The following is a 55,324-nucleotide window of genomic DNA, read 5'->3' on the forward strand; positions in this document are numbered from 1 at the left end:
GCGGTGGGTTTTCACCCACCCTACGGATGGAAGCGCCGGAGGCGCCGGCCTATGACCCCGAGGAAATTTTGGGCGTGGTGCCGGGGGACCTGCGCACGCCCTATGATATCCGGGAGGTGATCGCGCGGCTGGTGGATGGCAGCCGGTTCGACGAGTTCAAGGCGCGGTTCGGGGAGACGCTGGTGACGGGTTTTGCCCATGTGGAGGGATGTCCTGTGGGGATCGTCGCCAACAATGGCGTACTGTTCTCCGAAGCCGCCCAGAAAGGCGCGCATTTCATCGAGCTGTGCAGCCAGCGGAAGGTGCCGCTGGTGTTCCTGCAGAACATCACCGGGTTCATGGTGGGGCGCCGGTACGAAAACGAAGGGATCGCGCGGCACGGGGCCAAGATGGTCACGGCGGTGGCGACAACCTCGGTGCCCAAGGTGACGATGCTGGTAGGCGGGTCGTTCGGGGCCGGGAATTACGGCATGGCCGGGCGGGCCTATCAGCCGCGCTTTCTGTGGACCTGGCCGAATTCGAGGATTTCCGTGATGGGCGGCGCGCAGGCGGCGGGGGTGCTGGCGACAGTGAAGCGCGATGCGATCGAGCGCACGGGCGGGACGTGGAGCGCCGACGAGGAGGCGGCGTTCAAGCAGCCCACGGTGGAAATGTTCGAGGAGCAGAGCCATCCGCTCTATGCCTCGGCCCGGCTTTGGGATGACGGGATCATCGACCCGCGGAAGTCGCGGCAGGTGTTGTCGTTGAGCCTGCGGGCGGCGCTGAATGCGCCGGTGGAGGAGACGCGGTTTGGTCTGTTCCGGATGTGAGGTGCGTGGGCGAGGGGCCAGCCCATCGCGCTCCCCGGGATATTTTTGGCCAGAAGAAGAGGCGGCGCAGGAGATGGCGCGGAGTTTGGAGACCGAAGATGTTTGACACGATCCTGATTGCCAACCGGGGCGAGATCGCTTGCCGGGTGATGGAGACGGCGCGGGAAATGGGGGTGCGCTGCGTTGCGGTCTATTCCGATGCCGACAGGGCCGCGCGGCACGTGGCGCTGGCGGATGCGGCCGTGCATATCGGCGGGGCGTCGCCGGCGGAGAGTTACCTTGACGGCGCGAAGATCATCGCGGCGGCGCGGGAGAGCGGCGCGCAGGCGATCCATCCGGGGTACGGGTTCCTGAGCGAGAACCCGGATTTCGTGGAGGCGGTCGAGGCGGCGGGGCTGACATTCATCGGCCCGTCGGCCAAGGCGATCCGGGCGATGGGGCTGAAGGACGCGGCCAAGGCGCTGATGGACGAGGCCGGGGTGCCTGTTGTGCCGGGCTATCATGGCGAAGACCAGGATCCGGGGCACCTGGAGGTGGAAGCGGACCGGATCGGGTATCCGGTGTTGATCAAGGCCGTGGCGGGCGGCGGCGGCAAGGGGATGCGGCTGGTCGAGGACGCGAAAGATTTCGTCGATGCGCTGGAGAGTGCAAAGGCCGAGGCCCGTACCGCGTTCGGCAACGATGCGGTGCTGATCGAGAAGTATATCCAGCAACCGCGGCATATCGAGGTGCAGGTCTTTGGCGACGGGAAGAGCGCCGTGCATCTGTTCGAGCGGGATTGTTCGTTGCAGCGGCGGCACCAGAAGGTGATCGAGGAGGCCCCGGCGCCGGGGATGACGCCAGAGGTGCGGGAGGCCATGGGGGCTGCGGCGGTGCGCGCGGCAGAGGCGATCGGCTATGCCGGGGCGGGGACGGTGGAGTTCATCGTGGACGGCTCGGATGGACTGCGCACGGACGGCTTCTGGTTCATGGAGATGAACACGCGGCTGCAGGTGGAGCATCCTGTGACGGAAGAGATCACGGGTGTCGATCTGGTGGAGTGGCAGTTGCGGGTGGCCGCGGGCGAGGGTCTGCCGAAGCGGCAGGAAGAGCTGAGCATCAATGGGCACGCTTTCGAGGCGCGGCTCTATGCGGAGGACGTGCCGAAAGGGTTCCTGCCGGCGACCGGGCGGCTGCGGCATCTGGAGTTTCCCGAGGGGGCGCGGGCGGACACCGGCGTGCGGGCGGGCGACGAGATCAGCCCGCATTACGATCCGATGATCGCCAAGCTGACCACGTATGGGCCGACGCGGGCCGTGGCGCTGCAGCGTCTGGGTGCCGCGCTGGAGGCGACGCAGGTGGCCGGGACGGTGACGAACCTGGCCTTCCTGGGAGCGCTGGCACGGCACGCGGGGTTCGGCCGGGGCGAGGTGGATACCGGGCTGATCGCGCGGGACCTGGAGGCGTTGAGTGCGGCGCCGGTGGTGACTGACAGGACCGTGGCGCTGGCGGCGTTGGCGAGCCTTGGGTTGTTGGACGGCGGCGGGCCGGAGACGGGCTTTGTCCTGTGGCAGCCTTTGCGGCGGAGCGTGGTGCTGCGGCGCGAGGGCGAGGAGGTTCAGGTAAAAGTGCAAAGCCTGTCGGCGGAGGCGCATGACGTGGAGGTCGGTGAGCGCATGGTTGAGGCGCGGCGCGTGGGCGGGCGCTGGCAATTGGACGGCCAGCTTGCGCCGGAGGTGGCGGTGACGGGTGACCTGGTGACCGTCTTTGCGGGATACGGGATCGGGTTCGACATCCTCGATCCGCTGGAGCGCGGCGAGTTTGCCGCCGGTGACGCCAGCGTGATCGAGGCGCCGATGCCGGGGATGGTCAAGGCGGTGTTCGCCCAAGCCGGGCAGGAGGTGGCCAAGGGCGACCGGCTGGCCGTGCTGGAGGCGATGAAGATGGAGCACAGCCTGCTGGCCCCGCGCGACGGGGTGGTCGCCGAGGTGCTGGCCGAGGCGGGCAGCCAGGTGGAGGCGGGCGCGGCGCTGATCCGGTTGGAGGAGGATGCGGAGGCGGCGGCGTGACGGAGGGGCTGCGGCTGACCGGCTATCGTTTCAGCGTCTATACGCGCAGCGTGCGAATGGTGCTGGCGGCGAAGGGGCTGGGCTATGACTATGCCGAGTGCGATCCGTTCGGCGAAGGCTCGGGGGCGCTGAGCCGTCTGCATCCGTTTGGCCGCGTGCCGGTGCTGGAGGCAGGGGCGTTCCGGCTGTGGGAGACGCAAGCGATACTCGATTACATTGAGGGAATCGCGCCGGAACCGCGCTTGGTGCCCAAGGCCCCGGAGGCCAGGGCGCGGATGCGGCAGGTCATGGGGATTGCGGACAGCTATGCCTACGGGCCGCTGGTGCGGCAGGCCTTTTCCAACGGGGTCTTCGCGGCGCTGGAGGGCGAGAGTGGAGACGATGCCGCCCTGGCCGAGGGGCTGGCCGAGGCGCCGCGCGTGCTGGACGCACTGGAGGAGATTGCGGCGGAAGACCTGGTGCTGCGGCCCGGCGCGTTGGACTTGGCAAGCTGCCACCTGTGGCCGATGCTGGACTATTTCGGCATGGTGCCGGGCGGCGCGGAGATGATTGCCGCGCGGCCCGCGCTGGCAGCGTGGTGCGGTTGGATGGAAACCTGCGACGTGGCACAAGAGACGCGTCCGAACCTGACCAGGGAGGCGATGGCGTGATTGTCCTGCACCATGTGCCGCAAAGCCGCTCGATGCGGGTGTTGTGGCTGCTGAACGAACTGGAGGGCGTGGCGTTTCGCGTGGCGACCCATGCGTTCGACAAGAGCCTGCGGCAGCCCGAGTTCCTGAGCCTGTCGCCCGCAGGGCGCGTGCCCGCGCTTGAGATCGAGGGCGAGCGGATGTTCGAATCGGGCGCGATGATGGAATACCTGTGCGAGAAGTTCCCCGAGCGGGGGATGGGCCGGATGCCGGGCGACATGGATCGGATGGCCTGGCTGGTCTGGCTGCATTTCGCGGAAACCATCAGCCAGCACGTGGCGATCCTGACCCAGCAGCACATCATGCTGCGCGAGGATCACATGCGCAGCCCGACGGTGATGCGGCTGGAGGCGGCGCGCCTGCGCAAGTGCTATGGCGCGATCGAGGCGCGGCTGAGCACGCCGGTGGAGAACCGCGACTACCTGCTGACCGGGGGCTATTCGGCCTGCGATATCGCCGTGGGGCAGGCGGTTTACATGGCGCGGCATTTCGCGACGCTGGACGGGTTTCCCGAGACGGCGAAGTGGTACGCGCGGCTGAGCGAGCGGGCGGCGTACCGGGCGGCGTTGCCGGGACAGACCGACGCGCGAATATATGAACAGGCGTTCTATGCGGCGCCGGAGGAGGATGAGCGTGGCTGAACGGGTCGAGATATTCGAGGTGGGCCCGCGCGACGGGTTGCAGAACGAACAGCACGAGATCCCGGTGGCCGACAAGGTGGCGCTGATCGACTGCCTCAGCGGCGCGGGGTTTGCCCGGATCGAGGTGGCGAGCTTCGTCAGCCCCAAATGGGTGCCGCAGATGGCGGGCTCGGCCGAGGTGCTGGCCGGGATCACCCGGGTGCCGGGGGTGCGCTATGCGGCGCTGACGCCCAACATGCGCGGCTTTCAGGACGCGATGGCGGCGGCGGCGAACGAGGTGGCAATTTTCGGCTCGGCCTCGGAAGGGTTTTCCAAGGCCAATATCAACGCCAGCATCGAGGAGAGCCTGCAGCGTTTCGCCCCGGTGGCGGAGGCGGCGCGCGAGGTGGGCGTGCCGTTGCGCGGCTATGTGTCCTGCGTGACGGACTGTCCGTACGATGGGCCGGTGGCGCCGGATCAGGTGGCCGAGGTGGCAGGGCGGCTTTACGAGATGGGCTGTTACGAGATCAGCCTGGGCGACACGGTCGGGCAGGGCACGCCGGAGAGCATCGACGCCATGCTGCGCGCGGTAGTGCAGGTGGTGCCGGCGGAGAAGCTGGCCGGGCATTACCATGACACGGGCGGCCGGGCGCTGGACAATATCGAGATGTCGCTGGAGTCGGGCGTGCGGGTGTTCGACGCGGCCGTCGGAGGTCTTGGGGGGTGTCCCTATGCGCCGGGGGCGAAGGGCAACGTGGCCACCGAAAAGGTACATGACCGGCTGACGGCGCTCGGGTACGAGACCGGGCTGGACCGGCACGTGCTGGAGCGGGCGGAGAAGATGGCGCGCGCGATGCGGGCCGGGTGACAAGAATTTTTGGAAAATTCTTGTCAAAATTCCTGGAAGAATTTTGGCGCGGGGAGAGAGCGGATGTATGAGACGGTGAGGATCGAGCGCGATGCGCGCGGTGTGGCGACGCTTTGGCTGGACCGGGCGGACAAGCACAACGCGCTGTCGGCGCGGATGATCGCGGAGTTGCATGCCGCCGCCGATGAACTTGGCGCGGATGACAATGTGCGCGTGGTGGTGCTGGCCGCCGAGGGCAAGACATTCTGCGCGGGCGGAGACCTGGGCTGGATGCGCGACCAGTTCGAGGCCGATCCTGAAACCCGTGCCGGGGAGGCGGGCAAGCTGGCCTATATGCTGCAGGCGCTGAACACGTTGCCCAAGCCCCTGATCGGCCGCGTGCATGGCAATGCGTTCGGCGGCGGTTTGGGCATGGTCTCGGTCTGTGACGTGGCGGTGGGGGCCGAGGGCGTGCAGATGGCGCTGACCGAGACGCGGCTGGGGCTGATCCCGGCCACCATCGGGCCTTACGTGGCGGCCCGGATGGGCGAGGCGCGGGCGCGGCGGGTCTTCATGTCGGGCCGGCGGTTCGGGGCCGCCGAGGCGGTACGGATGGACCTGCTGGCCCGCGCCGTGCCCGGCGACGTGCTGGATGCGGCGGTCGAGGAAGAGGTGGCGCCCTACCTGGACTGTGCGCCCGGGGCCGTAGCGCAGGCCAAGGCGCTGTTGCGCCGTCTGGGCCCGCCGATCGACGACGGCGTGATCGACGACACCATCAAGGCGCTCAGCGCCTGCTGGGCCGGAACCGAGGCGCAGGAAGGGATCGCGGCCTTCTTCGACAAGCGCGATCCGCCGTGGCGCGGCGGCGATTGATCGCCGGATTTCCCGCGGCTTTTAACGATAATTCAATCTTTCTGACGCTTTCTGGCCCGGGTCGGGACGGAAAGGACAGTCATGAAGCGGATGATGCAGGCCTTCGGCGCGTTGGAAACGGTGATCCTTGGCGCCGGGTTCTGGTGGCTCGCGGCGGGCTTTGCCGCGGCGCAGGAGGGTGTCTATTCGTCGTCGGACGGCAGGTCGCGTGCCGATCTGCGTTTTTCCGAAGAAATGTTCGACCGCCAGAACGACGTGACGAACAAGGCGGCGCTGTTGTTGCGCGCGCGGGCCGGCGGACGGGTGCCGGAAGGGTCGCTGACCTTCGGCGGGCGACTGATCGCGACGTGGATATCCGAGCGCAGCAACACGCCGGGCAAGTTCCCGATCCTGTCGCGGCTGCCACCGACCCATACGGCGGGCCGGTCGGACGGCTATGGCGTGATCAACGAGATCTCGCTGAACGCCACGCTGGCGCTGCCCTGGGTCACGGGCTTTGTGCAAGGCGAGTTCACCGAGGTCGAGTATCCCGGGCAGGACGACATCCAGCTGCGCAAGTACATGCTGGTGCTGGGGGATCTGAGCCGGTCGCCGTTTTACCTGGCGGTGGGGCGCAAGACCTTGAATTTCGGGAATTTCGCCAGTTACGCGCCGTTCACCCACACGCATTCGAGCCACTATTTCTGGGCTCAGAGCGAGGACCCGGTGATCGAACTTGGCTATGTCACGGACCGCACCGAACTGGCCTTTACGTCGATCCCGGCGCATCGCGGCAACCGGGTGATCAGCAGCCCCAGGAACGACGGCGCGCTGTCGAATTTCGCTGTGAACGGATCGCACCGGTTCGGGGTCGCGCCGGGGCATGACCTGACAATCGGGGCCGGGTATCTGCGCGGGTCGATCTATGACAGCACGATCGCGCATCACCCGCCGGGGCGGGGGATCAACCGGTTCTGGAACGAGCTTTGGGATGTGAACCTGACCTGGAGCGGGCCGCGGTTCGATGTGCAGGCGGAGTTCACGCGGTCGATGCATGACTGGCCCGCGACGGGGCATCACGTGCAGGCCACGACGGTGCAGGCCCGCTGGCACCGGCAGATCGCGGGCAACCCGGTGACGTGGTCGATCTCGGCCAGCCGCGGCGTTCAGGGCCGTGACGGCAGCGAGTGGGAACGGATGGAGCAGGTGATTCTGGGTGTGGAGTACGAGGCCGCGCCGCATGTCACGCTGGGGGCGGAATACATGTATAACGCGGGCTTCGTGCCGCTGATCCTACCGACATTCACAGGCGACCGGTCGGTGGAGTCGCATACGCTGATCGCCGGCGTGAAGCTGACCTTCTGACCGGGGGCTCGCTGAAGGGGCGCGCGGCACAGAGCGATTTGCGTCGCGCGAAGTCGCGATCCGGGCCTGTTCGTGCCCCCGAAGTGCCGGGGCGTTTCGCGCCCGAACCGGGACGCGTCAATTTGTCTGGTACACCAAAAACCACGTATTTCCGATACAGCAGCGTATTCGCGGTTTTCCTGGTGTCGAAGGGCGCGCGAAATCACGTCTCGCTTGGTTGACCCTGCCCCGGGGCAGCGGTAAACCCTCACGAGTACTGTACGCCAATCTTATGCGCGGCCCGCCTTGACGGCACGGCGCGCATGAAAGGAGCCACACGTGGAAGAGATGCTGCGGGAGTACCTCCCGGTTCTCGTTCTTCTGGGGATAGCCATCGGTCTCGGACTTGTCCTGATCCTCGCGGCGGTCGTTCTGGCCGTGCGCCACCCGGACCCCGAAAAGGTCAGCGCCTACGAATGCGGCTTCAACGCCTTCGACGACGCGCGGATGAAGTTTGATGTCCGGTTCTACCTTGTCTCGATCCTGTTCATCATATTCGATCTGGAAATCGCGATGCTGTTTCCCTGGGCCGTGGCCTTTGCGGATCTGAGCATGACCGCGTTCTGGTCGATGATGGTTTTCCTGGCGGTGCTGACGGCCGGGTTTGCCTATGAATGGCGGAAAGGGGCGATGGAATGGCAGTAGAGGACAAGACCGCGCACACCACCGATGACGAGATGGTCACCGAGGTGCAGAGCGAGGGCTATCAGTCGCCGCGGGTCAAGACCGGACCGTCGAGCCAGGTGCCGCTGGAGGCCTATGCCGACGATTACCAGCGCGACACCGCCACGCAGGCGCTGAACCGCGAGTTGCAGGACAAGGGGTTCCTTGTCACGTCGACCGAGGACATCATCAACTGGGCGCGCACCGGCAGCCTGCACTGGATGACCTTCGGCCTTGCGTGCTGTGCCGTCGAGATGATGCACACCTCGATGCCGCGCTATGACCTGGAACGGTTCGGCACCGCGCCGCGCGCCAGCCCGCGCCAGTCGGACCTGATGATCGTGGCGGGCACGCTGACCAACAAGATGGCGCCGGCGCTGCGCAAGGTCTATGACCAGATGCCCGAGCCGCGCTACGTGATCTCGATGGGCTCGTGCGCCAATGGCGGGGGGTATTACCACTACAGCTATTCGGTGGTGCGCGGCTGTGACCGGATCGTGCCGGTGGATGTCTATGTGCCCGGCTGCCCGCCCACGGCGGAGGCGCTGGTCTATGGTATCATGCAGCTGCAACGCAAGATCCGGCGTACCGGAACGATCGTGCGCTGAGGCGCCTTTGGGGGATGCAAGATGACTGATGCGCTGACCGAACTGGCCACCCATATCGAAACCCGCCGCCCCGATTGCGTGGCCGGCTGGTCGGTGGATCGCGGCGAATTGAACATGACCGCGACCCTGTCGAGCCTGAAGGGGCTGGTGGAGTTCCTGAAGGTCGATCCGAACTGCCGCTTTTCGACGCTGGTGGACATCACCGGCGTGGATTACCCGGACCGGCCCAAGCGGTTCGACGTGGTCTATCATTTTCTGAGCATGTACCAGAACCAGCGCATCCGCCTGCGGGTGGCGGTGCGCGAAGAGGACATGGTGCCGTCGATCACCGATGTGCACCCCTCGGCCAACTGGTTCGAGCGCGAGGTGTTCGACATGTTCGGCATTCTGTTCAGCGGCCACCCGGACCTGCGGCGGATCCTGACCGATTACGGCTTTCGCGGCTTCCCGCTGCGCAAGGATTTCCCGACTACGGGTTATACCGAGGTGCGCTATGACGAGGTGCAGAAGCGCGTGGTCTACGAGCCGGTCAAGCTGGTGCAGGAATACCGGCAGTTCGACTTCATGAGCCCGTGGGAGGGTGCCGACTATATCCTGCCGGGCGACGAGAAAACCGACGAGAAGGCCAAGTGAGCCGGATCGGAAAAGGGAGCGGCGGACATGTTCTGGGCGATACTGTTCATGGCGGCGTTCGTGGTTCCCTTCTGGAAGCTGCTGCCGGGCTACGGCATTGCCAGCGCCTGGGCGCTGGTGGCGATCTTTCCGCTGGGCGCGCTGGCGCTTTTGTACCTGATGGCGTTCGGCCCCCGCGCGGACGATAGAGGATAAGGAGACCAAGGATGATGGACGGCTCCAAACCGCTGATCAAAGGCTTTGCCGATACCGAGACCGGCGAGCAGAAGATTCGCAATTTCAACATCAACTTCGGCCCACAACACCCTGCGGCACATGGCGTTCTGCGTCTTGTGCTGGAGCTGGACGGCGAGATCGTGGAGCGCTGCGACCCGCATATCGGCCTGCTGCACCGTGGCACTGAAAAGTTGATGGAAAGCCGGACCTACCTGCAGAACCTGCCCTATTTCGACCGGCTGGATTACGTGGCGCCGATGAACCAGGAGCACGCCTGGTGCCTGGCGATAGAGAAGCTGACCGGAGTGCTGGTGCCGCGCCGCGCGAGCCTGATCCGGGTGCTGTTCTCGGAGATCGGGCGGGTGCTGAACCACCTGCTGAACGTCACCACGCAGGCGATGGACGTGGGCGCGCTGACCCCGCCGCTGTGGGGGTTCGAGGAGCGCGAGAAGCTGATGATCTTCTACGAGCGGGCCTGTGGCGCGCGGCTGCACGCGGCCTACTTCCGGCCCGGCGGCGTGCACCAGGATCTGCCGCCCGAACTGCTGGACGATATCGAGACATGGGCGCGGGACGAGTTTCCGAAGTTCATGGACGATATCGACGGGCTGCTGACGGAGAACCGGATCTTCAAACAGCGTAACGCGGATATCGGCATCGTCAGCCAGCAGGAGGCGCTGGACTGGGGCTTTTCCGGGGTGATGGTGCGGGGCAGCGGCATGGCGTGGGATTTGCGCCGGGCGCAGCCCTATGAATGCTATGACGAGTTCGACTTCAAGATCCCGGTGGGCAAGAACGGCGACTGCTATGACCGTTACCTGTGCCGGATGGAGGAGATGCGGCAGTCGGTTTCGATCATCCTGCAGGCGATCGAGAAGCTGCGTGCACCCGAGGGGCAGGGCGATATCCTGGCCCGGGGCAAGATCACGCCGCCCAAGCGCGGCGAGATGAAGACGTCGATGGAAGCGCTTATCCATCACTTCAAGCTGTATACCGAAGGGTTCCACGTGCCCGACGGCGAGGTGTATTGCGCCGTCGAGGCGCCCAAGGGCGAGTTCGGCGTCTACCTGGTGTCGGACGGCACCAACAAGCCCTACCGCGCCAAGCTGCGCGCGCCGGGGTTTTTGCACCTGCAGGCGATGGACCATGTGGCGGGTGGGCACCAGCTGGCCGATGTGGCGGCGATCATCGGGACGATGGACGTGGTCTTTGGGGAGATCGACCGCTAGGCGGTGCACCGGGTATTTCCCTGCAGAATGACAAGGCCGGAACAGGGCGGCGAAGGTTCGGAGAGACGACAAGATGAAGAAGAAGATCGGTTTGATGGGCGCCATTTCGGCGATGGGGATCGTCGCGGGCTGCACCGCGCCGCCCGAGGGAACGGGCGAGCAGGACGTGGCCAAGTTCCAGGTCGCGGTGGCCAGCATCGGCTGCACCCTGAAGACCGAGGCGGATTACCTACCGGTCGAATTGCAGACCGGCCTCAGCCGCGAGCAATCGACCCAGATGGCCGCCTACATGGTCACCACCGAACGCGCCGTGCGCCTTGAGGGCGGCGGGATCAGAATGACGACAGGAGCGTGCGCAGCCTGATGCCGAGATACCTTACTCATTTCCACCATCGCTGGGCTCGCTGCGGATGCTTTGTGGGCGCTCATCCGGTTGGAGGTGCGTCTTGAGTAAGGGAGTCATGGATTTTCTTGTCTGGTTTTGTTTCTTGGGGATCCCTGTGACAGCTGTCGGCACGCTGGTCGCGAGGAGCAGTGGTAACCGCACTTTGGCGGCATTTCTGCTGGTCGGATGCTTTGTCTTGTGTCTGATCCTGCTGGTACAATTCTGGATCGTTACCGCGATGTTGCGCTGAGTGGAGTTTGGGATGACTATTTTTTTAATTCGACCAAACCGAGCGGTAGATGACCCCAAAGTCGTGAATACGAGGACACGCTGAATGCTACGCCGCCTACACAGAGAACAGCCCGAGAGCTTTGCCTTCACGCCCGACAACCAGGCGTGGGCCGAGGCGCAGATCTCGAAATATCCGCAAGGCCGCCAGGCAAGCGCGATCATCCCGCTGCTGTGGCGTGCGCAGGAGCAGGAGGGCTGGCTGAGCCGTCCGGCGATCGAGCATATCGCCGAGATGCTGGAGATGGCGCATATTCGGGCGCTGGAAGTGGCCAGCTTCTATTTCATGTTCCAGCTGTCGCCGGTGGGCAGCGTGGCGCATTTCCAGATCTGCGGTACCACGTCCTGCATGATCTGTGGGGCCGAGGACCTGGTGGCGGTCTGCCGCGAGAAGATCGCGGACACGCCGCATACCGTCAGCGCGGACGGCAAGTTCAGCTGGGAAGAGGTGGAGTGCCTTGGGGCCTGCGCCAACGCGCCGATGGCGCAGATCGGCAAGGATTATTACGAGGATCTGACCGCCGAGCGGTTCGCCGAGATGATCGACGAGTTCGCCGCCGGCAAGGTGCCGGTGCCCGGGCCGCAGAACGGGCGCTATGCGTCCGAGCCTCTGGCCGGTCTGACGACGCTGAAGGAGTTCGACTCGGGGCACACCAAGTATAACGGCTCGGTTCAGCGGGCGGTGGACCTGGGAGACACGATCCGGCGGATCGACGGATCCGAGGTGCCGCTGGCAGCGCCGTGGCGCGAGCATGGTGCGAACCACCAGCCTGCGCCGCCGAAGGTGAAGATAAACGAGTCGCCCGCGAACCCGGGGCTGAATGCTGCGAAGCCTGACCGCTCGGAAGGGCGGCCCGCCGACGATACCGGTGTGACCAAGGCCGAGGCGCCCGCCAAGAGCAAGGCCAACCCGGTGTCCAAGGACGAGCCTGCCGGCAAGGACAAGAGCGAGAAGGCCAAACCGAAAGCCGCTGCCAGGGCTGAAGCGTCGGCAGAGGGCGAGGGCACCAAGCCAGCGACGATGGACGCGCCGCGCGACGGCGGGGCCGATGACCTGAAGAGGATCAAGGGCGTGGGGCCGAAGTTGGAGAAGCTTCTGCACTCGATGGGCTTTTACCATTTCGACCAGATCGCCGCATGGGGGCCGGAGGAGGTCGCCTGGGTGGATCAGAACCTGGAAGGGTTCAAGGGACGGGTGAGCCGGGACGACTGGGTCGTCCAGGCGCAGACCCTGGCCGATGGTGGTACGACGGAATTTTCGAAAAAAGTCAAAAAGGGGGACGTCTGACAGACGATCTTCACGCCACAGGGAGTTTGAGCCATGTTCGATGATATACTGAAGTCTCAGTGCAAGCTGGTATGCTTGGGTGTCGGTGTTGCGGCGGGGATCATCGCGATCTACGCCGCGCTGGCGAAAGTCGGGATATTCGCGGCGCTTCTGCTGGGGCTTGCGATGGGCGTGTTCATGGCGCTGGTTCTGCTGCAGATCTTCTGCACTGGCGAAAACGCGGACCTGGGGCAGTTGGAGGAGATGCCCGAGGGAAGCGCCGCGACGGCAGCATCGGCGGGGGGCAGGCCCTCCGGCCCGCCGAAGCCGAATGCGCCCAAGGACCGCGGCACGCCCGCGCCGAATGCGCCCGTGCCCAACCCGCCCAAGCCGAACCCGCCGGTGGCCACCGAGCCCGAGCCGGTATTGCCGAACAAGGCCGATCCGTTGAACGCGCGCACGGGTTCGGGCACAGGCGCGGCCGCAGCAAGCACCAGTGCCGCGGCGGCGGGCACCGACAAGGTCGCCATGCGGGCCGAGACGCATTCGGGCGGCAACGATGCGGCCACGGCGCAGGATCCGACCTTTACCTCGGCCACTACGGACGCCGAGGCCGGTGCCGGGGTGGACGCGGCCCCGAAGGCCGTGTCCAAGCCCAAGGCGAAGACCGGGAGCAAGGCCAAGACGACGGCCGCCAAACCCAAGGCCAAACCGGCGGAGACCGGCGAAGAGGACGTGGGCACCAAGCCCGAGATGCTGAGCGGCCCGCGCGGCGGCAAGGCCGACAACCTGAAGGAAATCAAGGGCGTCGGGCCGAAGCTGGAAGGCGTCTTGCACGACATGGGGGTGTACCATTTCGACCAGATCGCCGGCTGGACGAACAAGGAGGTGGCCTGGGTCGATGCGAACCTGATCGGTTTCAAGGGCCGGGTAAGCCGCGACAACTGGATCGACCAGGCGAAAACCCTGGCGGCGGGCGGCGAGACCGACTTCTCGACGCGCGTGGACAAGGGTGATGTTTACTGAATGAGCGAGGCGCATGAGCAAACGCGACCAAGTGCCGAAGAAGGGCCGACGCGCCGGGCTGGTGATTGCCGGGACGGGCGTGTTCTGGGTGCTGGTCACCCTGATCGGCGAGAAGGAGGGGTTCAGCACCGAGCTGCGCCTCGTCTTCGACCTTGTGGCGCTGGCGGGGTTCCTGTTCGCCTTCTGGCTCATCTATCAAATCTGGCGCGACAGCCGGGGAAACTAGGGGTTATCTGATGCTGGACGATCAGGATCGTATCTTTACCAATCTCTACGGGATGCACGACCGCAGCCTGAAGGGCGCGCAGGCGCGCGGCCACTGGGACGGCACCAGGACCATCCTGGAGAACGGGCGCGAGTGGATCATCGAGCAGATGAAGGCCAGCGGTCTGCGCGGCCGGGGCGGCGCGGGCTTTCCGACTGGTCTGAAGTGGTCGTTCATGCCCAAGGAAAGCGACGGGCGGCCCGCCTACCTGGTGGTCAATGCCGACGAATCCGAGCCCGGCACCTGCAAGGACCGCGAGATCATGCGGCACGATCCGCATACGCTGATCGAGGGGTGCCTGATCGCCAGCTACGCGATGCAGGCGCACGCGTGCTATATCTATATCCGCGGTGAATATATCCGCGAGCGCGAGGCGTTGCAGGCGGCCATCGATGAGGCCTATGACGCCGGGCTGATCGGCAGGAACGCCTGCAAGTCGGGATACGATTTCGACCTCTACCTCGCGCATGGCGCGGGGGCGTATATCTGCGGCGAGGAAACCGCGCTGCTGGAAAGCCTTGAAGGCAAGAAGGGAATGCCCCGGATGAAGCCGCCGTTTCCCGCTGGCGCGGGGCTTTATGGCTGCCCCACCACGGTGAACAACGTGGAGAGCATCGCGGTGGTGCCGACGATCCTGCGGCGGGGCGCGGACTGGTTCGCCGGGTTCGGGCGGCCCAACAATGCGGGCACCAAGATTTTCGCCGTGTCGGGCCATGTGAACAACCCGTGCGTGGTCGAGGATGCGATGTCGATCAGCTTTGAAGAGTTGATCGAGAAACATTGCGGCGGCATTCGCGGCGGCTGGGACAACCTGAAGGCGGTCATTCCCGGCGGCTCGTCCGTGCCGTGCGTGCGCGGCGAGAACATGAAGGACGCGATCATGGATTTCGACGCGCTGCGTGAGGTCGGATCGAGCCTTGGGACCGCCGCGGTGATCGTGATGGACCAGAGCACCGACATCATCAAGGCGATCTGGCGGCTGTCGAAATTCTACAAGCACGAAAGCTGTGGGCAATGCACGCCCTGCCGTGAGGGCACGGGCTGGATGATGCGGGTGATGGACCGTCTGGTGCGCGGCGAGGCGGAGGTCGAGGAGATCGACATGCTGTTCGACGTCACCAAGCAGGTCGAGGGGCACACGATCTGTGCGTTGGGCGATGCGGCGGCCTGGCCCATTCAGGGGCTCATTCGCAACTTCCGCGACGAGATCGAGGACCGCATCAAGGCGCAGAAGACGGGCCGCGTGTCTGCGGTGGCGGCGGAGTAAAAGATAGGAAGTATGGGAAGTATCCTCGGCATAGCATTTTGGTTGGTAACAGCCGCGGCGTTCATCACGCACATCGTCGTGACGATACAAGCAAAGGCATGGGTGCTTTTGTGTATCGGTGTTCTGCTGGCTCCCGTGGGCACAATCCATGGCTTCATGGTTTGGTTGGGTGTTCCATGGATGTAAGCTACCAATTAGCCCAACTGAATGTCGGCCGCCTTGTGGCGCCGACGGACGACCCGCGCGTGGCGGAGTTCATGGGGGCGCTGGACCGTGTGAACGGCATGGGCAAGCGGATGCCGGGGTTCGTGTGGATGATGGAAGGCTCGGGCGAGCCGGGCACGGGCAACACCGAGAACAGCATCGGCGACGATCCGCAGTTCGTGGCCAACCTGACCGTGTGGGAAGATGTGGAAAGTCTGGAGAATTTCGTCTGGAACACCGTGCACCGGCAGTTCTATGAACGCCGGGCCGAGTGGTTCGAGGTGATGGGCGAGATGCATTTCGTCATGTGGTGGGTGCCGCAGGGGCATACCCCCACGCTGGACGAGGGGATTGCGCGGCTGGAGCATCTGCGGGCGCAGGGCGACAGCGACCATGCCTTTGGCTGGCGCCATCTGCGCGAGGCTACGCTGTGGCAGAGTCGTGGATGTACGCCGGTGGCGGCGGAATGAAGAATGGAAGGCCGGAGAGCGTGACCAGAATGACGACGATAAGAGGCGGGGCGCGGGCCCTTGTGCTGGTGCTGATGGCCGGTGCGATGGTGGCGGGCTGTGCCCGGACCACCGAACGGGTCACGTTCAACGGGGTGTTCTACAAGCAGAAGTCCAAGGCGGCCTCGCGCGACAACCGCGAGCGGTTCGTCGTGACGGTGCCGCGCGTCAACCGCGGGTATGACGGGGCGTTGGCGGCGGGCGCCTACGAGGGCAAGCGGTACTGCGTGCAGAATTTCGGCACCTCGGAGGTCGAGTGGTACATCAGCCCGCTGGCGCCGCGCGGCACGGTTCAGCCCAACGGCAACAAGCTGACCTTCACGGGGAAATGCGTTCTGTGGTAAAATCATCTTTCATATCAAGGACATGGGCCGGCTGTTATTGCATAACAGCGGGACGCGCGGCCATCTGCGCAGCAGATGGCGCGCCGGATGGTCCGGGCGCCCTTCGTGAAAGGAAGACGGATATGAAACGTGTATCGAGCAAGATCCTTGGCCTGGCCCTGGGCGCGGCCCTGACGGCGGCGGCGGTGCCGGCGCAGGCCGGTTTGAAGGATGAGGCGGCGATCAACCAGGGGCTGCTGAACCTTGCGGCTGCCGACAAGATCCGCCGCGAGTGCGGCAGCATCGGCGGGCGGCTGTTCCGGGCGCAGTCCTACGCCAGCGCGCTGAAGAAGGCGGCGGCGGAGCGCGGTTACAGCGAGGCCGAGATCGACGCCTACATCAACAACGACGCCAACAAGGCGGCCATGCGCGAGCGGCGCAACGCGTATTTCAAATCGAAAGGGGCCAGCAACCTTGACCCCGCAAGCCTGTGTGTTCTGGGCCAAGCCGAAATGGCGAGTGGCAGCCAGATCGGGCGGCTTCTGAGAGCAAAGTGAGAGATAATGTCTGACCTTCGCAAAATCATCATCGACGATCAGGAAGTGGAAGTGGACGGGGCGATGACCCTGATCCAGGCCTGCGAGCAGGTGGGGATCGAGATTCCGCGGTTCTGCTACCACGAGCGGCTGTCGATCGCGGGCAACTGCCGGATGTGTCTTGTGGAGGTGGTCGGCGGGCCGCCGAAACCGGCGGCCAGCTGCGCCATGCAGGTGCGCGACCTGCGGCCCGGCCCCGAGGGGCAGCCGCCGGTCGTGCGCACCAACAGCCCGATGGTCAAGAAAGCCCGGGAAGGCGTGATGGAGTTCCTGCTGATCAACCACCCGCTGGACTGCCCGATCTGCGACCAGGGTGGCGAGTGCGATTTGCAGGACCAGGCCATGGCGTATGGCGTGGACTTCAGCCGCTATCGCGAGCCCAAGCGCGCGACCGAGGACCTGAACCTGGGCCCGCTGGTGGAAACCCACATGACGCGCTGCATTTCCTGCACCCGCTGCGTGCGTTTCACTACCGAGGTGGCGGGGATCAACCAGATGGGCCAGACCGGCCGGGGCGAGGATGCCGAGATCACCGCCTATCTGGGCGAGACGCTGGACAGCAACATGCAGGGCAACATCATCGACCTGTGCCCGGTGGGGGCGCTGGTGTCGAAACCTTACGCCTTTACCGCCCGTCCTTGGGAGCTGACCAAGACCGAAACCATCGACGTGATGGATGCGCTGGGGTCCAACATCCGGGTGGATACCAAGGGGCGCGAAGTGATGCGCATCCTGCCGCGCAATAATGACGGCGTTAACGAGGAATGGATTTCCGACAAGACGCGGTTCGTCTGGGACGGGCTGCGCCGGCAACGGCTGGACAGGCCCTATATCCGCGAGAACGGCAAGCTGCGCCCGGCCACCTGGCCCGAGGCGTTGGGCAAGGCCGCCGCGGCCATGAAGGGCAAGACGGTCGCCGGTCTGGTGGGTGATCTGGTTCCGATGGAGGCGGCGTTCGCGTTGCGCCAGCTGGTCGAGGGCCAGGGCGGGCGCGTGGAATGCCGCACCGACGGCGCGCACCTGGTGGCGGGCAACCGCTCCGCCTATGTGGGCACGGCGCGGATCGAAGAGATCGACACGGCGAAGAAGATCGTGCTGATCGGCACCGACCCGGGCGTTGAGGCGCCGGTGCTGAATGCGCGCATCCGCAAGGCGTGGCTGCGCGGGGCCGAGGTGGTCCATGCGGGGCAACCCACCGAGCTGACCTATGAAGCGACCGAGATGGGCGCGCGCAACCGCGTGCTGCCGCAACTGCTGTCCGACGCCAAGGAGACCGAAGGTGCGATCGTCATCATCGGGCAGGGGGCGCTTATCGGTGATGGCGGGCCCGCCGCGCTGAGCACGGCGATGCAGCTGACCGAGAAGATGGGCGGCAAGATGCTGGTTCTGCATACCGCCGCGTCGCGCGTGGGCGCGATGGATGCGGGCTGCGTGACCGAAGGCGGGATCACGGCGGCGCTGGACGGCGCGGAGGTGGTCTACAACCTGGGCGCCGACGAGATCGAGATCGCGGAAGGGCCGCTGGTGATCTACCAGGGCAGCCATGGCGACCGGGGCGCGCATCGCGCCGACATCATCCTGCCCGCCGCGGCCTATCCCGAGGAACAGGGCGTGTTCGTCAACACCGAAGGGCGTCCGCAACTGGCGCTGCGCGCCGGGCATCCGCCGGGCGAGGCCAAGGAGAACTGGGCGATCCTGCGGGCGCTGTCGGGCGAGATGGGCGCGGTGCTGCCCTATGACAGCCTGGCGCAGCTGCGCCGCGCGCTGATCGAGGAGGTGCCGCATATCGCGCAAATCGACGCGGTGCCGGAAAACGACTGGACCATGGTCGAAAAGGTCGAGCCGACTTCGGGCTCCATCGGGGCGGCGCTGGGGGATCACTACCTGACCAACCCGATTGCACGGGCCAGTGCGCTGATGGCGGAACTGAGCGCCAACGCCAAGGACCGCCGCGAAGCGCCGGTGGCCGCGGAATGACGCAAGCCGCGCTTGGCATATGGGCGCTGTCGGTCATGGCCTGTGCGGGCCTGGCCGCCTGCGCCGCGACGGGCGCGGACCCGGAGGCGGAGTTCGACCCCGAGTACCGGGGAATCGAGACGCGCCTGCTGGACGGCGACCTGGTGAATTTCCGCGTGGAAATGGCCGGGGCGCGGGGCGCAGAGGACGTCAGCCGGTACGCGGAATGCGCGGCGGCGCAGTATACGCTGATCCGGGGATACGGATTTGCGCGCCATGTGCGGACGAATGTGGACGAAGAGGGTGGTATCTGGACCGCAGATGCGGTTTACACCATCTCGCCGACGCTGCCCGGTGGCATCATAAGGATCGACGCGGAAGTCGTGGCCGCCGACTGTGCGGAGAACGGGATACCGACGGTATGAGGGACGAATGGCTGAATTTCTGACAACCCCGCTTGGGATCTTTGCCCTGATCGCGGCGCAGTGCCTTGCGGTGGTGGGCTTCGTGATGATTTCGCTGCTGTTCCTGGTTTATGGCGACCGCAAGATCTGGGCCGCGGTGCAGATGCGTCGGGGTCCCAACGTGGTGGGTGTCTATGGCCTGCTGCAGACGGTGGCCGACGCGCTGAAATACGTGCTCAAGGAAGTGGTGGTGCCGGCGGGCGCGGACCGGGCCGTGTTCATGATGGCGCCGATGGCAAGCTTTGTCCTGGCAGTGTTGGCCTGGGCGGTGATTCCGCTGAATGACGGCTGGGTTCTGTCGGATATCAACGTCGCGGTGTTGTTCGTCTTTGCCGTCTCGTCGCTGGAGGTTTACGGCGTGATCATGGGCGGCTGGGCGTCGAACTCGAAATACCCGTTCCTGGGCTCGCTGCGGTCGGCCGCGCAGATGATCTCCTACGAGGTCAGCATCGGTCTGATCATCATCGGGGTGATCATCTCGACCGGGTCGCTGAACTTCGGCTCGATCGTGGCGGCGCAGGACACCAACTATGGCTTCTTCGGCTGGTATTGGCTGCCGCATCTGCCGATGGTGTTTTTGTTCTTCATCTCGTGCCTGGCGGAGACCAACCGCCCGCCCTTCGACCTGCCGGAAGCGGAGTCGGAGCTGGTGGCGGGATACCAGGTGGAATATTCCTCGACGCCCTTCCTGCTGTTCATGGCCGGCGAATACATCGCGATCTTCCTGATGTGCGCGCTGACCTCCCTGCTATTCTTTGGCGGGTGGCTGTCGCCCATTCCGGGGATTCCGGACGGGGTGCTGTGGATGGTCGCGAAGATGGCGTTCTTCTTCTTCCTCTTCGCCATGGTGAAGGCGATCACGCCGCGCTACCGCTATGACCAGCTGATGCGGCTGGGGTGGAAGGTGTTCCTGCCGCTGTCGCTCGCCTGGGTCGTGATCGTGTCCTTCCTGGCGAAATTCGAAGTCTTCGGGTCGTTCTGGGCCCGCTACGCAATGGGAGGCTGACGACCATGACGCAGATCGATTACGGACGCGCGGCGGGGTATTTCCTGCTGAAGGACGTCTTCAACGGCTTCAAGCTGGGGTTCAAATACTTTTTCGCCCCCAAGGCGACGCTGAACTATCCACACGAAAAAGGCCCGTTGAGCCCGCGGTTCCGGGGCGAGCACGCGCTGCGGCGCTATCCCAACGGCGAAGAGCGGTGCATTGCCTGCAAGCTGTGCGAGGCCATTTGCCCGGCGCAGGCGATCACCATCGACGCCGAGCCGCGCGACGACGGCAGCCGCCGCACGACGCGGTACGACATCGACATGACCAAGTGCATCTATTGCGGCTTCTGCCAGGAGGCCTGCCCGGTGGATGCCATCGTCGAGGGGCCGAATTTCGAGTTCGCCACCGAGACACGCGAAGAGCTGTTCTATGACAAGCAGAAACTGCTGGAGAACGGCGAGCGGTGGGAAGCCGAGATCGCCCGCAACCTGGAAATGGACGCGCCCTACAGATGAGCAATCCGACGAACCCGTTCGAGGCGATGATGCAGCAGGCCCAGGAGATGGTGAAAACCATGAATCCGGCGCTCGAGTCATTCTCGCCCAAGGGGTTCGAGGCGATGTGGCCCACCATGCCGAAGGAATTCATGGAGATGATGTTCGGCCGGGGCATCAGCAAGGACGGGCTGGACGCCAAGACGCGCCTGCTGATCACGCTTGCGGGGTTGACCATGCTGGGCGCGCAAAGCGATACGCAGATCAGGATGACCGTGCGCCACTTGCTGGAGGCGGGCGCCACGAAAGACGAGATTGCCGAGACCATCGCGATGATGGCGATGTTCGCCGGCATCCCGTCCATGAACCGGGCGATGGAGTTCGCCCGCGAGGTCATGGACGAGGCCAAGGACGAGGACCAGGATACATGACCATCGCCGCGTTTTCATTCTATCTTTTTGCGGTCTCGCTGCTGGCCGGGGGGCTGTTTACCGTGGTCAGCCGGAACCCGGTGCACTCGGTGCTGTGGCTGATCCTGTCGTTTCTGTCGGCGGCGGGCCTTTTCGTTCTGCTGGGCGCGGAGTTCGTGGCGATGCTGCTGATCATCGTCTACGTGGGCGCGGTCGCAGTGCTGTTTTTGTTCGTGGTGATGATGCTGGACGTGGATTTCGCCGAGCTGAAGGCGGAGATGGCGAAATACATGCCGCTGGCGCTCTTGATCGGGATCATTTTGCTGATGCAGTTCGGCATCGCGTTCGGCAACTGGCAGATGGCGAGCGGGGCCGAGGGCGCGCGCGCGGCGGTGACGCCCCTGGAGGTCGAGAACACCAAGGCGCTGGGGATGCTGCTGTATGACAAGTATTTCCTGCTGTTCCAGCTGGCGGGCCTGATCCTGCTGGTGGCAATGATGGGGGCGATCGTGCTGACGCTGCGCCACCGCTCGAACGTCAAACGACAGGACGTGCTGGCGCAGATGTACCGCGACCCGGCCAAGGCGATGGAACTGCGGGATGTGAAGCCGGGGCAGGGGCTTTGAGGCTTCTACCCGCGCCCCGGACCTGATCCGGGGCCTCCCGGACCAATGGGCTCGGGCAAATGACAATGAGGTCCCGGGTCAGGCCCGGGACGGGATGAAAAGACAAACGAACGGGCGCGGCCCGGAGGGACGACATGATTGGACTGGAGCATTACCTGACGGTGGCGGCGGCGCTGTTCGTCATCGGGATATTCGGGCTTTTCCTGAACAGGAAGAACGTGATCATCCTGTTGATGTCGATCGAGCTGATGCTCTTGTCGGTCAACGTGAACCTCGTGGCGTTTTCCTCGCATCTTGGTCACAGCGACATGGTGGGGCAGGTCTTTACCCTGTTCGTGCTGACCGTGGCCGCCGCCGAGGCCGCCATTGGCCTCGCCATTCTTGTCTGCTTCTTCCGCAACCGCGGCACCATTGCCGTGGAAGACGTCAACGTGATGAAGGGCTGAGGGCATGGAACAGATCATCCTTTTCGGCCCGCTTCTGGGTGCCATCATCGCGGGTTTCGGCTGGCGTATCATCGGGGACGCGGGCGCGCAGTGGGTGACCACTGGGCTGCTGTTCCTGTCGGCGCTGCTGAGCTGGATCGTGTTCTTCAGCTTTGACGGGACGACGCAGTACATCCACATCCTCGACTGGATCCAGTCGGGCGATCTGGACGTGGCGTGGTCGATTCGGCTGGACCGGCTGACGGCGATCATGCTGATCGTCATCACCTCGGTCTCGGCTTTGGTGCACCTTTATTCCATGGGCTACATGGCCCATGACGAGAATTTCCGCGACGACGAGAGCTATCGCCCGCGTTTCTTTGCCTATCTGAGCCTGTTTACCTTCGCCATGCTGATGCTGGTGACGGCGGACAACCTGGCGCAGATGTTCTTTGGCTGGGAGGGCGTGGGCCTGGCATCCTACCTGTTGATCGGATTCTATTTCCGCAAGCCGAGCGCCAACGCGGCGGCGATCAAGGCCTTCGTGGTGAACCGCGTGGGCGATTTCGGCTTTGCGCTGGGGATCTTCGCGCTGTTCTTCCTGACCGGCTCGATCAATTTCGATGACGTGTTCGCTGCGGCGCCCGAGCTGGCGAATACGCAGTTGACCTTCCTGTGGACCGACTGGAACGCGGCGAACCTGATCGCATTCCTGCTGTTCGTGGGCGCGATGGGGAAATCGGCGCAGCTGTTCCTGCACACCTGGCTGCCGGACGCGATGGAAGGCCCGACGCCGGTGTCGGCGCTGATCCACGCGGCGACGATGGTGACGGCGGGCGTGTTCCTGGTCTGCCGGATGTCGCCGCTGATGGAATTCGCGCCGGGGGCGCTGGCGTTCGTGACGGTGATCGGCGGCATGACGGCGTTCTTTGCCGCGACCGTGGGCCTGGTGCAGAACGACATCAAGCGCGTGATCGCCTATTCGACCTGTTCGCAGCTGGGCTACATGTTCGTGGCCGCCGGCGTGGGCGCCTATTCGGTTGCGATGTTCCACCTCTTCACGCACGCCTTCTTCAAGGCGATGCTGTTTCTTGGCGCGGGCTCGGTCATCCACGGGATGCATCACGAGCAGGACATGCGGAACTATGGCGGGCTGCGCAAGAAGTTCCCCTATACGTTCTGGGCCATGCTGATCGGTACGCTGGCAATTACCGGCGTGGGCATTCCGCTGACCGGGTGGATCGGCTTTGCCGGGTTCGCGTCCAAGGACGCGGTGATCGAGAGCGCCTATGCGGGCACGGCAGGGGGCTTTGCCTTCTGGGCGCTGGTCATCGCGGCGCTGTTCACCAGTTTCTACAGCTGGCGTCTGATGTTCCTGACCTTCTGGGGCGAGCCGCGCGGCGACAAGCACACGCATGAGCATGCCCATGAAAGCCCCAATGTCATGCTGATCCCGCTGGGCGTTCTGGCCATCGGTGCGGTCTTTGCCGGGGCGATCTGGTATGGCAGCTTCTTCGGCAAGACCAACGAGGTGGTCAAGTTCTTCGGCGGCGAATACGGCGAGCCGAGCGCGGAACTGGTCGAGGCGGTGGCGGAGCGCAGCCCGAAAGCCTCGGAACTGCATTACGTGATGGAGAGCGAGCCGGGCGAGGCCGCGATCTATATCGCCCCCGAGAACACCGTGCTGCACGAAGCGCATTACGTGCCGACCTGGGTCAAGCTTTCGCCGTTCATCGCGATGGTGATCGGGTTTGCCACGGCGTTCTGGTTCTACATCCTGAACCCGTCGATCCCCGGACGGCTGGCCGAGAACCAGCGCCCGCTGTACCTGTTCCTGCTGAACAAGTGGTATTTCGACGAGATCTACGACTTTGTCTTCGTGCGGCCCTCCAAGCGGCTGGGCGGTTTTCTGTGGAAGAAGGGCGACGGCAACGTCATCGACGGCACGATCAACGGGGTCGCCATGGGGATCGTCCCGTTCTTTACCCGCCTCGCCGGTAAGGCACAGTCGGGATACATCTTTACCTATGCATTCGCCATGGTCATCGGGATCGCGGTGCTTGTGACGTGGATGAGCCTGAGCGGGGGAGCGAACTAATGGAAAACCTGCTGTCCATCACCACCTTCATCCCCGCCATCGCGGCCTTTATCCTGGCGGTGTTCCTGCGCGGCGAGGACGAAATGGCGCAGCGCAACGCCAAGTGGGTGGCGCTGATCGCGACCGGGCTGACCTTTCTGGTGTCGCTGTTCATCCTCTTTGATTTCGACCCGAACAACACCGGCTTTCAGTTCGTGGAAGAGCGCGAGTGGCTCTTGGGGCTGCAATACAAGATGGGCGTGGACGGGATCAGCGTGCTGTTCGTGATGCTGACGACGTTCATGATGCCGATCACCATCGCCGCGTCGTGGAACGTGACGCACCGGGTGAAGGAATACATGATCGCCTTCCTTCTGCTGGAAACGCTGATGCTGGGCGTGTTCATGGCGCTGGACCTTGTCCTGTTCTACCTGTTCTTCGAGGCGGGGCTGATCCCGATGTTCCTGATCATCGGGATCTGGGGCGGCAAAGAGCGCATCTACGCGTCGTTCAAGTTCTTCCTCTACACCTTCCTCGGCTCGGTCCTGATGCTGGTGGCGATGGTCGCCATGTTCGCCGAGGCGGGCACGACGGACATTCCGACGCTGATGACCCACGCCTTCGGGTCCGAGGATTTCTATGTCCTGGGTGTGCAGATCGTGGGGGGCATGCAGACGCTGCTGTTCATCGCGTTCTTCGCCAGTTTCGCGGTGAAGATGCCGATGTGGCCGGTGCATACCTGGCTGCCGGATGCGCACGTGCAGGCGCCGACGGCGGGGTCGGTGGTGCTGGCCGCGATCCTGCTGAAGATGGGTGGCTATGGCTTTCTGCGGTTCAGCCTGCCGATGTTCCCGGTAGGGTCCGAAGTGCTGACGCCACTGGTGCTATGGATGTCGGCCATCGCCATCGTCTATACCTCGCTGGTGGCGCTGGCGCAGGAGGACATGAAGAAGCTGATCGCCTACTCCTCCGTGGCGCACATGGGTTACGTCACCATGGGGATTTTCGCGGCGAACCAGCAGGGGATCGACGGCGCGATCTTCCAGATGCTGAGCCACGGCTTCATCTCGGGCGCGCTGTTCCTGTGCGTGGGCGTGATCTATGACCGGATGCACACGCGCGAGATCGACGCCTATGGAGGCCTCGTGAACCGGATGCCGGCCTATGCGCTGATCTTCATGCTGTTCACCATGGCCAATGTGGGCCTGCCGGGCACGAGCGGTTTCATCGGGGAATTCCTGACGCTGGTGGGGATCTTCAAGGTCAACACCTGGGTGGCGCTGGTGGCCACGTCGGGCGTGATCCTCTCGGCGGCCTATGCGCTGTGGCTCTATCGCAGGGTGGTGCTGGGCGACCTGATCAAGGAAAGCCTGAAGTCGATCAAGGACATGACCCGCCGCGAGAAGGCGATCTTTGCCCCGCTGGTGGTCATGACCCTGCTGCTGGGCGTCTATCCCAGCCTTGTGACCGACATCATCGGCCCCTCGGTCGAGGCGCTGATTTCCAACTATGAAACGGCCCTGGTCGACGCGGAAAGCGCGACCAAGCTGGCCGCTGCGACGGAGTAGTCCCATGCAGGCAGATCTGAGTGTAATCCTGCCGGAGATCCTGATCTCGGTTTACGCGATGGCCGCGCTTCTGGTCGTGGCCTATACCGGCAAGGACCGGTTTGCGCCGCTTCTGGTGTGGATCACGGCGGCGGTCTTTGTCGTGATGGCGGCCTGGATCGGGTTCTCGGGCGACGGTGCGCGCACGGCGTTCGGCGGCATGTTCAACGATGACGGGTTCGCGCGGTTCGCCAAGGTGACGGTGCTGCTGTCGGCGGCGGCGGTCCTGCTGATGGGGCAGGAGTACATGGCGCAGCGCGACATGCTGCGCTTCGAGTATCCGCTGCTGGTGGCGCTGGCCGCGGTGGGCATGATGATGATGGTGAGCGCCGGCGATCTGATGGCGCTGTACATGGGACTGGAATTGCAGTCTCTGGCGCTGTACGTCGTCGCCTCGTTGCGGCGCGACAGCGCGAAATCGACGGAAGCGGGCCTGAAATACTTCGTGCTGGGCGCGCTGAGCTCGGGCATCCTGCTGTATGGTGCATCGCTGGTTTATGGCTATTCGGGCACGACGCTGTTTGCCGGGGTCATCGCGTCGGCCGAGGGGCAGGCGCCGATCGGGTTGCTGATCGGGCTGGTGTTCGTGTTGTCGGGGCTGGCGTTCAAGGTGTCGGCCGTGCCGTTCCACATGTGGACGCCTGACGTCTACGAGGGTGCGCCAACGCCGATCACGGCCTTCTTTGCCACCGCGCCCAAGATGGCGGCCATGGCGTTGCTGGCGCGCGTGGTGCATGACGCGTTCGGCGGGGTCGTGGGGGACTGGCAGCAGGTGGTTGCGGTACTGTCGCTGTTGTCGATGTTCCTGGGCGGCGTTGCGGCCATTGGCCAGACCGACATCAAGCGGCTGATGGCCTATTCGTCGATCGCGCATATGGGATATGCGCTGATGGGGCTGGCCGCGGGCACGGCGTTTGGCGTGCAGGCGATGCTGGTCTATATGGCGATTTACGTAACGATGAACGTGGGCACCTTCGCCTTTATCCTGTCGATGGAGCGCGACGGGCGGCCGGTGACGGATATTTCCAGCCTAAACCTTTATTCCCGCGCCCATCCGGGCCGGGCGCTGGCGATGCTGATCCTGATGTTCAGCCTTGCGGGCGTGCCGCCGCTGCTGGGATTCATCGGCAAGCTTTACGTGCTGCGGGCGGCCTATGACGGCGGGCTGGTCTGGCTGGCCGTGGCGGGGGTGATCGCGTCGGTGATCGGCGCGTTCTATTACCTGCGCATCGTCTATTACATGTATTTCGGCGAAGAGGGCGAGCCGCTGGAGGCGGGCAAGTCGCCTGTCCTCTGGGGCTTCCTGATGGTGTCGGCCGCGATCATGGTCGTGGGCATCGTCAACATGTTCGGCGTCGAAGGCATGGCGCAGGCGGCGGCGGCGACGCTTGTCAACTGAGGCGGGCCGCAATCCCGGAACTGGTGACGCGCCGCTGGCGCGTCGCTTTGTTTTTCGAGCGCCGTCGGCGGGAGCCTTTCGGGACCAATGAAAGAGCCTTGGCCAGAAGGATACGGGCGGCGGGTGCTGGACGAGGTGGACAGCACCAATGCCGAGGCGGCGCGGATCGCGGCCAGCCTGCAAGGGCCCGAATGGATATTGGCGCGGCACCAGACGGCGGCGCGCGGTCGGCGCGGGCGGGCCTGGGCCAACCCGGCGGGCAACTTCGCGGCGACGCTGGTGATGCGGCCCACGGAGAGCCCGGACCAGGTGGCGCTGCGGTCCTTCGTGGCGTCGCTGGCGCTGTACGATGCGTTCGTGGCCGCGACAGGCCGGCCCGAGGGGTTTGCACTGAAATGGCCGAATGACGTGCTGTTGAACGGTGGCAAGCTGGCCGGGATCCTGCTGGAAAGCGCGGGCGCCGGCAGCAGCCTCAGCCATTTCGCCATCGGCATCGGGGTGAACCTGCGCGTGGCACCGGATGCCGCTGCGGTGGAGCCGGGCGCAATGCGGCCGGTGTCGCTCTTGTCCGAAGCGGGGGTGGAAGTTGGCCCCGAGGAGTTCCTCGATCTGCTGGCGCCGGCCTATGCGAGGGCCGAGGCGCAGTTCGTGACCTACGGCTTTGCGCCCATTCGCGCGGCGTGGATGGAGCGGGCCGCACGGCTGGGTGAGGTGATCACGGCGCGGACGGGGCGCGAGACCTTTACTGGCACGTTCGAGACGGTGGACGCGGGCGGCAATCTTGTTCTAACAGATGCCAGGTCGCGCCATGTGATCCCGGCGGCAGACGTGTTTTTCTAAGGCGAAGAGAGGGGCGGTGCCATGCTTCTGGCGATCGACTGCGGCAACACCAACACGGTTTTCGCGATCTGGGACGGGTCGGAGTTTCTGTGCACCCTGCGCACCTCGACCCACCATGCGCGGACGGCGGATGCCTATTTCACGTGGTTCTCGACGCTGGTGAAGCATTACGAGATCGACCTGGACATCACCGATGTCATCATCTCGTCCACGGTGCCGCGGGTGGTGTTCAACCTGCGCGTATTTGCCGACCGTTTCTTTGGCTGCCGGCCCATCGTGGTGGGCAAGCCGGAATGCGCCCTGCCGCGGCAGCCGCGGGTGGACGAGGGCACGCAGGTCGGGCCGGACCGGCTGGTGAATGCGGCCGGGGCCTATGACCTGTACGGCGGCAACCTGATCGTGGTCGATTTCGGCACCGCGACCACGTTCGACGTGGTGGCCGGGGACGGGGCCTATGTGGGGGGCGTGATTTCCCCGGGCGTCAACCTGAGCCTCGAGGCCTTGCACATGGCGGCGGCGGCCTTACCTCATATCGACGTGACGAAGCCTCAGAAGGTGATCGGCACCAACACTGTGGACTGCATGCAGTCGGGCGTGTTCTGGGGTTATGTCGGGCTGGTCAACGGGGTGTGCGACCGCATCCGGGCCGAGTACGAGACGCCGATGAAGATTATCGGCACGGGCGGCCTTGCGCCGCTTTTCGCGCAGGGCGACCTGCTGTTCGACGAAATTCGGGAAGATCTGACGATGCATGGGCTGACCGTGATCCATGCCCATAACAAGAAAGGCTGATCGGGGATGAGCAGTGAAAGATTGACGTACCTTGCCCTTGGCGGGGCGGGGGAGATTGGCATGAACGCCTATGTCTATGGCTATGGCGCGCCGGGCAAGGAGAGGTATATCCTTGTGGATCTGGGTGTGACGTTTCCGGACATGGACGGCACGCCGGGGGTGGACCTGATTTTCCCCGACATCGCGTGGCTGGAAGAACGGCGCGACCAGTTGGAGGCGGTGTTCATCACCCATGCGCACGAGGATCACGTAGGTGCCGTGGCGCATTACTATGATCAACTGGGCGCGCCGATCTATGCGCGGGCGTTCACCGCCAATATCGCGCGGCGCAAGATGGACGAGCATGGCCACCCCGAGAAGGCGGTGCGGACCGTTTCGCCCTGGCCCGAGACGACCGAGGCGGGGCCGTTTACCGTGGGGTTCGCGCCGATCTCGCATTCGATCCCCGAAAGCTCGGGCCTGGTGATCGACACGCCGGCGGGGCGGATCGTGCATTCGGGCGACTTCAAGATCGACCTGGATCCGGTGGTGGGCGAGGCCTTCGACGAGGCGATGTGGGCCGAGATTGCCAAGCCCGGCGTGAAGGCTCTGGTCTGCGATTCCACCAATGTATTCAACGCCCATGAGGGCCGCAGCGAAAGCAGCGTCGGCCCCGAGATCGAGAAGCTGGTCGCGGGCGCCAAGGGCATGGTCGTGGCGACGACCTTTGCCAGCAACGTGGCCCGGGTGAAGACGTTGGCCGAGGCGGGCCAGCGGGCCGGACGGTCGATCTGCCTTCTGGGCCGGGCGATGCGGCGGATGATCGAGGCGTCGGTCGAGACCGGCGTGCTGACGGATTTTCCGCGCACCATCAGCCCCGAGGAAGTGCGAGAGATCCCGCGCGAGAACGTGATGCTGATCGTCACAGGCAGCCAGGGCGAGCGGCGGGCGGCCAGTGCGCAGCTGGCGCAGGGCAAGTATAACGGGATCGAACTGAAGCCCGGGGATACGTTCCTGTTCTCGTCCAAGACCATTCCCGGCAACGAGCGCGGCGTCATCCGCATCATCAACCAGTTCAGCGAGCAGGGCGTGGACGTGGTGGACGACAGCAGTGGACTCTACCACGTATCGGGGCACGCGAACCGGCCCGATTTGATGCGTCTGCACCGGATCATCCAGCCGCAATTCGTGATCCCGATGCATGGCGAGCACCGGCATCTGCGCGAGCATGTGAAGCTGGCGGGCGAGAGCAAGCTGCACGGGGTTCTAGCCCCGAACGGCACGATGGTCGACCTGAGCGGCAACCGCGCTGAAGTGGCGGAATATGTCGAGACCGGGCGGACCTATCTGGACGGATCGGTGAAGATCGGGGCGCTGGACGGGATCGTCCGGGACCGGATGCGGATGGCGCTGAATGGCCACGTGACGATCAACGTCATCCTCGACGAGAGCGACGAGCCGCTGGGCGAGCCCTGGTGCGAGATCATGGGGCTGGCCGAGACGGGCACCAGCCGCGCGCCGCTGGTGGACGTTCTGGAAGAGGACCTGAGCCAGTTCATGGGGCGCGCCAAGCCCAAGACGTTGAGCGACGATGACGCGCTGGAGGACGGGTTGCGCAAGGTTGCGCGGCAAAGTGCCTTGGGCGAGATCGGCAAGAAGCCCGAGGTGACGGTGATTATCAGCCGGCTGTCGTAAGGCGCGGGGCGCGTGGGCTTTTGCCCACCCTACGCAGACGCGAACAACGGGCGGGGCCGGGTGGGTTGGAAACCCACCCTACGGGGTGTCGCGCGGTAGATCGTTCGGCGTTGTGTCTCAGGACACCATTCGCTCGTCGAAACTCTTGGCGATGAAGCTGGGCAGGTGGTCGCCCATGCCGACGGTTTTGGACTTGTCGTCGCCCTGCTTCTTGCCGGAGCCGCCGCGTCCGCGCGAGGATTTCCTGCCCTCGTCCTGCGGTTTGTCCTCCGACTTTGCATCGGATTTCGCATCGGACTGTGCCTCGTTCTGAGGCTCGGTCCCGGTGTCATCGGCTTTTTGCGGTGCCGTGTCCTGTGCCTCGGGCGTGTCGTCGGACTTGCGGCGGCTGCGCGAGCGGCGCGGCTTTTTCGGCGCATCCTCCGAGGGGGTGTCGTCCGAGGCGGCCTGGGGCGCATCGTAGCCTGCTGGCGCGTCGAGCTTGGGGATCTCTTTCTGGATCAGGTTCTCGACAGCAGCGAGCGCTTTTTCGTCGCGCGGGTTACAGAGCGTGATCGCCTTGCCCGCGCGCCCGGCGCGGCCGGTGCGGCCGATACGGTGAACGTAATCCTCGGGGTGGCCGGGGACGTCGTAGTTGAACACGTGGCTGACCGAGGGCACGTCGAGGCCGCGGGCGGCCACGTCGGACGCGACGAGAATGCGCAGCGAGCCCGCGCGGAAGCCGTCGAGCGTGCGCGTGCGCTGGCTCTGGTCGAGGTCGCCGTGGATGGGGGCGGCGTCATAGCCATATTTCTTGAGCGACTTGGCGACGATATCCACGTCCGTCTTGCGGTTGCAGAAGATGATCGCGTTGGTCAGTTTCTCGCCCTCGGCGTCGATCAGCGCGCGCAGCAACTTGCGTTTCTCGCTGTCGGCACGGTCGCGGCGGGAGGGTTTGAACATTGCCACGCCCTGTTCGATGGTCTCCGACGCCGTGGCCTGGCGGGCCACCTCGATGCGTTCGGGGCTGGACAGGAACGTGTTGGTGATGCGCTCGATCTCGGGCGCCATGGTGGCGGAGAAGAAGAGCGTCTGGCGGGTGAAGGGGGTGAGGCCGAAGATGCGCTCGATATCGGGGATAAAACCCATGTCGAGCATGCGGTCGGCCTCGTCCACGACCATCACCTTGACGTCCGACAGGATCAGCTTGCCACGCTCGAAATGGTCGAGCAGGCGACCGGGCGTGGCGATCAGGACGTCGACGCCCTTGTCGATGATCTGTTCCTGTTCCTTGAAGCTGACGCCGCCGATCAGCAGCGCCTTGGTCAGCTTGAGATACTTGGAATAGGTGTCGAAATTCTCGGCCACCTGGGCGGCGAGTTCGCGGGTGGGGCAAAGCACCAGGCTGCGCGGCATCCGGGCGCGGGCGCGGCCACGGGCCAGCAGTGACAGCATCGGCAGGGTGAACCCCGCCGTCTTGCCGGTGCCGGTCTGGGCGATGCCCAGTACGTCGCGGCCTTCGAGGGCGGGGGGTATTGCGCCCGCCTGGATGGGGGTGGGGGTCTCGTAGCCGGCTTCTTCGACGGCTTTCAGAACCTTGGGGTTGAGGTTCAGGTCAGAAAATTTTGTCATGTATGTCCACAGGTTTGCGGACACGATTCTGGCCCGCCATCTCGAATTGGCCCGCGAATTTCGGGCCTTGGTCCACTTCCCCTATCCCAAGGGCGGGCGTGGGTCAATGTGTGACGCCGCGTGTGAGACAAAGTGCGCAATCGGGGTGAATTGTGTACGTCGCGGCAGCAATCACGGGCTATCAGGCGAAATTCGGGAAGTGGCGGGCGCGGGTTGCGTCGAGGTCCAGGGTGACCGGGTGCAGGTGGCCGAGCGCGTGAAGCCTGGCGCGCAGGTCCGGCGTGGCGACGCAGACCTCTTCGTAGAAGGCGCGCAGGGCATCTTCGCCACCTTCGTCCTCGAGCAGGGAAAACAGCTGATGCATGGTGAGGGCGGTCTCGGAGTGCCTGGCGTTGGCATTGAGGTCGGACCGGTAGGAGCCGTGGTTCAGGCGGTAGCGGAACCGGGCCTGCCAGTCGTCCCAGCTGGGGGCGTGCAGGTGCACGAGCTGGCAGTCGAAGAGGTCGAACGGGCTGGAATCGCGGGTCTTGCCGACAAAGGCGCTGTGGATGCGGATGGTCACGTCGGGCTGGCCGGTGCGCACGAAGACCTTGCCGGCGACATGGCTAAGGAAGCCGCCATTGAGGTGCTCGCCGTAGCGCGGGTAAATGGTGGCGGTCTCTTCGCGGCGTATGCTCAACATCGGATCGAAGCCCTTGCACCATATCTGGCCGGTAGGCGGCGGGTCGGTGGGATCGGGCTGCATCGCCTCGATCGGGCGGACACGGGCGGAGAGGACTCCGTGCGGGATTGCGGCCAATTGATCAGTCAGGGGCGCCAGCGGTTGCAGGAATTCGTCCACGTCGGTGTGAAAGAGCCAGTCGACCTGCGGGTCGCGGTTGTAGCAATGGGTGGCGTTCAGGACCTGCCGATACTGGTGGCCGTTGGGGCGCCCCTTGGCGCGGCGGCGGCGTTTCCAGTAATTCTCGTCGGTCAAGATGACGCGGCACTTGGGGTGCCGCTTTAGCGCGGAGCGGGCCTCGGGCGTGTCCTCATCCAGGTAGACGAACACCCGGTGGGCGCCCAGCTCGAGGTAGTGGGCGGCGAAATTCAGGATATCCTGGGCGGGCGCCTTGATGGTGGCGACCACGCCCCATGTGGGGTCACTGCTCATGGCCGGAGCATGTGACAGGGGCGGTGCGCGCGCAAGAGGCCGGTGCCTCCGGCGGGAGTATTTCGGGCAAGAAAAAGCTGGCGAATCAGGCGGGCGCGGTGCCGGTGATGGTCTGCGGCACGGGCCGGTAGCCTGCGGCGAGGGTGGCCACGGTGCAGGCGGGCGTGAGGATCGTGACGGGGCCTTCGTGGCGCGGCAGGGCGGCGGTATAGCCGCCAGGGCTGTAGCGCAAGAGATGCTTGTCCCAGACGAGATGCGGCGTGGCGTCGTGCAGGATGAACGTGCCGTTCGGCAGCGTTTCGAGCTGGGCGGTGTGGCGGACCTGTCTGCGGGTTCGGGTGACGCGGTCGTGGTGCATGCGGCGGTCGATCCCGGCCAGTGTCGCGGTGCCGTTGGCGGCGTGGAAAAGTGCGACGAAGCGTTTGAATTCCGCGCGGCGGCATTCACCGCAAGGGCGGTGTCCGGCCGCAAGCGCCGTGGTCTCGTCGAGAAAGAAAAGCTCGGTGTAGTTCCCCGGCTGCATGAGGGCGCGGCGGCGGTTCTTGAAGCTGAGCTGACAGGTGACCCAGTGAGGATGGCGCCAACGCGCCTTTCCCAGCCGCTGGTCGGCGTCGTGCAGGATGCCGCGGTTGCCCATGAGGGTGCCGCGTTCCGGTATGGCCGCGATCTCGCCGGTGGGCAGGACGCGGTTTTGCAGGGTCACACCATCATTTCCTTGGTGGCCGACAGTTTGACGTCTGGATAGTCGCGTTCGACGCGGTCGATGTCCCATTGCAGGCGGGTGAGGTAGACCGTGTCGCCGTCGTTATCGAGCGCGATGTGCTGCTTATTGGCATTGGTGAATTTCTCCACCGCCTCTTTCGGTCCGTGAACCCAGCGGGCGGAGGTGAATTGCGACGGCTCGAAGCGGACGGGCAGGCCGTATTCCAGCTCGATCCGGCTGCCCAGCACCTCGAATTGCAACTGGCCGACGACACCGACGATGAAGCCCGCGCCCATGGTGGGTTTGAAGACCTTGGCGGCGCCTTCCTCGGCGAATTGCATCAGGGCCTTTTCCAAGTGCTTGGCCTTCATCGGGTCGCCCGCGCGGCAGTTCTGCAAGAGTTCCGGCGCGAAGGACGGGATGCCGGTGACGCGCAGGGCCTCGCCCTCGGTCAGGGTGTCGCCGATGCGCAGCTGGCCGTGGTTGGGAATGCCGATGATGTCGCCGGCCCAGGCCTCTTCGGCCAGCTCGCGGTCGGAAGCGAGAAAGAGCACGGGCGCGGAGACCGTCATGGGCTTCTTGGAGCGCACATGGGTCAGTTTCATGCCGCGCTTGAAGTGTCCGGACGCCATGCGGACGAAGGCGACGCGGTCGCGGTGCTTGGGGTCCATGTTGGCCTGCACCTTGAAGACAAAGCCGGAAACTTTTGATTCCTCTGGAGAAATCTGGCGTGGCTCGGCCGATTGCGGCTGCGGTTCGGGGCCGTAGGTGCCGATGCCGTCCATCAGTTCCTTGACGCCGAAGGAGTTGATGGCGGAGCCGAACCAGATCGGGGTCATGTGGCCTTCGAGCACCGACTGGGGGTTGAGATCGGGCAGCAGTTCGCGGGCCATCTCGACGTCTTCGCGCAACTTTTCAACCAGGTGCGCAGGCACGTGATCGGCCAGTTTTGGATCGTCCAAGCCATTGATCGCAATGGATTCCGCGACCTTGTTGCGGTCGGCGCGGTCCATCAGTTCGAGCCGGTCATTGAGCATGTCGTAGCAGCCGATGAAATCGCGCCCGACACCGATGGGCCAGGAGGCGGGCGTCACGTCTATCGCCAGGTTTTCCTGTATTTCGTCAATGATATCAAAGGTGTCTCGGCTTTCGCGGTCCATCTTGTTGCAGAAGGTCAGGATCGGCAGGTCGCGCAGGCGGCAGACCTCGAAGAGCTTTTGCGTCTGGCTTTCCACGCCTTTCGCGCCGTCGATCACCATGACGGCGGCATCGACCGCGGTGAGGGTGCGATACGTGTCTTCGGAGAAGTCCGAGTGGCCGGGCGTGTCGACGAGATTGAAGCGGAAGGTGTTGAAATCGAACGACATTGCGGAGGCCGAGACGGAAATGCCCCGGTCTTTCTCCATCTGCATGTAGTCCGAGCGGGTGCGCCGTGCCTCGCCCTTAGCGCGGACCTGACCGGCCATCTGGATGGCGCCGCCATAGAGCAGGAACTTCTCGGTCAGGGTGGTCTTGCCGGCATCGGGGTGGCTGATGATGGCAAAGGTGCGCCGCCGCGCGATTTCGGGCGGCAGATCGGGGCGATTTGGGACGGTATCCAACATGAGCGACGCTATAGAGGCGGCGCGGGGCGGGCGCAAGATTCGGGCGTCGGTATCGCGTCGGTATTCGGGTTGTATCGCGTCGGTGTCATCTTGGCGTGCCACGGTGATGCTGTCAGGATGTGGCGGGAAGCGGCATCGGAGGCCAAGACGCAAGTGGACCGGAAAGGCCCGGGGTGACAGGGTGTGAACATTGCGTGAACATCACCATGGGAGATCGGACAGATGGACGTGAAGCAGATTGCAACGGAATTGGTGGCCGGGTGCCGCGAGGGCCGGGCGAAGGAAAACCTTGACCGGCTTTACGCCGCCGACGCGGTGTCGGTGGAGGCCGTCGACATGGGGCAGGGCCGCGAGACGCACGGGCTGGACGGGATCCGGGCCAAGCACGAATGGTGGGAAGGCGCCATGGAGATGCTGGAGGCGGAAGCGACCGGCCCGATGTGGCACGGCGACGACCGGTTCGCGGTGATCTTCCGCTCGAAGGTCCGGGAGACGGAGACCGGCACGGTGTCGGACATGGAAGAGGTCGGCGTCTACACCGTGCAGGACGGCAAGATCGTGCGCGAGGAATTCTTTTACACCTATTCGGAGGTGTGACCCGCGCTAGCGCGTCGAAGCGGCCTTGAGCAGCTTTGCCATATCGGGCTGGATGTCGGCCTCGTTCACCTCGAATTCGAGGTGGGCGCGGTTGGCGTGCCCGCCGGTGGGCAGGGCACGCGCCAATTCGTCGTTGAGATCCTGCGGCAGGACGGCGCGGGTGCGCGTGTCGACCAGCAGGGTTTCGGCGGCGATGCCTTCGGCATAGATGATCTGGTGGCTGTCGAAGAGCAGCTGGTAATATTCGACGAAGCCGCCATCCTCCTGCACCACGGTGTCGCCGTTCACCAGGTGGCGGGCGCGGATCAGCACCTCGGACCGGCCGGCGCCGAGCGCGTCGGAGCGCTGGTAGACGAAAAGCCGGTGATCGGGGCTGACCAGCAGGTCGCCGGTGTTGTTCATCACGCCTGCGCGGATGCGGATGGGGGAGAACTCGCCCACCGCGCGCACGGTGGACTGGCCGATCCAGCGCACGGGCTGGGGGCCGTCGTCGCGGGTGAGGATGCGGTCGCCGGGTTTGAGATCTTCGATCGGGGTCTGGGCGCCGGAGGCCATGGTGATATGCGTGCCCTTGGAGAAGGACACGCAGGCCACCTCGGCGAATTTCTGGCGGGCGTTGACGGTGTCGATGCCGACAAGGCTGTAGCCGGTGCGCGGTTTCAGCCGGGCCAGCGGATGGGCATAGACCTGGGCCACGTCGCCGGCGGTGTCGACCTCGACCAGGATCAGGATCTCGGAGGTCTGGCCGTTGGCCGACATCATCGTCAGGCAGCTGTCGAGATGGACGGTGGCACCGGGCGTTCCGAGCCGGGAGCCGTCCATGATGGTGAGCGCGTTGCCGTCGCCGGGGGCCAGCGACAGGCGGTGCAGGCGGGCGCCGACGCGCAGGTCGTAGGTGTCGTCGAGATCGAGCTCGTGCGCGAAGGAAATGGAATCGCCGAGGTTGGCCCCGTTGATGACCGTGAAATCCGCCGCCCGGTGGACGGGGATGGCATAGGCCGGACGGTCTGGACCCTTGGTCATGCTGTTCCTTGTTCCTGTTGCGGCCCGTTGGCGGACCTGCGCTGCCCTGCTTGGACGGCATAGACTAGGATTGTGGCGTCATGTGGTCAACACGGCGACGCGCGACGGGGTTTTGCTGGTCCTGAGGGCGGAGGGAATGCTAACTGGGGGCGGAAGATCGGGAGAGAGTATCATGGACCTTGGAATAAACGGTAAACGCGCCCTTGTCTGCGCCTCGTCGAAAGGGCTGGGGCTGGGCTGTGCGCGGGCGCTGGCGGAGGCGGGCGTGGACCTGGTGATGAACGCGCGCGGAGAAGAGGCGCTGGAGGCGTCGGCGCGGGCCATTCGCGACGACTTTGGCGTGAAGGCGACCACCGTGGCGTGTGACGTAACCACGCCGGAGGGGCAGGAGAAGGTGATAGGTGCCGCGCAGGGCGTTGATATCCTTGTGACAAATGCAGGTGGCCCGCCGCCGGGAAAGTGGACGGACTGGGACCGCGAGGATTTCATCAAGGCGCTGGACGCCAACATGCTGACGCCGATCGCGTTCATCAAGGCGCTGGTGCCGGGCATGATGGAGCGGGGCTGGGGCCGGGTGGTCAACATCACCTCGCAAAGCGTGAAGGCGCCGATCCCGGTGCTGGGGCTGAGCAATTCGGCGCGCGCGGGGCTGACCGGATATGTCGCGGGGACGGCGCGGCAGGTGGCGGGAAAAGGTGTGACGATCAACAACCTGCAACCCGGTATTCACGCGACGGACCGGGCCGATTCCCTGGACCGCGGCGTGAGCGAGGCGCAATCGATCACCCTTGACGAGGCGCGCGCGCAACGGGCGGCGACGATCCCCGCCGGGCGCTATGGCACCGCCGAGGAATTCGGCGCGGCCTGCGCGTTCCTGTGCAGCCGGCACGCCGGGTTCATCGTGGGGCAGAACATCCTGCTGGACGGCGGCGCGATCAACGCCACGATGTAGGGGGCGGCAATTTTCGCGAAAATTGGACCGGAAATTTCGAAATTTCCGGCTCTCCCCCGGAAAAACCCGGATTCTGCGACGGATTGGTTCTTCCAACCGGCGGCGCAACCGCATAGATACGGTTGACGTACATCCTGCGGGACCCCAGAAACGGGGCCGGGATAAGGGAGACATATCATGCTGAACAACATCGGCCTTCCGGGCCTTTTGCTGATCGCGGTGGTCGTGCTGGTCCTTTTCGGACGCGGCAAGATCTCGTCGCTGATGGGCGAAGTGGGCAAGGGCATCACCTCGTTCAAGAAGGGCGTCGCGGAAGGAAACAAGGAAGTCGAGGACGCCAGCAACGACGCTGCAGACTCGGCTCGGGACGTCACGCCCGAAGAGAACAAAGACAAGGTTTGATCCCCTGAATGTTCGACCTGGGCTGGACCGAGCTCTTGGTGATCGGCATCGTCGCGCTGATCGTCGTGGGGCCAAAGGATTTGCCGGGCATGTTCCGGACCGTGGGACGGTTCGTGGGCAAGGCCAAGCAGATGGCGCGCGAATTCAGCCGGGCGATGAACGACGCGGCTGACGAGGCGGGCGTCAACGAGGTGTCCAAGTCGTTGAAATCGGCCACCAACCCGATGGGCGCGGCGATGGACGAGGTCAAGAAATCGACCGACAGCTTCACCGCCAAGACGATGGCGGGACCCACGCCCAAGCGGGCCGAGTTCGACGACGACCGCAAGGCGATGGTCGACAAGATCTCGAAACGCTCTGCCGAAATGGCCGACGAGCGCAAGGCGGCGGAAGAGGCGGCGAAGGCGAAGGCGGCGGACCCTGAGACGCCCAAGCCCGCGGCGGAGAAGGCCGGTGAGGCCGCCAAACCGGCGCCGGCCAGGAAGAGCCCTGCGAAAAAGGCAGCAGCCAAGACGGGGGCCAAGGCAGCGCCCAAGAAGGCGGCGCCGAAAAAGGCGCCTGCAAGCAAGGCGGCGGCGAAGAAACCTGCGGCCAAGAAGCCCGCCTCGGATAAACCTGCATGAGTGCCGCGGACGACGACGACATCGAGATGAGCTCGGCCCCGCTGATCGAACATCTGGCGGAGCTGCGCACGCGGCTGATCCGCTCGGTGCTGGCGTTTCTCGTGGGGATCGTGCTGGCCTTCGTGGTGGCAGAGCCGATCCTGCAATTTCTGCTGGGCCCGATCGAGGCGACCTTGCGGGAACTGGGCGACCCGTCGCCGACGCTGCAATATACCAGCCCGCAGGAATACCTGTTCACGCTGTTCCGGATCTCGATGGTGTTCGGCTTCATGCTGGCCTTTCCGGTGATCGCTCAGCAGATGTGGCGCTTTGTTGCGCCGGGGCTGTACCGCAACGAGAAGGCGGCGTTCCTGCCGTTCATAATCGCCTCGCCGCTCATGTTCGTGCTGGGGGCGGCGTTTGCGCATTTCGTGGTCACGCCGTTGGCGATGAACTTCTTTTTGGGGTTCGCCGATGTCAGCTCGATCTTCGCCAACCTGCTGACCGGGGCGATCGGCGAGGTCGAGACGGTGGCCGACCCGAACCTGCCGGTGGTGCCCGACAACCTGGGCGCGGTGGTGCCGGAAACGGATGAAGGCATCAAGATCACCTTCTTCGGGAAGGTGAACGAGAGCCTTGATATCACGCTGAAATTCATCATGGCCTTCGGCATCTGTTTCCAACTGCCGGTGCTGCTGACGCTGATGGGCAAGGCCGGATTGGTGAGCGCCGAGGGGCTGGGTGGCGTGCGGAAATACGCGATGGTGGGCATCCTGGTGCTGGCCGCCCTGGTGACGCCGCCGGACGTGGTGACGCAGCTGATCCTGTTCACGGTGGTTTACGGGCTTTACGAGATTTCCATCTTCCTTGTGCGCCGGGTGGAGAAGACCCGCGAGGAAAAGCTGCGTGCCGAGGGCGTGTGGTTCGAGGATGATGGCGAAGAAGACCCGATGGAAGCCGAGTTCGACGCCGATGACGAGGATGACGCGGGCGACCTGGACGATCTGGACGAAGACCGGAGCAAGACGTGACCGCAGACCCGATGGAACGGATCGCGGCCGCGCTGGAGCGGATCAGCCCGGCGCCCATGGCGACGCCGGATTTCGACGGCGCCGACGCGTTCGTGTGGCACGTGGAGCCGGACCGTTTGCATCCCGTGCAGAACGTGAACCGGGTGGATATGGATCTGCTGGTGGGGATCAACCGGTCGCGCGATACGCTTTTGGAGAACACACGGCATTTCGCCAAGGGACTGCCTGCGAACAATGCGCTGCTTTGGGGCGCGCGGGGGATGGGCAAGTCGAGCCTGGTGAAGGCGGTGCATGCCGCCGTGCGGGCCGAGGGGCACGACCTGAAGATCGTGGAGTTGCAGCGCGAGGACCTGCCGAGCGTGGGGCGGCTGCTGAATATCCTGCGCAAGAGCCAGGCGCGGTTCATTCTGTTCTGCGACGACCTGAGCTTTGGTCACGATGACCAGCATTACAAATCGCTGAAGGCGGTGCTGGATGGCGGAATCGAGGGCCGGCCCGAGAACGTGGTGTTCTATGCCACCTCGAACCGCCGCCACCTGATGCCCCGCGACATGATCGAGAACGAGCGGTCGAGCGCGATCAACCCCAGCGAGGCGACCGAGGAGAAGGTCTCTCTTTCGGATCGGTTCGGACTTTGGCTGGGGTTCCATCCCTGCGATCAGGACGAATACCTGTCGATGATCCGGGGGTATTGCGATGCGCATGGGATCGAGATCGACGACGCCACGCTGCGGGCCGAGGCCATCGAGTGGCAGGCGACGCGCGGGTCGCGGTCGGGCCGTGTGGCGTGGCAGTATTTCACCGACCTGGCCGGTCGGCGGGGCGTGAGCCTGTAGGCTTTTTCTTAGAATTTGGGGACAGAACGCGTGGCGGCCGCCGGGCGTGGGGTTGGTTTGGCGTGGCGCGATGGAGATGGCACGGGGTGGGGTGAAACCCCACCCTACGTTGGCGTTCAATTGTTGAGGCGAGGGTTTGGAAGCCGAGCGCGTGGCGGCCACCGGGCGTGGGGTTCATTTGGCGTGGCGCGATTGGCGAGCGTGGCGTGGGGGTGGGGTGAAACCCCACCCTACGTTGACAGCAGCTGCGCCTATTGCAAGTAGGGCAGCGGGTCGACGCTGTCGAAGCCTTCGCGCACCTCGAAATGCAGGGCGGCGGTGCCGTCGGTGCGGATTGCGGCCAACTGGCCGCCGCGCGCGACCTGGTCGCCCTTGGACACCTTCACGTCGCCCACATTGGAATAGACCGTCAGCAGGTTCTGGTCGTGCTTGACCACGATGATGGGCACGCCGTTGGTGTCCTTGGTGATGGCCGCCACGGTGCCGGCCTGGGCGGCGCGGACGGGCGTGCCGGCGGGGGCGGCGATGTCGATGCCGTCATTCTTGCCCTTGGCATATTCGCGGATGATGTCGCCCTTCACTGGATAGCTCATCCGGGCATTGCTGCTGGCGCTGGCGGTGTTGCCGCCTAGATCGGGCGCCGCGGTGGATTCGACCGGCTTGGCGGCGGGCACGGTCTTTTCCTCGGGCAGAGGCTGGGCCGCGGAGGGCGGGGTGGGCGTGGGGCTGCCCTGGCCCGGCACGGTCGTTTCCAGCGCGGTGGTCTGGACCTCGTTCGGCGAGGCATCGGGCATTGCCACTGGAATCAGCAGGTACTGGCCTTCGCGCACTGCGAAATCGGGGCCGAGGCCGTTCCAGTCTGCCAGGCTGCGGACCGATACGTCGTAGAGCCGGGCAATGGTGAAGGCGGTCTCGCCGCGCTGAACCTGGTGGCGGACGGGCTCGACGCCCGACTGGCCGCTGTCGAGGGTGCGGTTGGACGTGGTCCGGCCCGCGCTGGCATTCTCGATCGCGGTGCCGGCGACCGAGGTGATGTCGACGCCGGGCCGGGGTGTGAGCGGGCCCCCGGAGGGTTCGGCGACACGACCGGGCAGGGCGATGACCTCGCCCTGGCGCAGGGTGTCGCCCGGCTGAATGCCGTTGTAGCGCGAAAGCTCGCCCACATCGGCGCCGATGCGGCGCGCGAGGCTTTGCAGGGTGTCGCCGCGGCGGGCCACGGCAACCTGGTAATTCGGGTAGGAGATGATGCCGCGGCTGTCGGGCGTGGGCCGGGTGGCGCTGGCGTTGCGCGCGGCCTCGGCGGTGCTGGGTCCGCCGTTGCGCAGGTCGAGGTCGAAATCGTCGCATCCGGCCACGGCCAACAGCGCCACGGCGCAAACGAGGGGTCGCAGGGGGGGTTTGAAGTGGCTCATCTCGATCTTGTCCTCATCTCGGTCCCCTTGTTGGCCGGGGATCAAAGCGGCGACCGGGACGGCCCCGGCCTTGTGGTTCTGTCCTGTCCTGTCAGTCCCGGCCCAGCCCTTCGAGCAGGGGCACGAAACGCACCGGGCGCAGTTCGTCGTAGTCGAAGCCCGTTTCGGACCGGGTGACCCGGATCAGGCTTTGTACCGTGTCGGACTGCCCCACGGGTACGACCATGATACCCCCGATTTTCAATTGCGCCAAGAGCGGCCCGGGCGGATCTTCGGCCGCTGCCGTGACCAGGATGCGGTCGAACGGGGCCTGTTCGGGCAGGCCGAAGCTGCCATCGGCGGTCAGCGCGGTGATGTTGGTCAGGTCGAGCGCCTGGAAAATGGCGCTGGCGTCGGCCACCAGCGCCTTGTGCCGGTCGACGGTATAGACCCGGCGGGCAAGCTGGCTGAGGATCGCGGCCTGGTAGCCCGAGCCGGTGCCGACTTCGAGCACCTTGTCGCGCGGCGTGACCTTGAGCGCCTGGGTCATCAGGCCGACCACGGAGGGCTGCGAAATGGTCTGGCCGCAGGTGATGGGCAGGGGCGTATCCTCGTAGGCGCGGGAGGCGAAGTGACCGCGCACGAAGGCGCCGCGGTCGATCTTTTCCATGGCCGTCAGGACGCGCTTGTCGGTCACCCCGCGCGAGCGCAGCGCGAAGAGAAACTGCATCTTGCGTTCGGCGATATCGTCGGCGTCGTCGGTCATCGGCGTCATTCGATCGCCTTGAGCGCGTCGAGCGCGTCATGCGCGGTAAGATCGGCGCGCATGGGCGTGACGGAAATGTAACCCTTGAGGTTCCAGTCGGCGTCGGTGCCGTCGGCGGTGGGCTCGCCCTGCGGCGCGCCGGTGACCCACAGGAAACGGCGGCCCGAGGGCGAGGTGGTGGGTTGCACGCCAAAGCCCATGTCGCGGCGAAAGCCCTGGCGGCAGGCGCGCATGCCCTGCACCTCGGCACCGGGCACGGGCGGGAAATTCACGTTGTAGAAGATGCCGTAGTCGTCGCGGGTCCAGACGCCCTTGTCCAGAAGGGTGCGCAGGGTGGCAAGGCCGTGCTGGCGGCTTGATTCGAACTGGTCGTCGAGGTCGCGGTTGCGGGGGCCGTAATATTGGCTGAGGGCGACGGCGGGGAAGCCCTGCAGCGCGGCCTCCATCGCGCCGCCGACGGTGCCGGAATAGACCGCATTCTCGGCCGCGTTGTTGCCGCGGTTCACGCCCGACAGGATCAGGTCGGGGGGCGTGTCCTTCATCACGTCATGCACAGCCGCCAGCACGCAGTCGGCGGGCGAGCCTTGCGCGGCGAAGCGACGCTCGTCCATCTGGCTGATCATCATCGGTGTGGTGTAGGAAATGCAGTGGCCGACGCCCGATTGCTCGAAGGCGGGGGCCACGGTCCAGACCTCGCCCGAGGGGCCGGCAAGGTCGGTCGCGATCTCTTCCAGGACGGCGAGGCCGGGGGCCGAGATGCCGTCGTCATTGGTGATGAGAATGCGCAAGGGGCTGCTCCTGCCGTTGGGTGTTCGGGGCGGGGTTTTGCCTTGTGTAGCGGGGCGACGGGCAGGGAGCAAGCGCTGCAGGGAGGGCTGTACGGGGCCGCGTCCGGAGGGCAACAGGATGTTCGGGCGTGGCGTCAGGTGGCCGGCGTTGGAGGTGAGTATTTTTGACAAGAAAAAGCCGGGGCGGAACGGATGCAACTGTCGATGCAATCGGCCGGCAAAGACCTGCAACCGCCGGGAGGCCGCGCAGTCTGCCAAGCGTGTCCCGGGGTTTAACGGGACCGTATCCTAAGTCTATGCTGTCGCCGCTTCAGGACCGTGAGAGGCAGTTTGCCGAACTCAATAGCTGAGTTCTGCGGCGAAAAGGCTGGCGATCTCTTCGCGTGTGATCCGCGACGGTGCTTCTTCGGCCGGTGCTTCAGCCTGGTGGCTGCGTTTTGTCAGAACACTGATAAGCATGCGCATCTGTGGTCCCCTGTCTTTTCTGCGCCCCCGCAAAACAAGAGACGGAACGCTCTGGCGGATAGTTTCAGGGAAATGCAGTAAATTTTTCAAGAAAACAGGCAAGCCATTGTTTTTTATGGTGTATCTATTGCGGGGTGCAACGGGTCTCCCGCTCGTGCAACAGGGCTATCTGGCGTGTTTGCGCACGCGTTTTCCAAGGAGGCAGGCACGTGAGCCGGCACTTGCCGCAGGGGCGCGACCAAGCCTGTAAGGCGCTACAGGATCTCCGACAACAGGCGCGCGGCCACGTCGGGCGCGGTGGGCAGCGCCTCGCGGTCCTCGCCGGGGAAGAAACGGGCGCGGGTCGCGGTGGCGATGGGGCCGGGGTCGAGCACCTGCACCTTGGGCCCGAGCTTGACGGTTTCAGCCTGCCAACTGCGGGCAAGGGCGATCTGGGCGGCCTTGGTGGCGCCGTAGGTGCCGAAGAATTTCTGCCCGGCGCGGGGATCGTCGAAAAAGACGGCGCGGCCGGTCTCGCCCAGAAGCGGGCTGATGAAGCCGATGAGGCGCGCGACGGCATCGACATTGGTGTTGAGCGAAGTGCGCCAGTCCTTGACATCGATCTGGTGCGTGGGGGTCATCGGCGCGGCGTGAACGGCCGTGTGCACCCAGAGGTCGAGCGCGCCCCAGCGGTCGTAGATCGACCGGCAGAGCTGGGCCATGGCGGCCTCGGTGTTGATATCCATGGGCGCCAGTGTCGCGTCGCCGCCCTGCGCCTTGATGCGGTCGTCCAGCTCTTCCAGCGCGCCGGTGGTGCGGGCGACGGCGACGATATGGTGCGTCGGTGCCAAGGCCTGGGCGAGGGCTGCGCCAAGGCCGCGCGAGGCGCCGGTCACGAGGGCGATCTTACGAGAGGGTGCGGTATCCATGTCCTGCCAAATCTCATTCCGGCGGGGCAATATCAAGCGTAAAGCGTCGTGCCAGCACCCCGGGTCAGGAAATTCGCCGGGCCGTTGCGCGACGCCCGGGCGGTGCACGCGCCCCGCCTATTGTCGATGTTCCGGATCATCGGAGGGGCGCTATAATCGCTTGACACTTGGCCACGCGCGCCCAAGAAAGGCGGGTGAAACGAGACAGGAAAGGACAGTGCCATGGCGGACACCGTTTTGAGCAAGGCCGTGATCGGCCACGAAGGTCTGACGAAGAAACTGGGGCTGGTGATCGGCGGGTCGCTGTTCATCGCAATGGCCGCGCAGGTGAGCATCCCGTTCTTCCCGGTGCCGATGACGTTGCAGACGCTGGCGATCCTGATCGTCGGGCTGACCTTCGGCTCGCAGCTGGGCCTGGCGACGCTGGTGACCTACCTGGGTTACGGCGCGATGGGCCTGCCCGTCTTTGCGAACGGCGCCTCGGCGGCAGCGCTGATGGGCCCGACGGCGGGGTTCCTCTATGGTTTTGCCGCGATGGCGTTCCTGGCCGGTCTGGCCGTGGAAAAGGGCCTGGCACGGGGTGTCGTGTCGACCGCATTGATCGCGATGGTGATCTCGGCGTTGCTGTACATCCCCGGGCTGGCATGGCCGGCGATGGTGATGGGCACGACGTTGCCCGAGCTTTGGGTCGGCTGGATGGCGCCGTTCCTGCTGGGTGACGCGGTCAAGGCCGTGATCGCGGCGATGGTCGTCTGGGGCGGCTGGAAAGCGCTGCAGGCACGCAAGAGCTGAGACCCCACACACACGAATTCCGAAGCGCCGTCCCGGATTGGGGCGGCGTTTTTCGTTTGGGCGGGGCGGCAGAATTTACGTAAATTCTGCCCCGGAAAATGCGTATTTTCCGGGGCGTTTTCTGCGCAGGAAACGGCTCAGGCGGTTTCGTGGAGGTCTTTCAGGGCGGCTTCGCAGAGGCCCAGCTCCAGCCATTGGCAGCCCGCACAAAGCTGCGAGAGCGCGCCGGGTGGGACGTTTGCCACGATACGTTGCTTGGCGTTGCCCCATGTCAGGCGCGTGCCCACGGTGAGGCCAAGCGCGTCGGCGTGCCGGGTGTCGAGCGCGGCGATCTTGTCTTGCGAGGTGCAGCGCGTGCCGCGCCGCTTGGGGCAGGGGACGCAGATGTCGTCGGTGGCCGCGACGACCTCGATCATCACATCATCGCCGCCGGGCGCGCGCAGGCGGTCCTCGACGATGCGGGCCATGTTGGCGGTAAACGCGTCGGAATAACCCTTGCCCTGGAACCCCAGCGAGCAGAGGAAGTGATGCGGGCGATAGCGAAGCGGCGCGTCGGACATATCGGGCATGTGCCCTGTTGGGCCGGGCGCGGTCAAGCCTCAGCCGCGCGGCATTTCCAGCGTCGTGGTGTTGGTGCCGCGCATGAGCACGAGCTTGCCTTCCTCGATGGCGATGACCTTGGCGTTGCCGATGGTGGCGCCCTTGGTGACGGTCGCGATCTTGCCCGAGGCGGTGCGGATCAGCGCGCGGTCGCCATCGGGTTTGAGGAAGGTCCCGAGCAGCGCGAGGCGCCCCGAGGGAAGCGCGTTCTTGAGGGTCGCGGTCTCGAGCGTTTCGCGGGGAGTGTCGGTCTCGGATGCCATTTTCTGCCTGCTTGCGTTACATGTGTGAACAGCCGGCACCTATGTGCCGCGCGAGGCAATGAAAACCCGGATTCGCGAGGATCGGCGGATTGACGCTGCGTTGCAGCATCGGGGTGGCGGCCGGCCGCTTACCTGCCCGTGCGGGCGGTCTTGTCGCAGGTTTCGGCTTGTAGATTCCGCCCGCCGAGCGACCGGCAAGACGCCTTACTCGGCCGCCTTGAGCGCGAAGCCTTTTTCGATCTGGTCGGAAGGTTCCACCGGGTAGTCGCCGGAGAAGCAGGCGTCGCAATATTGCGGGCAGCCGGTGTCGCGGCCCTTGGCCTCGCCCACGGCGCGGTAGAGACCGTCGAGCGAGATGAACTTGAGGCTGTCGACGGCCAGATGTTCGCGCATCTCGTCCTCGGACATGGTGGCGGCCAGCAATTTCTCGCGGTTGGGCGTGTCGACGCCGTAGAAGCAGGGCCAGGCCGTGGGGGGGGACGCGATGCGGAAATGCACCTCGGCCGCGCCGGCGTCGAGGATCATCTCCTTGATCTTGCGCGAGGTGGTGCCGCGCACGACGCTGTCGTCGACGAGGATCACGCGCTTGCCCTCGATCAGGGCACGGTTGACGTTCAGCTTGAGCCGGACGCCCATGTTGCGGATCTGCTCGGTCGGCTCGATGAAGGTGCGGCCCATGTACTGGTTGCGGATGATGCCCATGGCGTAGGGGATGCCGCTTTCCTGGCTGAAGCCGATGGCGGCGGGGGTGCCGGAATCGGGCACCGGGCAGACGAGATCGGCCTCGACCGGGCTTTCCTTGGCCAGTTCCACGCCGATCTGGCGGCGCGTCTCGTAGACCGAGCGGCCGCCGATGATGGAATCGGGGCGCGAGAAATAGACATGTTCGAAGATGCAGAAGCGCGAGCGGCGCGGGCGGAAGGGGCGGTGGCTTTCGACGCCGTCCTCGTTGATGACGACCATTTCGCCCGGTTCGATCTCGCGCACGAAGCGGGCGCCGATGATGTCGAGCGCGCAGGTCTCGGAGCTGAGCACCCAGCCGTCGCCGACCTGGCCCAGCACCAGCGGGCGCACGCCCAGCGGGTCGCGCACGCCGATGAGCTTTTCGTCGGTCATGGCGACGATGGAAAACGCGCCCTCGACCCGGCGCAGGGCGTCTTCCATGCGTTCGGGGATGTTGCGTTGCAGCGAGCGGGCCATCAGGTGGATGATGCACTCGGTATCGGAATTCGATTGGAAGATCGAGCCGCGCTCGATCAGTTCGCGGCGCAGGGCGTTGGCGTTGGTGATGTTGCCGTTATGGGCAATCGCAGCGCCGCCCATGGCGAACTCGCCGAAGAAGGGCTGGACGTCGCGGATCACGGGATTCTTGCCGCCGGCGGTGGAATAGCGGACATGGCCGATGGAGAGCGGGCCGGGCAGGGTTTCCATGAGGCTTTGGCGGGTGAAGTTGTCGCGCACGTAACCGAAGCGGCGGGCGGAGTTGAAGCCCTCTTCGGGGTGGTGGGAGACGATGCCGCCGGCCTCTTGCCCGCGGTGTTGCAGGGCATGCAGGCCGAGGGCGACGAAATTGGCGGCGTCGGTGACGCCGATCACCCCGAAGACGCCGCATTCCTCGTGCAGCTTGTCCTCGTCGCCGGTGTCGCGCACCGCGTCGAAGTCGAAAGGATGGGCAGGGGGCATATGCTTGTCGGACAAGGGGCAGCTCCGAATCCGTGGACGCTTGAGCCTCTAGATAGTGGCTCGGGGCGGATATGTCACGAAACTATCATGTGAAAATTTGCGCCGTGACGTGACGTGTCGAACGGGCGACGGTTGTGCCACGCGGCGCAGGCGCGTTCAGTAGCGCGAGAGCACCGCGCCGGCCGCGACCAGCAAGGCGGCGACGATGCGCTGCAGCGAGACGTCGCGCGGGGCAATGCCGAAGGCGCCGAAGTGGTCGAGCGCGAGGGCGGCGACCATCTGGCCCAGGATCAGCACGGTGGTGGTGGTCAGCACGCCCAGGATCGGCACGGCCCAGAGCGCGGACCACACGTAGACGGCCCCCAGCGCGCCGCCGATCAGCAGATATTTCGGCACGAAGGGCGCGCGGGCCAGCGCCGGGCCGTCGCCGTGGACGATCGAGAGCGCCAGAAGGATGAAGAAGCCCACGCCGAAGGAGATCGTGGCCGCGGCCAGCGTGCTGTCGATGGAGCGCCCCAGGGCGGAGTTGATCGGGGCCTGCATGGCGATGAAGGAGCCGCAGACCGCGATCAGGATGGCCGCGAAGAGGGGGGCGGAGGGCAAACCGCTGCGCCTATTGCTGTTGCGTTTCGGTGGGCTGGGGGTCGACGGGCTCGGCCGGGGCGTCGCAGGCGCTGACCAGGTCCTCGTATTTCTGGGTGATCCAGCCGAGCGCCTGTTCGGGGTTGCCGTCCTCGACCTTTGACGTGAGCTGGGAGAAGACGCGGGCCGAGCGGCTGTCGTCGATCATCTGGATGTCCTGGCTGGTCACCACTGTTTCGTAGACGAAATAGGCGATGGCCACCAGAAGGATGCCGCGGGCGACGCCGAAAAGGAAGCCGAGCCCCTGATCGATCCCGCCAAGCGCGGAGCGTTGCACCACCGACGAAAAGAGTGGCGTTATCAGAGAGGTGACGATCAGCGTGAGGGCAAAGATTGCCGCGGCGGCGGCCAGCATGGAGAGCGCGCAGGTGTCGGCGAGGAAATCGCCCACGACGGGTACTTCCTTGACCAGCGGTTCGACCTGCGGGGCGAAGAGAAACGCCAGAATGGCGGCCACGACCCAGCCGGCGATGGCCAGAAGTTCACGCACGATGCCGCGCGAATAGGCCAGCAGTGCCGACAGCACGATGATCAGCGCGACGATACCGTCGATGATGGTGAAGCCTTCCATGAGCGCGTCCTGTTTTACCTTTGGTTGGGCGCGCTACCCCGCGCCGAAAATCTCACCTACGAAGCTGGTCAGGTCGCCCATCCGTTTCAGAGACAGACCGCCCGTGCCGCCGGTCTTGCCACCGGCGGGAATGATTGCCGAGCAGAAACCAAGTTTTGCGGCTTCTTTCAACCTGTTTTCTGTTTGCGACACCGGGCGCAGGGCGCCGGAGAGGGAGATTTCGCCGAAAAGCACACATTCGGAGGGCAGGGCGGTGTCTTCCCGCGCACTGAGAAGCGCGGCGGCGACGGCAAGGTCGGCGGCGGGCTCGGAGATGCGGATGCCGCCGGCGACGTTGAGATAGACATCAAGCCCGGCGAAGGGCACGGCGCAGCGCGCCTCGAGCACGGCGAGGATCATGGCGAGGCGCGCGCCGTCCCAGCCCACCACCGCGCGGCGTGGCTGCGAATGCGGCGTGGGGGCGACGAGCGCCTGCATTTCCACCAGCACGGGGCGGGTGCCTTCGATGCCGGCGAAGACGACCGAGCCGGGCGAGGGGTCGCCGCGGCCTGACAAAAAGAGCGCGGAGGGGTTGGGGACCTCTGCAAGGCCCGCGCCCGTCATCTCGAACACGCCGATCTCGTCGGCGGGGCCGAAGCGGTTCTTGACGGCACGCAGGATGCGGAACTGGTGCCCGCGTTCGCCCTCGAAATAGAGAACCGAATCGACCATGTGCTCGACCACGCGGGGGCCGGCGATCTGGCCTTCCTTGGTGACGTGGCCGACCAGGACGACCGAGCAGCCCTTGCGCTTGGCGAAGGTGACAAGCTCGTGCGCGGCGGCGCGGACCTGGGCCACGGAGCCGGGCGCGCTGTCGACATTGTCGGCCCACATGGTCTGAATCGAATCGATGATGACAAGCTGGGGCGTGTCGCGGTCGAGCGTGGTGATGATGTCGCGCAGGGCGGTGGCGGTGGCCAGTTTCACGGGCGCGTCGCCGAGGCCGAGGCGCTGGGCGCGCATCCGGACCTGGGCGCTGGCCTCTTCGCCCGAGACGTAGACGGTTTGCAGGCCAGCCTGGGCGAAGCGGGCGGCGGCTTGCAAGAGCAGCGTAGATTTCCCGATTCCGGGGTCGCCGCCCACCAGCGTGGCCGAGCCGGGGACGAGGCCGCCGCCAAGGACGCGGTCAAGCTCTGCCATCCCCGACATGGTGCGCGGCGGGGGCGCTTCGGCGGTGGACAGGTCGCTGAGCGCGATGGCGTTGCCGCGTTTCGTGCCGAGCGATTTGGAGGCCGGGCCGGCGGACAGTGGCGCCTCTTCGATAATGGTGTTCCATTCGCCGCAGGCGTCGCAGCGGCCGGACCACTTGGAATGGACGGCGCCGCAGGCGGTGCAGGTGAAGGAGGCGGTCTTTCCCATGAGGTGGGTCATGCCCCAAGTGCGGGGCGCGGTCAAACGCTGATCCTGCGCGGGTGCGCGAGCCGCGCTATTCGGCGGCGCGGTTGGGCAGGCCGACCACGGTATCGTCGAGGCTTGAGACCTCCTCGTAGCCCAGTTCGGGCAGGATCGGGCGCAGGTCGTCGCGCAGACGCTCCAGCTGGCTGACCGCGACGCTTTCCTCCATCTCGACATCCATGGCCCATTGCTTGAGCCGGACGCCGACGGCCTTGGCGTGATCGAGACGCTTGTTGAATTGCTCGATCTCCTGCTGGCGCTGCTTGAGGAAGGCGCGGGCGCGGTCGACCTTGTCGTCGGAATAGACCTCGGCCAGTTCGCGGCTGATGTAGGACATCTGCGCCGCCACCTCCATGATCTGCGGTTCCAGCGATTCCAGGTCGGGGTGTTCGCGCATGTAGGCGAGGCGCTCGCGCACGGCGTCGAATTCGGACTGGATGCGGAACATGCCGGCGCGGTCGGCGGCGTGGGCGGCGGCATAGGCCTGCGTCACGTCATGCATGTTCATGTGAAAGCGGCGGTGCGAGTTTTCCAGTGCCATGACGCGGGCGTTGGCAGGCAGGTAGAAGCACAGCAGAACGGCGAGGGCGGTGATGCCTATCTGGGCGATCTTCCCTGCGTTTTCATATACTTGACCGCCGAAGCTCACACGGAACTCGAGCCAGGGCAATACGCCGAATGCGGACGATACGGTGGCAGCTGTCAAGATCAGCGCGGCCAGCGCGAAGGTTGCCACGGCAAGACGATTCAAAAAATATTGTGCAATTACGTATACCGAACGAAGAGTCTCGGTCATCACTTCCCCCAAAAAAGTGTTACCAACATAACATCGGCAAGTTTACGCCTGTATTAGCAATTCACCTACTGGAAATTTCCAAACTGCGCTCGGAATAGAGTGAAACGGCGATTCTTCCGTCGTTAACGCCGGTCCTTCGGGATGGTTCCAGCGGGCCGCAAAGGTTTCTCGCTCAGGTGGCCGATGACAATGGAGGCGAGAATGCAGGCGGTGAAGAGGTAGAGGCCCCAGGCGGTCTCGATCCGGCCGACGCCGATGCCCTTGGAGAGCGTGATGTAGAGGGCGATGAGAAAGATATCGGCCATGGCGAGTTTGCCGAGGATTTGCAGGGCCGGGAGGGTCTTGCGGCGCAAAAGGCCGAAATGGATGAGGGCGAGGCCGATGGTTTTCACGTAGGGCGCGAAAAGGGCGAAGAAGGTGACCATGAGGGCCAGGAACACGTCGCTGTTCCAGAGCGATTGCAGCCCGGTGATGACGGAGATTTCCGACAGGCCGAAGAGCGGCAGGAGGCCGGCGCGCATCAGGGGGGCGAACCAGGCGATGGGGAAAAGGACCAGCAAGGTCAGGTTGAGGTATTTGAGCATGAATGGCCTTGGGCGGGTATGACCCAGAGGTAAGGGGACGAAAGAACAGGAGCAAGCGCTGGGGGCGGACTCTTGAAAAGAGTCCGGGCGTTTTCTTTTCAAGAAAACGGTGTGGAGAGGTCAGCGGACCGCTTCGATCGGGCCTTCGGCGGAGCCGGTGACGAACTGTTCGAGATAGGGATCGCCGGAATTGTCCATGCCAGAGACCGGGCCGGTCCAGCGGATCTTGCCGCCGTGGAGCATCGCCACGTTGTCGGCGATGGCGCGCACCGACGTCATGTCGTGGGTGATGGTCATGGCGGTGGCGCCCATCTCCACCACGATTTCGCGGATCAGCTCGTTGATGACGCCCGACATGATCGGGTCGAGGCCGGTGGTGGGCTCGTCGAAGAAGATGATCTCGGGCTCGGCGCAGATGGCGCGGGCCAGTCCGACGCGTTTCTGCATCCCGCCCGACAGCTCGGCGGGGAACTTGTCGGCCTGCTCGGGCGTGAGGCCGACGCGGCGGAGTTTCTCGATGGCGATCTCGCGGGCCTCGTCCCAGGGGCGTTTCAGGGAGCCGCGCAGGAGGCGGAAGGCGACGTTCTGCCAGACCGGCAGCGAATCGAAGAGCGCGCCGCCCTGGAACAGCATCCCGAAACGGGCGAGGAAGGCGTCGCGGTCGCCCTTGGTGACGTCCTGCCCGTCGAGGGTGATCAGGCCGCTATCGGGCTGGATCAGGCCCAGCACGCATTTCAGGGCCACGGATTTGCCGGTGCCTGAGCCGCCGATGATGACCATCGAGGTGCCCTTGGGAATCGTCAGGTTCACGCCGCGCAGGACGTGGTTGGCGCCGAAGGCCTTATGGACGTCCGAAAGCTCGATCATACCGAGAAGAACACCCCCGTCAGCAGGAAGTTGGCGGCGAGGATCAGGATGGCGGCGGCCTGGACCGAGCCCTTGGTGGCGCGGCCGACGCCCTGTGCGCCGCGGCCCGAGTTCATGCCGTAATAGCAGCCCATCACGGCGGCGATGACGCCGAAGACCGCGCCCTTGACGAGGCTCGAGATGATGTCGAGCGGTTCCAGAAAGTCGACGGTGTTCTGGATGTAGGTGGCGGCGTTGAAGCCGAGGTTCTGCACGCCCACGGTGTAGCCGCCCAGGATGCCGATGATGTCGCCCACGCCCACCAGCAGCGGCACGGTGATAAGGGCGGCCAGCACGCGGGGCGCGACGAGGTATTTCATCGGGTGGGTAGAGAGGGTGACGAGCGCGTCGATCTGCTCTGTCACCTTCATGGTGGCGATTTCGGCGGCGATCGAGGACGTGACGCGGGCGGCGATCATCAGGCCCACCAATACGGGGCCCAGTTCGCGCACCATGCCGATGGCGACGATCTGAGGCACCACGGCCTCGGCGTTGAAGCGCGCGCCGCCAGAGTAGATCTGCAAGGCCAGCGCGCCGCCGGTGAAGATGGCCGTGAGGCCCACCACGGGCAGGGAGAGCCAGCCCACCTGCATCAGCGCGTTGAACACCTCGCGCGGGTAGAAGGGCGGGCGCAGGATGTGGCTGAAGGTCGAGAGGGCGAAGAGCGTGATCCGCCCCAGCATCGCCAGCGCCGCCAGCGTCTTGCGCCCGAGCGCGGCGAGGGGCGACAGGATCAGGGTCATCCGCCGATATAGAGCCGGTCGTAGCGCGCGCCCATCGCCGTCAGGATCTCGTAGCCGATGGTGCCGGCGTTGTCGGCGAGGTCGTCGACGGTCTGTTCCGCGCCCAGGATGCGCAGCCACTTGGGGTCAAAGCCGAGATCCGTGATGTCGACCGAGATCGAATCCATCGAGATGCGGCCCGCCACCGGGCAGGGCGTGTCGTCGGCGTAAAGCACGGTCTTGGGGGCCATGATGCGGTGAATGCCGTCGCCATAGCCCGAGGACACGGTGGCGATGCGGGTTTCGCGCGTGGCCGTGAAGGTGTTGCCATAGCCCACGGTCTCGCCCAGTTCCAGGTGGCGGGTCTGGATCACGGGCAGGTCGAGCGTGACCACGGGGCGGGCATCGGCAAAGGGCAGGCCGCCGTAGAGCCCGATGCCGGGGCGGCACATATCGAAATGATACTCGGGGCCCATCAGGATGCCGCCCGTGGCGCCAAGGCAGCGGGGGATGCCGGTGCCGTCGGTCATGTCGCGGAATGCGGCAAGCTGTTGCGCGTTCATCGGGTGGTCGGGGTCGTCGGAGCAGGCCAGATGCGAGATCAGCAGCACCGGGTTGGCGGACAGTACCGTGTCGCGCACGGCGGCCCATTCGGCGGGTTCCATCCCCAGCCGGTTCATGCCGCTGTCGAGCTGGATGCCGAAGGGGTGACCGGGCAGCGCCTCGAGATGGCGGATCAGCTGGTCGGTGGTGTTCAGCATGGGCGTGAGGCCGAGATCCGAGATCATGTCGGTGTCGCCGGCCATGTGACCGGAAAAGACATGGATGTCGGGCGCAGGCCCCACCGCCTGGCGCAGGGCGACGCCCTCTTTCGGGACGGCGACGAAGAAGGTGCGGCAACCTGCGCGGGCCAGCGCGCGGGCGACACGGTCCATGCCGAGGCCATAGCCATCGGCCTTGACCACGGCGGCGGTCTCGACCTCCGTCTGCGCGTCG

At 65.2% G+C, this 55,324-nt stretch carries 62 protein-coding genes (1 of these 62 cut by a window edge); 41 read left to right on the forward strand and 21 right to left on the reverse strand.

Translation table 11 applies throughout. The features are described from left to right. From RBB31_RS08220 to RBB31_RS08385, 34 genes are all read left to right on the forward strand, one after another. The coding region (locus RBB31_RS08220; RefSeq protein ID WP_306128802.1) for a carboxyl transferase domain-containing protein at nt 1-809 on the forward strand (809 nt) is incomplete at its 5' end. 98 nt (nt 810-907) lie between these two features. Further along, complete coding sequence (locus RBB31_RS08225; RefSeq protein ID WP_306128803.1) at nt 908-2,857, forward strand: biotin carboxylase N-terminal domain-containing protein; 1,950 nt, start codon at nt 908-910, stop codon at nt 2,855-2,857. Then, a complete protein-coding gene (locus RBB31_RS08230) occupies nt 2,854-3,507 on the forward strand; it encodes a glutathione S-transferase family protein (RefSeq protein WP_306128804.1) in 654 nt (217 codons plus the stop codon). Before RBB31_RS08225 ends, RBB31_RS08230 begins: the two co-directional genes overlap by 4 nt. Next, nucleotides 3,504-4,187, forward strand: a complete 684-nt coding sequence (locus tag RBB31_RS08235) for a glutathione S-transferase family protein (protein WP_306128805.1) — start codon at nt 3,504-3,506, stop codon at nt 4,185-4,187. Before RBB31_RS08230 ends, RBB31_RS08235 begins: the two co-directional genes overlap by 4 nt. Continuing rightward, nucleotides 4,180-5,034, forward strand: coding sequence for a hydroxymethylglutaryl-CoA lyase (locus tag RBB31_RS08240; protein WP_306128806.1), 855 nt, complete (start codon nt 4,180-4,182; stop codon nt 5,032-5,034). Before RBB31_RS08235 ends, RBB31_RS08240 begins: the two co-directional genes overlap by 8 nt. A 63-nt stretch (nt 5,035-5,097) precedes the next feature. After that, nucleotides 5,098-5,886 carry a crotonase/enoyl-CoA hydratase family protein gene (locus tag RBB31_RS08245; RefSeq protein WP_306128807.1) on the forward strand — a complete coding sequence of 263 codons (789 nt, stop codon included), beginning with the start codon at nt 5,098-5,100 and terminating at the stop codon, nt 5,884-5,886. An 81-nt stretch (nt 5,887-5,967) separates the two neighbouring features. Then, the gene (locus RBB31_RS08250; RefSeq protein ID WP_306128808.1) at nt 5,968-7,230 is read left to right on the forward strand and encodes a hypothetical protein; all 1,263 of its coding nucleotides are present in this window, start codon (nt 5,968-5,970) and stop codon (nt 7,228-7,230) included. Nucleotides 7,231-7,548: 318 nt separating this feature from the next. Next, a complete protein-coding gene (locus tag RBB31_RS08255) occupies nt 7,549-7,914 on the forward strand; it encodes an NADH-quinone oxidoreductase subunit A (protein WP_057789898.1) in 366 nt (121 codons plus the stop codon). Then, on the forward strand, nt 7,905-8,540 hold the full coding sequence (locus tag RBB31_RS08260) for an NADH-quinone oxidoreductase subunit B family protein (protein WP_306128809.1): 636 nt from the start codon (nt 7,905-7,907) through the stop codon (nt 8,538-8,540). The genes RBB31_RS08255 and RBB31_RS08260 overlap by 10 nt, the downstream gene beginning before the upstream one ends. 21 nt (nt 8,541-8,561) lie before the next feature. Further along, nucleotides 8,562-9,173, forward strand: coding sequence for an NADH-quinone oxidoreductase subunit C (locus RBB31_RS08265; protein WP_306128810.1), 612 nt, complete (start codon nt 8,562-8,564; stop codon nt 9,171-9,173). A gap of 27 nt (nt 9,174-9,200) precedes the next feature. Beyond that, complete coding sequence (locus RBB31_RS08270) at nt 9,201-9,368, forward strand: hypothetical protein (protein ID WP_306128811.1); 168 nt, start codon at nt 9,201-9,203, stop codon at nt 9,366-9,368. Between the two features lie 14 nt (nt 9,369-9,382). After that, the gene (locus RBB31_RS08275; protein WP_306128966.1) at nt 9,383-10,618 is read left to right on the forward strand and encodes an NADH-quinone oxidoreductase subunit D; all 1,236 of its coding nucleotides are present in this window, start codon (nt 9,383-9,385) and stop codon (nt 10,616-10,618) included. A gap of 73 nt (nt 10,619-10,691) precedes the next feature. After that, nucleotides 10,692-10,982: a hypothetical protein gene (locus RBB31_RS08280; RefSeq protein ID WP_306128812.1), complete on the forward strand. Its 291-nt coding sequence runs from the start codon at nt 10,692-10,694 to the stop codon at nt 10,980-10,982. Between the two features lie 97 nt (nt 10,983-11,079). Then, nucleotides 11,080-11,253, forward strand: a complete 174-nt coding sequence (locus RBB31_RS08285; RefSeq protein ID WP_306128813.1) for a hypothetical protein — start codon at nt 11,080-11,082, stop codon at nt 11,251-11,253. 84 nt (nt 11,254-11,337) lie between these two features. Beyond that, entirely contained in the window at nt 11,338-12,579 is a 1,242-nt protein-coding gene (locus RBB31_RS08290; protein WP_306128814.1) for an NADH-quinone oxidoreductase subunit E, read from the forward strand. A gap of 33 nt (nt 12,580-12,612) precedes the next feature. After that, nucleotides 12,613-13,584 carry a hypothetical protein gene (locus RBB31_RS08295; protein ID WP_306128815.1) on the forward strand — a complete coding sequence of 324 codons (972 nt, stop codon included), beginning with the start codon at nt 12,613-12,615 and terminating at the stop codon, nt 13,582-13,584. Between the two features lie 13 nt (nt 13,585-13,597). Next, nucleotides 13,598-13,810, forward strand: coding sequence for a DUF5337 domain-containing protein (locus RBB31_RS08300; RefSeq protein WP_306128816.1), 213 nt, complete (start codon nt 13,598-13,600; stop codon nt 13,808-13,810). 10 nt (nt 13,811-13,820) lie between these two features. Further along, nucleotides 13,821-15,116, forward strand: coding sequence for an NADH-quinone oxidoreductase subunit NuoF (gene nuoF / locus RBB31_RS08305; protein ID WP_306128817.1), 1,296 nt, complete (start codon nt 13,821-13,823; stop codon nt 15,114-15,116). Between the two features lie 176 nt (nt 15,117-15,292). Beyond that, nucleotides 15,293-15,790: a DUF3291 domain-containing protein gene (locus RBB31_RS08310; RefSeq protein ID WP_306128818.1), complete on the forward strand. Its 498-nt coding sequence runs from the start codon at nt 15,293-15,295 to the stop codon at nt 15,788-15,790. 29 nt (nt 15,791-15,819) lie between these two features. Next, nucleotides 15,820-16,173 (forward strand): hypothetical protein, encoded by a 354-nt coding sequence (locus RBB31_RS08315; protein WP_306128819.1) that lies wholly within the window; start codon nt 15,820-15,822, stop codon nt 16,171-16,173. A 122-nt stretch (nt 16,174-16,295) separates the two neighbouring features. Next, a complete protein-coding gene (locus tag RBB31_RS08320; protein WP_306128820.1) occupies nt 16,296-16,709 on the forward strand; it encodes a DUF5333 domain-containing protein in 414 nt (137 codons plus the stop codon). A 6-nt stretch (nt 16,710-16,715) separates the two neighbouring features. Then, a complete protein-coding gene (gene nuoG / locus RBB31_RS08325; protein WP_306128821.1) occupies nt 16,716-18,725 on the forward strand; it encodes an NADH-quinone oxidoreductase subunit NuoG in 2,010 nt (669 codons plus the stop codon). Then, a complete protein-coding gene (locus tag RBB31_RS08330; RefSeq protein ID WP_371931312.1) occupies nt 18,722-19,129 on the forward strand; it encodes a hypothetical protein in 408 nt (135 codons plus the stop codon). Before nuoG ends, RBB31_RS08330 begins: the two co-directional genes overlap by 4 nt. A gap of 7 nt (nt 19,130-19,136) precedes the next feature. Further along, nucleotides 19,137-20,174 (forward strand): NADH-quinone oxidoreductase subunit NuoH, encoded by a 1,038-nt coding sequence (nuoH, locus tag RBB31_RS08335; RefSeq protein WP_306128822.1) that lies wholly within the window; start codon nt 19,137-19,139, stop codon nt 20,172-20,174. Between the two features lie 5 nt (nt 20,175-20,179). Then, complete coding sequence (nuoI, locus tag RBB31_RS08340) at nt 20,180-20,674, forward strand: NADH-quinone oxidoreductase subunit NuoI (RefSeq protein ID WP_103761514.1); 495 nt, start codon at nt 20,180-20,182, stop codon at nt 20,672-20,674. Further along, a complete protein-coding gene (locus RBB31_RS08345) occupies nt 20,671-21,084 on the forward strand; it encodes a carboxymuconolactone decarboxylase family protein (protein WP_306128823.1) in 414 nt (137 codons plus the stop codon). The genes nuoI and RBB31_RS08345 overlap by 4 nt, the downstream gene beginning before the upstream one ends. Then, entirely contained in the window at nt 21,081-21,689 is a 609-nt protein-coding gene (locus tag RBB31_RS08350) for an NADH-quinone oxidoreductase subunit J (RefSeq protein ID WP_306128824.1), read from the forward strand. The genes RBB31_RS08345 and RBB31_RS08350 overlap by 4 nt, the downstream gene beginning before the upstream one ends. Before the next feature lie 134 nt (nt 21,690-21,823). Beyond that, nucleotides 21,824-22,135: an NADH-quinone oxidoreductase subunit NuoK gene (nuoK, locus tag RBB31_RS08355; RefSeq protein ID WP_306128825.1), complete on the forward strand. Its 312-nt coding sequence runs from the start codon at nt 21,824-21,826 to the stop codon at nt 22,133-22,135. Nucleotides 22,136-22,139: 4 nt separating this feature from the next. Then, nucleotides 22,140-24,212 carry an NADH-quinone oxidoreductase subunit L gene (nuoL, locus tag RBB31_RS08360; protein WP_306128826.1) on the forward strand — a complete coding sequence of 691 codons (2,073 nt, stop codon included), beginning with the start codon at nt 22,140-22,142 and terminating at the stop codon, nt 24,210-24,212. Continuing rightward, nucleotides 24,212-25,759: an NADH-quinone oxidoreductase subunit M gene (locus RBB31_RS08365; protein WP_306128827.1), complete on the forward strand. Its 1,548-nt coding sequence runs from the start codon at nt 24,212-24,214 to the stop codon at nt 25,757-25,759. The genes nuoL and RBB31_RS08365 overlap by 1 nt, the downstream gene beginning before the upstream one ends. 4 nt (nt 25,760-25,763) lie before the next feature. Continuing rightward, a complete protein-coding gene (gene nuoN, locus RBB31_RS08370) occupies nt 25,764-27,197 on the forward strand; it encodes an NADH-quinone oxidoreductase subunit NuoN (protein ID WP_306128828.1) in 1,434 nt (477 codons plus the stop codon). A gap of 87 nt (nt 27,198-27,284) precedes the next feature. Next, complete coding sequence (locus tag RBB31_RS08375; protein ID WP_306128829.1) at nt 27,285-28,037, forward strand: biotin--[acetyl-CoA-carboxylase] ligase; 753 nt, start codon at nt 27,285-27,287, stop codon at nt 28,035-28,037. A gap of 21 nt (nt 28,038-28,058) precedes the next feature. Next, a complete protein-coding gene (locus RBB31_RS08380) occupies nt 28,059-28,829 on the forward strand; it encodes a type III pantothenate kinase (protein ID WP_306128830.1) in 771 nt (256 codons plus the stop codon). A 6-nt stretch (nt 28,830-28,835) separates the two neighbouring features. Next, complete coding sequence (locus RBB31_RS08385) at nt 28,836-30,503, forward strand: ribonuclease J (RefSeq protein ID WP_306128831.1); 1,668 nt, start codon at nt 28,836-28,838, stop codon at nt 30,501-30,503. Nucleotides 30,504-30,620: 117 nt separating this feature from the next. Here the strand turns inward: RBB31_RS08385 and RBB31_RS08390 are convergent, their stop codons facing one another. From RBB31_RS08390 to RBB31_RS08405, 4 genes are all read right to left on the reverse strand, one after another. Then, complete coding sequence (locus RBB31_RS08390) at nt 30,621-32,114, reverse strand: DEAD/DEAH box helicase (protein ID WP_306128832.1); 1,494 nt, start codon at nt 32,112-32,114, stop codon at nt 30,621-30,623. 181 nt (nt 32,115-32,295) lie between these two features. After that, nucleotides 32,296-33,267, reverse strand: coding sequence for a glycosyltransferase family 2 protein (locus RBB31_RS08395; protein WP_306128833.1), 972 nt, complete (start codon nt 33,265-33,267; stop codon nt 32,296-32,298). Between the two features lie 85 nt (nt 33,268-33,352). Continuing rightward, nucleotides 33,353-33,970 carry a hypothetical protein gene (locus tag RBB31_RS08400; RefSeq protein WP_306128834.1) on the reverse strand — a complete coding sequence of 206 codons (618 nt, stop codon included), beginning with the start codon at nt 33,968-33,970 and terminating at the stop codon, nt 33,353-33,355. Continuing rightward, a complete protein-coding gene (locus RBB31_RS08405) occupies nt 33,967-35,574 on the reverse strand; it encodes a peptide chain release factor 3 (protein WP_306128835.1) in 1,608 nt (535 codons plus the stop codon). The genes RBB31_RS08400 and RBB31_RS08405 overlap by 4 nt, the downstream gene beginning before the upstream one ends. A gap of 222 nt (nt 35,575-35,796) precedes the next feature. Here RBB31_RS08405 and RBB31_RS08410 point away from each other — a divergent pair, with 222 nt between their 5' ends. Next, entirely contained in the window at nt 35,797-36,171 is a 375-nt protein-coding gene (locus RBB31_RS08410; protein WP_306128836.1) for a nuclear transport factor 2 family protein, read from the forward strand. Nucleotides 36,172-36,177: 6 nt separating this feature from the next. On the opposite strand, the gene RBB31_RS08415 is transcribed toward RBB31_RS08410, so the two are convergent. Next, a complete protein-coding gene (locus RBB31_RS08415; protein WP_306128837.1) occupies nt 36,178-37,194 on the reverse strand; it encodes a Hint domain-containing protein in 1,017 nt (338 codons plus the stop codon). 172 nt (nt 37,195-37,366) lie between these two features. On the opposite strand from RBB31_RS08415, the gene RBB31_RS08420 reads away from it, so the two are divergent. The 5 genes from RBB31_RS08420 to RBB31_RS08440 all read left to right on the forward strand — a co-directional run bounded on the left by RBB31_RS08420 (nt 37,367) and on the right by RBB31_RS08440 (nt 41,017). Next, nucleotides 37,367-38,146 (forward strand): SDR family oxidoreductase, encoded by a 780-nt coding sequence (locus RBB31_RS08420; RefSeq protein ID WP_306128838.1) that lies wholly within the window; start codon nt 37,367-37,369, stop codon nt 38,144-38,146. Between the two features lie 177 nt (nt 38,147-38,323). Then, nucleotides 38,324-38,548, forward strand: a complete 225-nt coding sequence (locus tag RBB31_RS08425; protein ID WP_306128839.1) for a twin-arginine translocase TatA/TatE family subunit — start codon at nt 38,324-38,326, stop codon at nt 38,546-38,548. A gap of 8 nt (nt 38,549-38,556) precedes the next feature. Continuing rightward, nucleotides 38,557-39,171: a Sec-independent protein translocase protein TatB gene (tatB, locus tag RBB31_RS08430; protein WP_306128840.1), complete on the forward strand. Its 615-nt coding sequence runs from the start codon at nt 38,557-38,559 to the stop codon at nt 39,169-39,171. After that, nucleotides 39,168-40,181 (forward strand): twin-arginine translocase subunit TatC, encoded by a 1,014-nt coding sequence (locus RBB31_RS08435; RefSeq protein ID WP_306128841.1) that lies wholly within the window; start codon nt 39,168-39,170, stop codon nt 40,179-40,181. The genes tatB and RBB31_RS08435 overlap by 4 nt, the downstream gene beginning before the upstream one ends. Next, on the forward strand, nt 40,178-41,017 hold the full coding sequence (locus tag RBB31_RS08440) for an ATP-binding protein (protein ID WP_306128842.1): 840 nt from the start codon (nt 40,178-40,180) through the stop codon (nt 41,015-41,017). The genes RBB31_RS08435 and RBB31_RS08440 overlap by 4 nt, the downstream gene beginning before the upstream one ends. 251 nt (nt 41,018-41,268) lie before the next feature. On the opposite strand, the gene RBB31_RS08445 is transcribed toward RBB31_RS08440, so the two are convergent. The 5 genes from RBB31_RS08445 to RBB31_RS08465 all read right to left on the reverse strand — a co-directional run bounded on the left by RBB31_RS08445 (nt 41,269) and on the right by RBB31_RS08465 (nt 45,335). After that, nucleotides 41,269-42,429: a peptidoglycan DD-metalloendopeptidase family protein gene (locus tag RBB31_RS08445; protein ID WP_306128843.1), complete on the reverse strand. Its 1,161-nt coding sequence runs from the start codon at nt 42,427-42,429 to the stop codon at nt 41,269-41,271. A gap of 91 nt (nt 42,430-42,520) precedes the next feature. Next, nucleotides 42,521-43,174, reverse strand: a complete 654-nt coding sequence (locus RBB31_RS08450; RefSeq protein ID WP_306128968.1) for a protein-L-isoaspartate(D-aspartate) O-methyltransferase — start codon at nt 43,172-43,174, stop codon at nt 42,521-42,523. A gap of 5 nt (nt 43,175-43,179) precedes the next feature. Then, on the reverse strand, nt 43,180-43,962 hold the full coding sequence (gene surE, locus RBB31_RS08455; protein ID WP_306128844.1) for a 5'/3'-nucleotidase SurE: 783 nt from the start codon (nt 43,960-43,962) through the stop codon (nt 43,180-43,182). Between the two features lie 339 nt (nt 43,963-44,301). Beyond that, complete coding sequence (locus RBB31_RS08460) at nt 44,302-44,427, reverse strand: hypothetical protein (RefSeq protein WP_306128845.1); 126 nt, start codon at nt 44,425-44,427, stop codon at nt 44,302-44,304. A 254-nt stretch (nt 44,428-44,681) separates the two neighbouring features. After that, nucleotides 44,682-45,335 carry an SDR family oxidoreductase gene (locus tag RBB31_RS08465; RefSeq protein WP_306128846.1) on the reverse strand — a complete coding sequence of 218 codons (654 nt, stop codon included), beginning with the start codon at nt 45,333-45,335 and terminating at the stop codon, nt 44,682-44,684. Between the two features lie 222 nt (nt 45,336-45,557). Here RBB31_RS08465 and RBB31_RS08470 point away from each other — a divergent pair, with 222 nt between their 5' ends. Then, nucleotides 45,558-46,127, forward strand: a complete 570-nt coding sequence (locus tag RBB31_RS08470; protein WP_306128847.1) for a biotin transporter BioY — start codon at nt 45,558-45,560, stop codon at nt 46,125-46,127. 137 nt (nt 46,128-46,264) lie between these two features. Here the strand turns inward: RBB31_RS08470 and RBB31_RS08475 are convergent, their stop codons facing one another. The 11 genes from RBB31_RS08475 to alr all read right to left on the reverse strand — a co-directional run. Beyond that, nucleotides 46,265-46,696, reverse strand: a complete 432-nt coding sequence (locus tag RBB31_RS08475) for a DUF1284 domain-containing protein (protein ID WP_306128848.1) — start codon at nt 46,694-46,696, stop codon at nt 46,265-46,267. A 30-nt stretch (nt 46,697-46,726) separates the two neighbouring features. Next, nucleotides 46,727-46,990, reverse strand: a complete 264-nt coding sequence (locus RBB31_RS08480; protein ID WP_306128849.1) for a hypothetical protein — start codon at nt 46,988-46,990, stop codon at nt 46,727-46,729. Nucleotides 46,991-47,194: 204 nt separating this feature from the next. Further along, a complete protein-coding gene (gene purF, locus RBB31_RS08485; protein WP_306128969.1) occupies nt 47,195-48,673 on the reverse strand; it encodes an amidophosphoribosyltransferase in 1,479 nt (492 codons plus the stop codon). 156 nt (nt 48,674-48,829) lie between these two features. After that, nucleotides 48,830-49,276, reverse strand: coding sequence for a DMT family transporter (locus RBB31_RS08490; RefSeq protein WP_306128850.1), 447 nt, complete (start codon nt 49,274-49,276; stop codon nt 48,830-48,832). A 10-nt stretch (nt 49,277-49,286) separates the two neighbouring features. After that, nucleotides 49,287-49,886 carry a CvpA family protein gene (locus RBB31_RS08495; RefSeq protein WP_306128851.1) on the reverse strand — a complete coding sequence of 200 codons (600 nt, stop codon included), beginning with the start codon at nt 49,884-49,886 and terminating at the stop codon, nt 49,287-49,289. A gap of 33 nt (nt 49,887-49,919) precedes the next feature. Next, nucleotides 49,920-51,284, reverse strand: coding sequence for a DNA repair protein RadA (gene radA / locus RBB31_RS08500; RefSeq protein WP_306128852.1), 1,365 nt, complete (start codon nt 51,282-51,284; stop codon nt 49,920-49,922). A gap of 67 nt (nt 51,285-51,351) precedes the next feature. Beyond that, entirely contained in the window at nt 51,352-52,056 is a 705-nt protein-coding gene (locus RBB31_RS08505) for a DNA repair protein (protein ID WP_306128853.1), read from the reverse strand. A gap of 182 nt (nt 52,057-52,238) precedes the next feature. Then, nucleotides 52,239-52,700, reverse strand: coding sequence for a paraquat-inducible protein A (locus RBB31_RS08510; RefSeq protein ID WP_306128854.1), 462 nt, complete (start codon nt 52,698-52,700; stop codon nt 52,239-52,241). A 120-nt stretch (nt 52,701-52,820) separates the two neighbouring features. After that, nucleotides 52,821-53,567: an ABC transporter ATP-binding protein gene (locus RBB31_RS08515; protein WP_306128855.1), complete on the reverse strand. Its 747-nt coding sequence runs from the start codon at nt 53,565-53,567 to the stop codon at nt 52,821-52,823. Next, a complete protein-coding gene (locus RBB31_RS08520) occupies nt 53,564-54,349 on the reverse strand; it encodes an ABC transporter permease (protein ID WP_306128856.1) in 786 nt (261 codons plus the stop codon). The genes RBB31_RS08515 and RBB31_RS08520 overlap by 4 nt, the downstream gene beginning before the upstream one ends. Further along, on the reverse strand, nt 54,346-55,324 hold the 3' portion of the coding sequence (gene alr, locus RBB31_RS08525) for an alanine racemase (protein ID WP_306128857.1). It continues 62 nt past the right edge of the window; 979 of the gene's 1,041 nt are visible here — the last part of the coding sequence; its start codon lies beyond the right edge, outside the window; its stop codon occupies nt 54,346-54,348. The genes RBB31_RS08520 and alr overlap by 4 nt, the downstream gene beginning before the upstream one ends.

The organism is Roseovarius sp. MMSF_3350 (assembly GCF_030733425.1).
Lineage (GTDB): Bacteria > Pseudomonadota > Alphaproteobacteria > Rhodobacterales > Rhodobacteraceae > Roseovarius.

Bases quoted from the DNA above. Each gene is read 5' to 3' on its own strand.
- RBB31_RS08225 (WP_306128803.1), top strand. From the start codon at position 908: ATGTTTGACACGATCCTGATTGCCAACCGGGGCGAGATCGCTTGCCGG.
- RBB31_RS08245 (WP_306128807.1), top strand. From the start codon at position 5,098: ATGTATGAGACGGTGAGGATCGAGCGCGATGCGCGCGGTGTGGCGACG.
- RBB31_RS08250 (WP_306128808.1), top strand. From the start codon at position 5,968: ATGAAGCGGATGATGCAGGCCTTCGGCGCGTTGGAAACGGTGATCCTT.
- RBB31_RS08260 (WP_306128809.1), top strand. From the start codon at position 7,905: ATGGCAGTAGAGGACAAGACCGCGCACACCACCGATGACGAGATGGTC.
- RBB31_RS08265 (WP_306128810.1), top strand. From the start codon at position 8,562: ATGACTGATGCGCTGACCGAACTGGCCACCCATATCGAAACCCGCCGC.
- RBB31_RS08270 (WP_306128811.1), top strand. From the start codon at position 9,201: ATGTTCTGGGCGATACTGTTCATGGCGGCGTTCGTGGTTCCCTTCTGG.
- RBB31_RS08275 (WP_306128966.1), top strand. From the start codon at position 9,383: ATGGACGGCTCCAAACCGCTGATCAAAGGCTTTGCCGATACCGAGACC.
- RBB31_RS08280 (WP_306128812.1), top strand. From the start codon at position 10,692: ATGAAGAAGAAGATCGGTTTGATGGGCGCCATTTCGGCGATGGGGATC.
- RBB31_RS08285 (WP_306128813.1), top strand. From the start codon at position 11,080: ATGGATTTTCTTGTCTGGTTTTGTTTCTTGGGGATCCCTGTGACAGCT.
- RBB31_RS08290 (WP_306128814.1), top strand. From the start codon at position 11,338: ATGCTACGCCGCCTACACAGAGAACAGCCCGAGAGCTTTGCCTTCACG.
- RBB31_RS08295 (WP_306128815.1), top strand. From the start codon at position 12,613: ATGTTCGATGATATACTGAAGTCTCAGTGCAAGCTGGTATGCTTGGGT.
- RBB31_RS08300 (WP_306128816.1), top strand. From the start codon at position 13,598: ATGAGCAAACGCGACCAAGTGCCGAAGAAGGGCCGACGCGCCGGGCTG.
- nuoF (WP_306128817.1), top strand. From the start codon at position 13,821: ATGCTGGACGATCAGGATCGTATCTTTACCAATCTCTACGGGATGCAC.
- RBB31_RS08310 (WP_306128818.1), top strand. From the start codon at position 15,293: ATGGATGTAAGCTACCAATTAGCCCAACTGAATGTCGGCCGCCTTGTG.
- RBB31_RS08315 (WP_306128819.1), top strand. From the start codon at position 15,820: ATGACGACGATAAGAGGCGGGGCGCGGGCCCTTGTGCTGGTGCTGATG.
- RBB31_RS08320 (WP_306128820.1), top strand. From the start codon at position 16,296: ATGAAACGTGTATCGAGCAAGATCCTTGGCCTGGCCCTGGGCGCGGCC.
- nuoG (WP_306128821.1), top strand. From the start codon at position 16,716: ATGTCTGACCTTCGCAAAATCATCATCGACGATCAGGAAGTGGAAGTG.
- RBB31_RS08330 (WP_371931312.1), top strand. From the start codon at position 18,722: ATGACGCAAGCCGCGCTTGGCATATGGGCGCTGTCGGTCATGGCCTGT.
- nuoH (WP_306128822.1), top strand. From the start codon at position 19,137: ATGGCTGAATTTCTGACAACCCCGCTTGGGATCTTTGCCCTGATCGCG.
- nuoI (WP_103761514.1), top strand. From the start codon at position 20,180: ATGACGCAGATCGATTACGGACGCGCGGCGGGGTATTTCCTGCTGAAG.
- RBB31_RS08345 (WP_306128823.1), top strand. From the start codon at position 20,671: ATGAGCAATCCGACGAACCCGTTCGAGGCGATGATGCAGCAGGCCCAG.
- RBB31_RS08350 (WP_306128824.1), top strand. From the start codon at position 21,081: ATGACCATCGCCGCGTTTTCATTCTATCTTTTTGCGGTCTCGCTGCTG.
- nuoK (WP_306128825.1), top strand. From the start codon at position 21,824: ATGATTGGACTGGAGCATTACCTGACGGTGGCGGCGGCGCTGTTCGTC.
- nuoL (WP_306128826.1), top strand. From the start codon at position 22,140: ATGGAACAGATCATCCTTTTCGGCCCGCTTCTGGGTGCCATCATCGCG.
- RBB31_RS08365 (WP_306128827.1), top strand. From the start codon at position 24,212: ATGGAAAACCTGCTGTCCATCACCACCTTCATCCCCGCCATCGCGGCC.
- nuoN (WP_306128828.1), top strand. From the start codon at position 25,764: ATGCAGGCAGATCTGAGTGTAATCCTGCCGGAGATCCTGATCTCGGTT.
- RBB31_RS08375 (WP_306128829.1), top strand. From the start codon at position 27,285: ATGAAAGAGCCTTGGCCAGAAGGATACGGGCGGCGGGTGCTGGACGAG.
- RBB31_RS08380 (WP_306128830.1), top strand. From the start codon at position 28,059: ATGCTTCTGGCGATCGACTGCGGCAACACCAACACGGTTTTCGCGATC.
- RBB31_RS08385 (WP_306128831.1), top strand. From the start codon at position 28,836: ATGAGCAGTGAAAGATTGACGTACCTTGCCCTTGGCGGGGCGGGGGAG.
- RBB31_RS08390 (WP_306128832.1), bottom strand. From the start codon at position 32,114: ATGACAAAATTTTCTGACCTGAACCTCAACCCCAAGGTTCTGAAAGCC.
- RBB31_RS08395 (WP_306128833.1), bottom strand. From the start codon at position 33,267: ATGAGCAGTGACCCCACATGGGGCGTGGTCGCCACCATCAAGGCGCCC.
- RBB31_RS08405 (WP_306128835.1), bottom strand. From the start codon at position 35,574: ATGTTGGATACCGTCCCAAATCGCCCCGATCTGCCGCCCGAAATCGCG.
- RBB31_RS08410 (WP_306128836.1), top strand. From the start codon at position 35,797: ATGGACGTGAAGCAGATTGCAACGGAATTGGTGGCCGGGTGCCGCGAG.
- RBB31_RS08415 (WP_306128837.1), bottom strand. From the start codon at position 37,194: ATGACCAAGGGTCCAGACCGTCCGGCCTATGCCATCCCCGTCCACCGG.
- RBB31_RS08420 (WP_306128838.1), top strand. From the start codon at position 37,367: ATGGACCTTGGAATAAACGGTAAACGCGCCCTTGTCTGCGCCTCGTCG.
- RBB31_RS08425 (WP_306128839.1), top strand. From the start codon at position 38,324: ATGCTGAACAACATCGGCCTTCCGGGCCTTTTGCTGATCGCGGTGGTC.
- tatB (WP_306128840.1), top strand. From the start codon at position 38,557: ATGTTCGACCTGGGCTGGACCGAGCTCTTGGTGATCGGCATCGTCGCG.
- RBB31_RS08435 (WP_306128841.1), top strand. From the start codon at position 39,168: ATGAGTGCCGCGGACGACGACGACATCGAGATGAGCTCGGCCCCGCTG.
- RBB31_RS08445 (WP_306128843.1), bottom strand. From the start codon at position 42,429: ATGAGCCACTTCAAACCCCCCCTGCGACCCCTCGTTTGCGCCGTGGCG.
- RBB31_RS08450 (WP_306128968.1), bottom strand. From the start codon at position 43,174: ATGACCGACGACGCCGACGATATCGCCGAACGCAAGATGCAGTTTCTC.
- RBB31_RS08460 (WP_306128845.1), bottom strand. From the start codon at position 44,427: ATGCGCATGCTTATCAGTGTTCTGACAAAACGCAGCCACCAGGCTGAA.
- RBB31_RS08465 (WP_306128846.1), bottom strand. From the start codon at position 45,335: ATGGATACCGCACCCTCTCGTAAGATCGCCCTCGTGACCGGCGCCTCG.
- RBB31_RS08470 (WP_306128847.1), top strand. From the start codon at position 45,558: ATGGCGGACACCGTTTTGAGCAAGGCCGTGATCGGCCACGAAGGTCTG.
- RBB31_RS08475 (WP_306128848.1), bottom strand. From the start codon at position 46,696: ATGCCCGATATGTCCGACGCGCCGCTTCGCTATCGCCCGCATCACTTC.
- RBB31_RS08480 (WP_306128849.1), bottom strand. From the start codon at position 46,990: ATGGCATCCGAGACCGACACTCCCCGCGAAACGCTCGAGACCGCGACC.
- purF (WP_306128969.1), bottom strand. From the start codon at position 48,673: ATGCCCCCTGCCCATCCTTTCGACTTCGACGCGGTGCGCGACACCGGC.
- RBB31_RS08495 (WP_306128851.1), bottom strand. From the start codon at position 49,886: ATGGAAGGCTTCACCATCATCGACGGTATCGTCGCGCTGATCATCGTG.
- radA (WP_306128852.1), bottom strand. From the start codon at position 51,284: ATGGGAAAGACCGCCTCCTTCACCTGCACCGCCTGCGGCGCCGTCCAT.
- RBB31_RS08510 (WP_306128854.1), bottom strand. From the start codon at position 52,700: ATGCTCAAATACCTCAACCTGACCTTGCTGGTCCTTTTCCCCATCGCC.
- RBB31_RS08515 (WP_306128855.1), bottom strand. From the start codon at position 53,567: ATGATCGAGCTTTCGGACGTCCATAAGGCCTTCGGCGCCAACCACGTC.
- RBB31_RS08520 (WP_306128856.1), bottom strand. From the start codon at position 54,349: ATGACCCTGATCCTGTCGCCCCTCGCCGCGCTCGGGCGCAAGACGCTG.